This is a genomic window from Plantactinospora sp. KLBMP9567, assembly GCF_033446045.1.
In the GTDB taxonomy this organism is placed as follows: Bacteria; Actinomycetota; Actinomycetes; order Mycobacteriales; family Micromonosporaceae; genus Plantactinospora.
Genome location: NZ_JAWQRR010000006.1, coordinates 1 through 56692, shown reverse-complemented (window position 1 = coordinate 56692; position 56692 = coordinate 1). Strand labels below are relative to the sequence as shown.

Here is a 56692-nt window from a genome sequence, read left to right as displayed (position 1 = left end):
CGACGATCGCCGCCGGCCAGGTCCAGAGCCAGCCGGCGAGGCCGAGCCAGGCGTACAGCGCCCAGGCCGGCAACTCCAGCACCAGCCCGACGGCGGCACCCATCGCGACGTCCTCGACCAGGGTGTGCGGCCGGCGGCGCAGCGCCCGGTAGACGAGGGTGCCCGGCAGGATCAGGGCCAGCAGCAGGTAGCCGGCGTACCGGGCGAGGTCGACCGGATCCGTGTCGGCGGCCAGCAGCACCACGGCGAAGTGGCCGGCGCCGACCAGCAGCGGCGCCCAGCGGAGCAACGCGGGCCGGCGCGGCGACGCGGCCGGGGCGGAGGGGGCCGCCACCGCCGCTTCGGTAGCGGTCACCGGACCACCCGGAGACCACCGTTGCGGCTGGCCGGGCTCGCCGGGTGCTGCGCCGCCGGGGTCGCCGGATGCCGTTCGGCGGCGTCCCGCGCGGCCTGCGCGGCCGGGAAGTGGTCGTCGGCCGGCGCCGTACCGGCCGGGCCGTGGTCGTCGAGGGCGGGAACCGGCGGCGTACCGGCCGGCGCCTCGGTCGCCGCAGCCGGCTCGTCGATGGTGTCGGAGCCGACGAAGTAGGCGGGCCGGCCCTGTACCGCCGCATAGATCCGGGCGATGTACTCGCCGAGCAGCCCGAGGCAGAGCAACTGGACGGCGCCGAGGAAGAGCACCGCGACGTAGAGCGAGGCCCAGCCGGTGACGGTCGAGTCGCGGAAGTACATGACGACCGCGAAGACCACCATCACCACGCAGAGCAGCATGCCGCTGGCACCGAGCCAGGTCGCCACCCGCAGCGGCGCCGCGGAGAAGCTGGTGATGCTGTCGGTGGCGAGCCGGACCATCCGGGAGAGCGAGTATTTCGTGCTGCCCGCCGCCCGCGCCTCGCGGATGTAGCTCACCTCGCCGCTGGGAAAGCCGAGCCAGGGCACCACCAGCCGGAGCACCGGGCGGCGTTCGGGCAGCTCGCGCAGTGCCTCGACGGTGGCCCGGCTGAGCAGCCGGAAGTCACCCGCCTGGGCCGGTACGGCGTTGCCGACCAGCCGGCGCACCAGCCGGTAGTAGAGGCCCGCGGTGGAACGCTTGAACCTGGTGTCGGTGGAGCGGTCGCCGCGTACCCCGTAGACGATGTCCAGGCCCTCGGCCCGGGCCAGCCGCAGCATCTCGACCAGCACCTCCGGCGGGTCCTGGAGGTCGGCGTCGATGCTGGCGACGTAGCGGCCCCGGGCCCGGAACAGGCCGGCGATCAGGGCCGCCTGGTGGCCGCTGTTGCGGCGCAGTCGGATGACCCGCAGTTGCGGCCAGCCGCGCCGCATCCCGACCAGGATCACCGGGGTGGCGTCGCTGCTGCCGTCGTCGACGGCGACCACCTCGTACGGCTCGCCGAGCCCGTCGAGCACCGGCCGCAGCCGTTCGACCAACAACGCCAGGACGCTCTCCTCGTTGTAGATCGGCACGACCACGGAGAGGGTCGGCTCCCGGCTCGTCACTGCCGCACACCCCCCGTCTCTCGATCACCGGACAGCCGAACGCTACCAGCCAGGTCAGTGACCGATCTCACCAGCGGCGGGCAGAGCGGCCAGGTCAGGAGCAACTTGTCCGGGGCAAACCGCCGACCGGTACCGGGGACCGTCCGGTCGGCCGGGTCCGCCCGGCCAGCACCTCGGCGAGCGCGGTCAGCGAGGCCGAATTCGACGAGTACGTCGCCAGCAGCACCTTGGAGTCGGCCCGGCCGAGCAGGTACGGGGTGTCCATCGCCACCGTCACGGTCGCGTCGCCGCGCAGGTCTGCGGCGGTGTCGCCGTACCCGACAAGGTGCACCACCGCCCCGCCGGACGGTGTCACCCTGACCCCGGCGGCGCCGAGCGCCTGGCTGAGCCGGTCCCGGCTCCGCTCCCGGCCGCTCGCCGCGGTCACCGTCACCGGTCCGGTCAACAGCGGCCCGCCGCAGCGACCGCGCAGCATGGTGATCGACGATGCCGCCGCCCGGCGGGCTGCCTCCTGGTGGCCGGCGCTGTTCAGCGTGCCCATCTCCGGCCTGGGCCGCTCGGCCAGCCGGAACTTCAGCGTGAGCACCCGGGTCACCGCCTCCACCAGCCGGGCCCGGGGCAGCGAGCCGTCCCGCAGCGCGGCCAGTACCCCGTTGTACGCCTCCGTGACGTTCGGCGGCATCAGCACCAGGTCGTTGCCGGCGTTCAGCGCCCGGACCGCGGTCGTGCCGGGCGGCTGCTTCGCCACCGCCGCCATGTCCATGGCGTCCGTCACCAGCACACCGGTGAAGCCGAGCTGCCCGCGGAGCATGTCGGTGAGCAGCTTGCGGGAGAAGGTGGCCGGCACCTCCGGGTCGACCGCCCGCACGTCGAGGTGCCCGGCCATCACCAGCCAGGCCCCGGCGGCGATCCCGGCCGAGAACGGCGGCAGGGCGGTGGACTCCAGCTTCTTCCGGTCGGCGGTGACCACCGGTAGGCCCTTGTGCGAGTCGGCGGCGGTCTGCCCGTGCCCCGGGAAGTGCTTGAGGGTGGCGGCGACGCCCGCGCCCTGCAATCCCCGCACGGCAGCGCCGACCTGCGCCCCCGCGGCGTTCGGATCCGACCCGTACGAGCGGGAGCCGATCACCTTGCTGTTCGCCTCGAGGACGTCGGCGCTCGGCGCGAAGTCGACGTTCACCCCGAGCGCGGCGAGTTCGGTGCCGGCGGCCCGCCAGGCCGACTCGGTGATCGCCGGGTCACCGGCCGCGCCGAAGGCCATCGGGCTGGGCAGGTTGGTCACCCCGTCGGAGATCCGGGTGACCACGCCGAACTCCTGGTCGATGCCGATCAGTGCACCGGCGGCACCGGCCGGCAGTTTTCCGGCCGCGGCCTGTAGGCCGGCGGTCAGCTCGCGTACCTGCGCCGGGTTGTCGACGTTGGTGGTCGGCTGGGTGTCGCTGGTCGGGTCGTCGGCGGAGAAGCCGACCAGGATCAGCCCGCCCAGCCGGTACTTGGCGATCATCTCGGCCGGGGTCTCCACCCCGGCCAGCTTCCGGTTGCCGGCCGCCGAACCGCCGGACACCTTGGTCGCCGAGTTGCCGTAGGCGTACGGCATCAGCACCTGGCCGACCAGGTCCTCGTCGGCCAGGGTGCCGACCAGCCGGGCGGCTCGGGTCGCCGGGTCCGGTGTCGGGGCGGCGCCGGTCGACGAGGGCGACGGCGACGCGGCCCCGGGGGCCGCCGCCGGTTCCCGCGAGCCGGCGCAGCCGGAGACGATCAAGGCGGTGACGAGGGGAAGCACGACCAGTGCGCGCCGGAGGGGAGTCGACACGCCCGCTATCCCACCAGCCCGCCACCGCCCGGGCAACTTGACCAAGAACCCGGAGCGCGGGGTCCGGACGGCGTCCGACCGGCGCCTCGACCCGGACGGCGCCGGTCGCACCGGCGTGACCAACCCCACGGGTTGCTCCGGGCCGGCGTCGCTCAGCCGACCCGGGTGAGCAGGGTGACCGGGGCACCGTCCCCGGCGTACCGGTACGGTTCGAGTTCGGCGTCCCACGCGGTGCCCATCGCCTTGTCGAGCGCGTGCGCGAGCGCCTCCGGCGCCCGGGCCGACTCCATGATCGATCGCAGCCGGTCCTCGCCGAGCTGGATGTCGCCGGCCGCTCCGGCGGTGGCCCGGAAGAGCCCCCGGCCGGGCACGTACATGAACCGCTCACCGTCGATGCCGGGACTCGGCTCCTCGGTGACCTCGAAACGGATCATGGGCCACTGTTTCAGGGCAGCCGCCAGCTCCGCGCCGGTCCCAGGCCGGCCGGACCACCCGCACTCCGCCCGGCGGGCGCCCGGATCGACCGGCTGGGCCGTCCAGTGCAGGGTGACCGGCGCGGTAAGGACGCGCGCGATCGCCCACTCGACGTGCTGACACACGGCGAGTGGGGTCGAGTGGACGTATACGACGCCACGCGTTGGCACGGTGACCTCCCGGAGAGCGAGGTGCGTCTTCCCCTACGACCTCGACCTCGGCGGGCTGATCTCCCGTGTGATTGCTGGAACACATGATGACGCTTGTGACGGATGGTACGCCAGGGATTCACGAAACTGCCCCGGGGGAATAGCCGTACCGGTGACGGTAGTTGGACCGCACGTCAGCGGCGGTAGCCGTCCGGCCATCACCGTTGTCGTGTAAAATTTGCCCGGCGGCGTCTGCCGCCCAGGCCGTCCCCTCGGACTACCCAGTCCTCCCGTACGTCTTCAAGGAGTACCTCCGTGGCGAGCAACACCTCCAAGACCGCGCGCGCATCCGTCCGTGCCGGCCAGGCAGGCCAGGGTGGCGCCCTGAGCGTGCTCGGTGAGTTCAAGTACCTCATCCCGCTCAACGGCGGCAAGCACGCCTACGTGCGGAACCTGACCAACGGCAAGACCTCGCACCTGCGCACCGACTCCGAGGCTTTCGTCGAGGAGATCCGGACGCTGGCCGGTGCCGGGCACGCCGTCAAGATCCGGGCCGAGCTGAACAACCTGGCCGCCACGTACCCGGCCGACGGCTGGGACACCACCGAGAAGCGGCTGGTCGCGGCCGGCGTCTTCGAGGCCTGAACCCACCGGCACGATCAGCTTCACCACCCGTAACGCCCCGACCCGGATCGTCCCGTGTCGGGGCGTTCAGGTCTGCGCCGGGCGTTTCCGCACCGCTCCCGCCCGGCCCGACCCGCCCGGGCGGATGATTCGCCGGGACGGCGCGCGGGTATCCACCGTTGCGGCGACGCGTTCCGGCAGTCCGTGGACGTCGGCGCCGCGCCGGCCCGACCCGTCGGCGCCACCCCGGCGGAGCGCCCATGTGTCACCGTGGGTACGGCTACCCCGGCTCGACGCGGAGGTGACCATGCCCGATTCGGTCCCGGTACGCCTCTCCGACGGCGTACGGCTGCACGTCGACGTCTCCGGCCCGGACACCGCCACGCTGACCGTGGTGCTGCTGCACGGCTGGACCCTGGACGGGCGCACCTGGCACCGGCAGCTGACCGCGCTGCGCGAAACGTACGGCGCCACCGTCCGGGTGGTCTGCTACGACGCGCGCGGGCACGGCCGGTCCGGCCCGGCCACGCTGCGTTCGGCCACCCTCGCCCGGCTCGGCGACGACCTGGCCGAGGTACTCGCCCAGGTGGCGCCGACCGGGCCGGTGGTGCTGGTCGGGCACTCGATGGGCGGCATGACGGTGATGGAGTACGCCCACCGGCACCCCGCCGACTTCGCCCGCCGGGTCGCCGGGCTCGTCTTCGTGGCCACCACCGCCGAGGGCCACACGCACACCGGGTACGGCGTACCGGCACCGCTGGCCCGGCTGATCCGGGTCACCGAGACCGCCTGCGCCGGGCTACTGGCCCGGTGCGGCGGTTGGCGTACCCCGGCACCCCTGCTGCACGCGCTCCGCCCGACCCTGCGCTGGCTGCTCTTCGGCGACGTCTGCGACCCGGCCGACATCCGGCTGACCACCTCGGCGGTGGCCCGGGCCTCGCTCGTCTCGATCGGCGGGTTCCGGCCCTCCATCGGGGCGCAGCAACGGCTGGAGACGCTCGCCGGCCTCGGCGACCTCCCGGTGGCGGCCCTGGTCGGCGACCGCGACCGGCTCACCCCACCGCCCTGCACACTGTCGATCAGCGAGGCGCTGCCCTCGGCCGCGCTGACCGTCTGCCCCGGCGCCGGCCACATGCTGATGCTGGAACGCCCCGACGAGGTCGCCGCCGCGCTCCGCTCGGTCGTCGACCGGGTGGGACCGCTCCCCCGGACGGAAGACGACGTCCGGCCGGCGACGAAGATCACCCGGAAGGCGACCGCCGCCGCCCGGGCGAAACGCGCCGTGACCATCCTCGAACAGCCCAGACGGGTCGGCGCCCGGCGCGGCGCACCATGCCCCTGAACCCGATCGGGGTGCTGCGGGACGGGCGTGGCCGAGTCGGAGCCTGCCGGCACGGCGTACCCTCGCTTCCTGGCAATTCGGCGCGCGGCCGTCCGGACCTCCGGTGCCGGACGGCCGCGTCGCCGCAGATCGATCTCCGGGAGCAGACGCGTTGACGGACCACACCACGCTGCGGCAGGAGATCGAAGCCGAACAGCGCCACCTGGACCGGGTCTACGCCCGGCTGGCGCAGTTGCGGCACTCCGCCGTGCTGGCCGAGCGGGAGGGCTACCAACTGGCCCGGGTCGGCAACTTCGGCGCGCTGGTCGAACGGGACGCGATGGTCTTCCACGCCGCCCGGCGCCGGCACACCCTGGACGCCGAGCACGAAGGGCTGGTCTTCGGCCGGCTGGACCTGAACACCGGGCAGGTGCTGCACGTCGGCCGGCTCGGCGTACGCGGCGAGCACGCCGAACCGCTGGTGATCGACTGGCGGGCGCCGGCCGCCGCCGCGTTCTACCAGGCCACCGCAGCCGACCCGCAGGGGGTCGTACGCCGCCGTGTGATCACCTCCAGCGGCGAGCGGGTGACCCGGATCTCCGACGACCTGCTCGACCCGGCGGCGGCACCGGACGGGATGCGGGTGGTCGGCGACGGCGCCATGCTCGCCACCCTGTCCCGGACCACCGGCCGGGAGATGCGCGACATCGTCGCCACCATCCAGCGGGAACAGGACGAGGCGATCCGCTCCCCGGCCGGCGGGGTGACCGTGGTCTCCGGCGGTCCGGGCACCGGCAAGACGGCGGTGGCCCTGCACCGGGCCGCCTACCTGCTCTACTCCGACCGCAACCGGTTCGCCGGCGGCGGGGTGCTGGTGGTGGGCCCGTCGGCCGTCTTCGTCGACTACATCGCCTCGGTGCTCCCCTCGCTCGGCGAGAACGCCGCCACCCTGCACTCGCTCGGCTCGCTCTTCGAGGGCGTCGAGGCCACCCGCACCGATCCGGTGGCGGTCGCCGCGGTCAAGGGCTCGCTGCGGATGCGCCGGGTGCTGGAGCGGGCGGTCCGGGACCAGGTCCCGGACGCCCCCGCCGAGCTGAGGTTGCTCTACCGGGGCGAACTGCTCCGGCTGCACGGCGCCGAGCTGGAGCGGATCCGGACCCGGGCCCTGCCGCCGGGCGCCCGCCGCAACGAGGTACGCCGAGCCGGCTTCGACGGCATCTTCGCGGCACTCTGGGCACAGGTTCAGGAGCTGCGGGTCGGCCGGCTGCCCGACCAGCGGACCTTCGAGGACGACATCGCCGAGCGGCCCGAGTTCCGGGACTTCCTGCGCGCCTGGTGGCCCCGGCTGCACCCCCGGCACGTACTGCCCTGGCTGGCCGAGCCGGAGCGGCTGCGCCGGTACACCGCCGGGATCCTGTCCCGGGCCGAGACCCGGCTGCTCGCCGAGGCGTACCGGACGCTGGGCGGTGCGGGGCCGACCGTCGCCGACGTGGCACTGCTGGACGAACTCGACCACCTGCTGGGCCGGCCGCCCCGACCGGCGCGGCGCAACCGCGACCCGTACCAGTTGGCCGGCGGGGTCCGCGAGGTGACCACGTACGCGGACCGGCAGCGCTCGGCCCGAACCGGCCGGGACGCCGCCGCCGAACGGCCGGCCGACTACCGCGAGTACGCCCACGTGGTGGTCGACGAGTCCCAGGACGTCTCCCCGATGCAGTGGCGGATGCTGGGCCGCCGGGGCCGGCTCGCCTCCTGGACCGTGGTCGGCGACCCGGCCCAGACCGCCTGGACCGGCGACCCGGCCGAGCTGTCCCGGGCCCAGGACAAGGCGCTGGGCCGGCGCCCCCGGCACGAGTTCACCCTCACCACCAACTACCGCAACTCGGCGGAGATCTTCGCGGCGGCGGCCCGGGTGATCCGCGAGGTCTCCCCCGACCTGCCGCTGCCGGTCGCGGTCCGGGCCACCGGGGTAGCACCGGTCGAGCTGGTGGTGCCGGCCGCCGAACTGCCGGACGCGGTCCGGGAGGCGGTGGCGAAGCTGCTCGCCGAGGTCGAGGGGACGGTCGGGGTGATCAGCGCGGTCGACCGCCGGGCCGAGGTCGCCGGCTGGCTGGAGCCGGCTGCCGACCCGCGCCTGCAGGTGGTCGACACCATGCAGGCCAAGGGCCTGGAGTACGACGGCGTCGTGCTGGTCGGCCCGACCGAGATCCGGGCGGACTCGGCCGCCGGGGTACGCACCCTCTACGTCGCGCTCTCCCGGGCCACCCAGCGGCTCAGCACCGTCGACCCGGTCTGACGGCTTTTCGGGGTGGGCTGATGTCTCTGGCTGACCGGGTGCTAAGCCGGGTAGCCGCGCGGGAGGCGCGGGCCCGGTCTCAGGCGTGCGTCTTCGCCAGGTTGACGAACGCCTGCCAGGCGGCCGGGCCGAAGCTCAGCGTTCCGCCGTCCCGGTCCTTGGTGTCCCTGACCAGCACTCGGCCGGGAAGGTTGTCGGCAACCTCGACGCAGGTGTTGCCGCCGTTGCCCGATCGGGTGCTCTTGCGGAACCTCGGCAGCTCACTTGAGTTCATTGATCATCCTCAGCATCATGTCTCTGGACTGATCGACGGACAGTGCCAACCCGTCCACTTCTTCCCACAGTAACGCCAGCTCGGTCACGTCGGCGGGCGAGGTAGCTACCCGGCCGCGCAACTGGTCGTCAAGGTAGCCGACGCGCCGGCCATCCGGCATCGTGGCCAGCGCGAGTGGACCGCCCAGTCCAGCATGGATGCCCATTCCACCAACGACGATCCTGATCTTCGCGGACGACCGGTGGCCAACATCGATCAGGTGGCTGAGTTGGTCTTTCAATGCCTCCCGAGATCCCTGCCGTAACGCAAACTCGCCTATCAGACATGTCACTGCTACCGAAGGGTCGCGTTCCAGCACAGCGGCCTGCCGATTGAGTCGAGTCGACACCATCTCGTCAATGCGATTCCTGTTGCGGGGAATCGAGTTGAAGACCTCGCGCATGTATGGTTCGCGCTGGACGAGGCCAGGGATCAACATCGGCTCCCAACTCTGGAGCAGGATCGCACGTAGTTCATGCTCTACCCAGGGCCGCATCCATGGCGTGCGGTCTTCGTGTGCCGTCTTCGCCAGCCCTTGAATCTCGCTGCCGGTGCCGAATACCTCGTCAAGGCGCTGCGCCGTGCCTTCCTGCGGTATCAGCTTCCCCGACTCGAAGGACTGAACAGTCGACTTTGCCACGCCGATTGCGGCGGCCAGCCTGTCTTGGGACAGCTTCCGCTGCGTGCGCAGCTCCCGAATCCGAGCCGGCAGCGATGGCGGTTGGTCATTCATGGTTATCACCCCGGGTGGTCGGCAGGTATGCCGCCATCACCAGGCGGCCATTGTGTTCATCTTCCGGTATCGCACCGTCGCGGTCCAGGGTGGAGGGCAGACGGAAAAGCCATTACAGCGGCCCGCTTCACCATGCCGGGGGCGCGGCCCGCCAGATCCGCCCCGATGGTGGGTCATCTTTCCGCCAACGGGGGCGGTGCTCGTAGCAGACACGGGGACCGCCCCTTTCTGTTGTTCGCCGGAACGGGAGGGCAAAAGAATGAGACAGGTACGTGGAAGCGGACTTCGCCATCGTCGGGTCTGGTGGCGCTTCTGGCGGTATTGCCGGTGTGGACACCGATGGATCTGCCCCGACTCGGATCCCGGCGTGTGCTCCTACTACCCCCGGCGGGGTAGCAGGAGCACACGATCGGCGGGTGCCGACACCGCACCCGCCGAGAGTGCGTCCTTGACGGGCGTGGAGGTTCGTCGGGCGGTCCGGGCTGCCACGGTTGACGCCAGGATCGCCCGGGAGGCACGGGCCGGGTACGAGGACGCGCCGCCAGCTCCGCCCCCACCACCCCCGCAGCCGAGAGGGCCACAGCGCCCGTGGATCGATTACCCCGACTCCCGCAACGCGGGCCGGTACGACGGGTGGAACGGGCCGACCCGGGCGCACCTGGCCAACGGCCGGGCGGGCGGCCTGACTCCGGCGCAGCAGCACCGAGCCCGGCACGCCGAGCGGGTGTAGACCGTGATCGGGCCGTGGGTGCGATGGGAACGGCACACTGCTCGACGACGGGCGCGTGAGCGCCATACCCTCGGGCAGCACGTCCCTACGGAGACGTACGCCTGCCGCGAGTGCGAACACGACTGGCCCTGTGCGCCGGCCCGCCTGGCACTGCTGATCGGCTTCGACGGCAACCGGGTGGGACTGATGATGTATCTCGCCGCGCACCTCGCCCGCGCCCTGGAGGCGCTGCCCGACCGGCACCCGGCGCTGATCGTCGGGCAGATCATCTACTGGGTGCCCCGGCGCCGTTAGCCCCGGTTCGGCACCCCCGAAACGTCGGCACCGGCCCCCGCTTCCCGCGCATCACCCGGGGCCGGCACCGGCAGGGAAGCACCCCGGGGCCGCGTTATCCCCTTTGGAGTGGCCTCGGGGTGCGACCCGGATCGTTCGCTCTGTTTACCCCTCACGGGTCCATCCGCGACACCGGACCAACAGCCCACGTATGAACTCCCCCGACGTACGCCCGGGGCCCGTTCAAACCGTTCGACTACGCGGCCTTGGTACGCCTCGGCCGCCTCGGTTTCGAGCCGGTGCCGGCAAACGACTCCCCACACGACGGCCTTGGCTAACCGCCCCCTGGTGCCGTCTGCGTCGGGGTTGAGACCGCCGCCTCGTACCTGAGCAAGGTATCGACGAATGACCGTTGCTCGGCCGGGTTCAGCGGCGCGAGGGCGCGTCGCCATGCATGGGCACCCGGCGACAGCCACTGGGCGATGGTGGGTCGGCAGTCAGGGCTGATGTCGATGATGCGGCGGCGGCGGTCGGCGTCGTCCTCGCGCCGCACCAAAACCCCTTTACGGCTCAGATCGCCGACGATCAGGCTCACCGTGGTCGGTGCCACACCCAGCATCCCGGCCAGTTGGGAGACGGTCAGCGGACCGTCGAGCAGGAGCAGGGACAGCATCGACAAGTGCCTCGGTGCCAGGTCAAGTGACCTTAGCTGTTCCGGCGGAGGCAGACGTTTGACCCTGCCGACCAGCCTTGGCATCACCAGGAGCAACTCCCTGACCGTGTCGTCCGTGGTGTCAGGCCTTGACATCCCCCCACCTCCAAAATACCTTTGTTTGCAAAGATAGTTTGCGATCAAACCTGTCCCGGAGGATCGTATGCCCCACCTCGACGTGCACGCGCTGGAGAGCGACCTGGCCGGCCATGAGACCGCACTGATTCAGCACCTGACCGACGCGGTCGTCGCGGTCTATGGCGAGTGGGCCCGAACCATCACGGTCGTGCGGTTGACCGGCCTGCCGCCCAACCGTTGGGGCATCGGTGGCACTCCAGCACAAGCACCCTCGCCCAGCGTCACCTTCGGCATCAAGGAAGCCGTGTTCAGCCGACCCGACGCCGACGAGATCGTCGCCCGCCTCGTCTCCGGGGTCACGGACGCCATCGTCGACGTCTTCGGGGAACGCGTCCGCGCCGGCCTCATGGTCGAGTTCGTAGGCGCCCCGGCCGGGCGCACAGGAATCGGCGGAGTTGTTGTCACGCCATAGCGGGTCGATCAAGTGCCGAGGCCGGCTACGCGCAGCCAAAGCGGAGTGACGGTCCCACGGGTTTGGAACCCTCTCCTGGGGGTACCTGCGCGAAGCCGACAAACTGGGCCACTTGGCGTCTGATCCGGCCGGGAGGATTGAATGTCGCCCTCAGCGCTACCGCCCGACGATCCGGCACGCGAACTCGTCCATGTGCGGCCCGGCGACTCCGGCCTGGCACACCTGGCCATCGCCGGTGGCACCTACACCGTGCTTGTGGGTGGCGACCAGACCGCCGGACGGTATTGCCTGATTGACATGCGAGTACCACCGGGTGGTGGACCGCCGCCCCACCGCCACGACTTCGAGGAGATGTTCACCGTGCTCGACGGCGCGGTGGAATTCACGTTCCGTGAGGAAAAGATCGTCACGCAGGCGGGCGAGACGGTCAACATACCGGCCAACGCGCCGCATTTCTTCCGTAACGCCACCGACCAGCCCGCCCGCCTGCTGTGCATGTGCAGCCCCGCCGGCCAGGACGAGTACTTCCGCAAGGTGGGTGACCCGGTCGACGGGCCCACCGCCCCGCCGCCGCCGCTCAGCGCGGAGGAGCAGGACGAGCGCCGACAGCGTGCGGCTCGTCTGGCCGCCGACTACCGAACGGAACTGATGGTCTCGTAAGGGCTTCATGCTCGATGCCAGCGGGGCCGGGTCCGGGCGTTCTACCGCAGTTGACCGCCCGCGGGCCCACCACAATCACCACCACGCCGGACGGCCGCGGTAGCCGATGGGACCCTCCCCAACCCGCTGATAGGTCCCCAGGAACCCGCCGTCGCCGAAGGCGACCGTGCCGTTGTTGCCACGGCCGTCGCGCCAGGTCAGCCTGGTGACCGGGCGGCCAGCCACACCCACCGCCAAGAGCAGGTCGCCGGAGGGGTGCCACCCACCGCCCCAGCCCTCCTCGGCCGAGAAGCGCCGAGCTTCCTTGGCGACGGAGCCACGCTCGATCAGCCGGCCGCGGAACTCCCTCGGCCGCTCACCCGGCTGCCGTCGCCAGCCGTAGAAGGCAGCCTGCTGCTTCTCGAACGTAATCGAATACTCGGCGCCGGACGCGTCCGCCCAGGCCACCTGGTCGAGGACGGCCTGCTCACCGCGGTCGATGAAAATGGTGACCTCGCCGGCGTCGCTCGTGTACCGCAGCACCGGCTCGGCGATCGCCTGCCGTTCGAGCGCCAGCCCCGCCTGATCGTGTGCGTGCATCGGGTCGATCGTCACCCGGTACAACCACAGCATGCTCCGGGCGTCGTCACCGCTTTCGATCCGCAACGTGTTCCGGCCGGCCACCAACTCCTCGGCCGGGACCGCGAAGACCAGCCGTTGCGGGAGTCCACCGCCGTTCGGGATCCGCAGCCGCTCGGCCAGAAGTCTGCCGTTGAGGCGAACGGTGAGCGGGGCGTATCCGGGCGCCTGGGAGAGCATCGACGCGAGCGCCACGAGGGCGACGCAGGCCTCGCGGACGACGGCCGGGTCGGGCACGTCGAACTCCAGCTCGACCGACCCACCGGCACCGATGGCCAGGTGGTCGCCCGCAGCCGAGGACCGTTCGACGTCGGTGATCGTGACGTTCCCGATGCGTGGCGGCTCGGTGCCGAAGTCGGCGTAGGTGGGTTCCATCTGGATCCCGGCACGCCGCGGGGCCGCCGGCCGAGGAGACGACGGGCGCAGCAGTAGCTCGTACGAAAAAACGATGTGCTCGTCGTCGCCGTATCCGATGTTCGCGGCGCCGAAGGCGGGCCGCACCTTGCCGATGTGTAGTGCGCCAAGCGCGACCGCCCCGCGGGCGACGTAGAGCGGTTCGCCGTCGCTCTCCCGGCCCACCGGCAGCGCATCCCCGGGCACCGCGCCGCCGGACGCGACGCCCCAGACGCCGCGATCCATCAGCACCTCGTACTCGTCGACGCTGACCTCTTTACCGCCCCAGGCCGCCAGGGCGGCGCCGAAGCCGGGGCGGACCTTGCCGGGGTGCACACCGCCGTTCATCCGGACTCGGCAGGCCCACAGTGGCTCGCCGTCCGCCTCGTAGCCGTGCGGTACCGCGCCAGGTGGGATCCGGCCGCCGCGGGCGGTCTCCCAGCGATATCCGTCGGCCGAAATATCCATTCCGTGAGGATAGATCAACAAGTTCAGGAATCGTGGACCACCGGTGGCTAACGAGGTCGTCGGCGGGCCGGCCGACGGCTCGGCAGCGCCGTACTTCGGGGCAGCGCCGGGCCTGTCCACATCTCGACAGCTCGACGGCGCGGCACCCCGCCTCCGGCGACACTGGTCCGATGCGCCCCGTCGAGCCGGTTCACCCCGGCGGATGAACCGGCCGCTGCTCCGGCTCGCCCTGGCCGGGCTGCGCGCACACGCCGTACGGGTGGTGCTGACCGGGTTCGCGGTGGTGGTGGCGGTCGGCTTCCTCGCCGGCACGCTGGTCTACGGCGACACCGCCCGGGCGGCGTTCTACACCGACCTGGCCCGGTCGGCCCGGAACGTGGACGTGCTGGTGGAACCGGAGCACGGGCTGCTCACCCCGGCGACGGTGCAGCGGGTCCGGGCAGTCGACGGCGTTGCGGCGGTGGACGGCCGGGTGGTGGCCTGGCTGGGCGTACTCGACCGGAACGGCAAGCTGATCACCAGCCAGGACCACATCGGGTACGCCCTCTCGGTGCCGGGTGACGCCGCGCTGGCCCCGTACGACGTGGCGGCCGGGCGGCTACCGGGCACCGCCGGCGAGATCGCCCTGGACCGGGCCACCGTGGCCGGCGCCGGTTTCGCGCTCGACCGCCCGGTGACCGTGCTGGACCGGGCCGGCACGGCACACCGGCTGCGCCTGGTCGGCGTACTGGACCTCGGGGTGAACCGGCTCTTCGGCGGCTCCGCCGTCGCCGCGCTGGCCCCGGCCGACCTCGGCACGCTGACCGGTACCGCCGACTACGCCCAGGTGGTGGTCCGGGCCACCGAGGGCACCGACCCGGCCCGGCTGCGGGACCGGATCGCCGAGGCGGTCGGCCCCGGCGCGCGCACCCTGACCGGGGAGACCCTCCGGGACCGGCTCGCCCGGCAGGCGGCCAAGTACGTCGACGGCTTCCTCGCCGTACTGCTCGGCTTCGGCCTGGTCTCGCTCACCGTCTCGGCGTTCGTCATCTACAACACCTTCGCCATGCTCGGCGCGCAGCGGGTCCGGGAAGTCAGCCTGCTCCGCTGCGTCGGCGCCTCCCGGGCACAGGTGCGCGGCGCCGTACTCCTGGAGGCGGGCATCCTCGGCCTGCTCGCCTCGGTCGGCGGGCTGCTGGCCAGCCTGCTCGTCGGGTACGGGCTGATCCGGGGTCGTGAGCTGGTCGCCTCGGACATCCCGCTGCACGCCCCGGTGGTGCGCTGGCCGACCGTGCTGGTCGCGCTCGGCTTCGGCACCCTGGTCACGGTGCTGGCGGCGCTGGTGCCGGCGGTGGAGGCGAGCCGGGTGGCGCCGCTGGCCGCGCTGCGGTCCCGGGACGCCGTCGAGGCCGGCGGTGGCCGGCGCCGCCGTACCCGGGTCGCGGTCGCGCTCGGCCTGGCCGGGGTCGGCGGGCTGGCCGTGCTGGTCGGGCTGCCGCTGGCCTTTCCCGGGCTGCCGCTGGTGCTCGGCGGCGGCATGGTCGCCTTCCTCGGCGCGGTGGTGGCGGCCCCGCTGCTGGTCCCCCGGGCGGTCCGGCTGGTCGGCTGGCTGCCGGCCCGGCTCTTCGGTCCGGTGGTACGGCTGGCCGTGGCGAACGCCCGACGCAATCCCCGGCGGGCGGCGGCGACCAGTACCGCGCTGACCATCGGGGTGGCCCTGATGGCGATGTTCAGCGTGCTGCTGGCGACCGCCCGGGAGCAGGCCGGGCGGGAACTGGCCGAGAACTTCCCGGTGGACTTCGTACTCGACCGGGTCCGCACCGACGGCTCGCCGATGGCGGTACGCGGCCCGCTGCCGCCCGGGATGGCGCAGCGACTCCGCTCCGATCCGGCGTTCGGCACCGTCGCCGAGGTACGCCTGGCCAACTCGCCGCTGGACGACCGGATCCGGGTCTGGGCGGTGCCGCCCGAGCGGCTGCACGGGCCGATCCGCCCCGAGGTGACCGCCGGCAGCCTGGCCGGACTGGCCCCGGGCACGGTGGCGGTGAGCCGGCAGCTCGCCGCCGACCGGGGCATCGGGATCGGCGACCGGATCGCGCTCGGCCTCGGCCCACCGGGACCGCTGACCGTGGTCGCGGTCTACGACGACAGCCCGGTCGACGGTGCCGCCCTGGTCCCCTGGGCGTCGTTCGCCGCCGCGTACGGCCCCGGGGAGCCGGACCGGCTGCTGGTCGACCTCGCCCCGGGGGTGTCGACGGCGGCCGGCCGGCAGGCGCTGGACGCGGCCCTGGCCGACCAGCCGGCAGTCCGGGTACGCGGCCTCGCCGACCAGGCCGACGCGCTCTCCCGCACCCTCGACGAGTTGCTGGGGATCTTCGCGGCCCTGCTCGGCATGTCGGTGCTGATCGCCGTGCTGGGCATCGGCAACACGCTCGCGCTCTCGGTCGTCGAACGCCGCCGGGAGTCGGCGACGGTCCGGGCGCTGGGCCTGTCCCGCCGGCAACTGGCGACCATGCTGCTGACCGAGGCGGCCCTGGCCGGTGCGGTCGGGGCACTGTCCGGGATCGCCCTCGGGCTCGGCCTCGGGTGGACGGCGGCGATGGGTCTGATCAGCAGCTACGGGCACGGGCTGCCGGCCGTACCGGTGGGGCAGCTGGCCCTCTGCGCGGCGCTGGCCGCCTCGGCGGCGGTGCTGGCCAGCCTGCTACCGGCTCGCCGGGCCGCCCGGGCCCCGATCGTCGCCACCCTCGGCGACGACGGGTGAGCCGGGCACGCCCGCCCGTCGTCTTCGGGTAGGGACGGGTCAGCGTCGTTCTCCGGTAGGGACGGGGCACCGATTCCGTACAGGACGGGTTTCCGGCGCCGCCCGGCCGGCAGTATCGACGGCGGGGGCGACCGGGCCGGAAGGAGGGGACGTTGGGGGTCGGGCACGACCACGGGGGGCGGTTGACCCGGGCGGCGGAACGGCACCGGGGACGGCTCTGGGCCGCCTTCGGGCTGCTCGCCGTCCTGATGGTGGTCGAGACGGTCGCCGCGCTGTTCACCGGCTCGCTCGCGCTGCTCTCCGACGCCGGGCACATGTTCACCGACGTGCTCGGGATCGGGATGGCGCTGGCCGCGATCACGGCGGCCCGGCGGGCGGCCGGCGACCCGCAGCGGACCTTCGGGCTCTACCGCCTGGAGGTACTGGCCGCGCTGGCCAACGCGGTACTGCTGTTCGGGGTGGCGCTCTATGTGCTGGTCGAGGCGGTACGCCGGTTCGACGACCCGCCCCGGGTCGCGGCCGGGCCGATGCTGCTGGTGGCCACGCTCGGCCTGCTGGCCAACGCGGCGGCGTTCGGCCTGCTCCGGGCCGGCGCGCGGGAGAGCATCAACCTGCGCGGTGCCTACCTCGAAGTGCTCGGGGACCTGCTCAACTCGGTGGGCGTGATCGTCGCCGCCGTGGTGATCATCCTGACCGGCTGGCGCTGGGCCGATCCGATCGTGGCCCTGGCGGTCGGGCTGTTCATCCTGCCCCGCACCTGGCGGCTCGGCCGGACCGCCGTACGCATCCTGGTGCAGGCCGCGCCCGAGCACCTCGACGTGGCCGCCGTACGCGCCCGGCTGGCCGGCGTACCCGGGGTCTGCGACGTACACGACCTGCACGTCTGGACCCTCACCTCCGGCATGGAGGTGGCCTCGGCGCACCTGAGGCTGGATAGCGATGCGGAGGTCGGTACCGTACTCGCCGCGGCCCGGTCGGCGTTGCGCGAGGACTTCCACATCTCGCACGCCACCCTCCAGGTCGAGCCCAACACCGCCCCCGGAGGCTGCGGGCCCACCGACTGGTGACCGTTCGCGACGCTGCGTCACGGCGTGGCCGGCCGGAAACTGTCGGAATTCCGCCTCAGGAGAGGTCGAGGCTCACCGATAGTTAGCGGCATCTTAAGTTTCGATCCGGCACTTGAGGTTTTTGTCCGGATACATCCTTGCGAAGTAGGAGAATCGTGAATCTAACTCCGGCAACGCCACGTATCCCCGGGCGGCAACTGCCGGTAGGCTCGGCTCCGGTCTCCGCCGGGCGGCGCCCTCCGGCGCCTGCGGAGACCGTCGCCTAATCGCATGCGCGAGCCGGGGAACCACGTACCAGGGGTGCATCCGCGCCAGCGGTAGGGATCTTCCGTCCCGAACCCGTCAGCTAACCCGGTCGGCGGCTGACGGAAGGACATTGTCATATGCCGTTCCTGGCACCCACCCGACAGGCTCCGGCACCCGCGCGGAGAGCCACGAGACTGCCCCGGAAGGCCGCGACGACCGTGGCCGTCGCCCTGGGCATGGTCCTCGCGGCACTCGGCGGCGCACCCGCCGCCGCGGCACCGGAGTACGCGACCCCCGGGACGCTGGCCGCAGCACCCGGCGGGGACGACATCGACGGAGGCACCGACAGCCTGCGCGAGCAGCTTCAGGCCGCCAGCAAGGGCTACCTGACCGCCAAGAACAGGTTGGCCAACTCCGTCAAGCGGCAGACGGAACTGAACCAGCAGCTCGCCGCGCTGCGCACCGAGGTGGCGAGCCGGAGCGAACGGGTCGCCGAGATGGCCGACATGGCGTACCGGACCGGTCGGCTCGGGCAGGTCTCCGCCCTGCTCAACAGCGGTTCTCCGACCAGCCTGGTGGACCGGGCCGCCGCACTCGACACCATCTCGGCGAACGAGAGCCGGGAGCTGCGCGGGCTGCGGGAGAGCCTGGACAAGGAGACCCAGGCCAAGGCGGCGCTCGACAAGGAGGTCGGCGAGCAGCGCAAGCAGGTCGAGGTGATGGAGACCCGCAAGAAGCAGGCCGAACGGGCGCTGGCGGCGGCGAACAACAGCGGCGGCGCCGGCTCGGGGATCAGCGGCAGCGGCGGCGGGTCGGCGCGACCGGCACCCCGCAACGCCGACGGCTCCTTCCCGGACGAGTCGTGCAGTCTCGACGACCCGACCACCAGCGGCTGCATCACCGCGCGCACCCTGCACGCGCTGAAGCAGGCCCAGGCGGCCGGCTTCACCCGGTTCGTCTCCTGCTTCCGCAGCGGCGGCAGCGGCGAGCATCCGAAGGGGCAGGCCTGCGACTTCGCCGCCCAGAAGAACGGGTTCGGCGGGGTGGCGACCGGCGGCGACCGGACGTACGGCAACAACCTGGCGGCGTACTTCGTGCGAAACGCCGATCGACTTGGCGTGCTGTACGTGATCTGGTTCAAGCAGATCTGGCTGCCGAGCAGCGGTTGGAAGACGTACAACGGGGGCAACGGTGACCCGTCCAGCGACCACACCAACCACGTGCACCTGTCGATGAACTGATCGACCGCACCTGACGCACCGATCGCGAACCGCCGGCACCGCCCGCCACCCCTGGGCAGTGCCGGCGGTTCTCGTTCCGCACCCGGCCGTACCCCGAACCGGGTGCGCCGGTCAGCAGCCGATCCGGGCCGAGCCCAGCGCCACGTCGTCGAACCAGAGCGTGTTCGCGCCCTCGCCGTAGCTCTCCCAGCCCAGCCGCAGGTCGGTGAGGCTCGGCCGCCAGTTGGCCCGGTTGTACCACTGTCCGTCGACGTCGTGCGTGGGCGTACCGTCGGCGGTCAGCCCGGTCACCGCGGTGCCGTTGACCCAGGTGGAGAGCCGGCCCTGCGCGCCGTCCACCATGAACTCCAGGCAGGTCCACTGGTTGACCGGCAGCGGCGCGCTGAGCGCGACACCGTTCGGGCTCTGCTCCGGCAGGGTGGCGTCGTCGGAGGCCCGGTTCCACTGCAGGGCGGCGTTCTGCCCACCCATCCGCAGGTCACGGTTGCCGTCGCCCGCGTCCCGCATGGCCAGGAAGGTCACGTGCGAAGTCGGCAGCGCGGTGGTGTGCCGGACCCAGAGCCGGGCGTAGCGCACCGCTCCGACGCTGCCGAGATCCCGGGTGGAGCCGACGAAGACGTGGTTGCAGTAGCCGACGGCGCCGTTGATCCGTACCGACCGGGTGCCCTGGTGCGCGACCGAGGTGTCGATGCTGGCGGTGCCGCTGCCCGAGCAGTCCGGGTAGCTGACGTTCCAGTCGCCGGAGGGTGCCGTGCCGGTCTGGTTCTCGAAGCCGTCGCAGAGCACCGCCGAACCGCAGCCGCTCGGCGGCGGAGTGGTCGGCGGGACCGTCGGCGGCGGGGTGACCGTCGGCGGGGCACTGGTGGGCGGAGTCGTCGGCGGCCTGGTCGTCGGCGGCGCGGTGCCGGGCGGAGTGGTCGGCTCGGCACCGTTGCACGGCTCGCCGTTGAGGGTGAACCCGGTCGGCGCCGCCGAGCTGGCGGCGTAGCTGCCCTGGACGCCGAACTCGGTGGAGCCGCCGGCCGGCAGCGACCCGTTCCAGGCCACGTTCCGGGCGGTCACGGTCGCGCCGGACTGGCTGACCTGGGCGTTCCAACTGCTGGTGATCTGCTGGTCGCCACCGTAGGTCCAGGTGACGGTCCAGCCGTTGACCGGGGTGTCCCCGGCGGTCACCCGGACGGCGGCGGTGAAGCCACCGGTCCACTGGTTGGCGGTGTAGTCGACCAGGCAGCCGGCGGCGGCCCGCGCGGTCGGCGTCATCCCGGTGCCGAGCACGGCGGCGCTGCTCGCGGCGATCGCGGTCACCGTGGCCAGGGCCAGGGAGACGCGACGGTACGGTGCGGAGATCCGCATGGGAGTTCCTCTCGGACGACTGCCGGCCCCGTCGCCGCCCCTGGCGCGTGCCGGCAGTGCTGTTACGACGACGAGTGGCCGGCGCGCGCGGCGCGTACCGCCCTCGTTGGACTCCCGTGACCAGCTCCCATGATCAACCATCCACCACGACGCCCCGGCCAGCCCGTACCGGTCGCGTAACGGCGCCGACCAAGCTTAGAGACAACCATCGATGCAAGCAACCGGCCCGACCCGGGCTCCTGCCGTCAGCTCGGCCGCTCCGGCCAGCGACAATGACGGGGTGACGATCGCGCGCTCGCTGCTGCTGTTCCTGCTCGCCGGCGTCGCCGAGATCGGCGGGGCCCGGCTGGTCCGGCAGGGCGTACCCGAGAACCGGGGCCTGCTCTTCGTCGCCGCCGGCATGCTGGCACTGGCCGGCTACGGCTTCGTGGCGGCGCCCCAGCCCGATCCGCACTTCGGTCGGGTGCTCGCCGCGTACGGAGGCGTCTTCGTGGCCGGCTCGCTCGACTGGGCCGTACTGGTGGACCGGTTTCGCCGTGATAGCTTCCCGGCAACATTTACAAAAACGTGCGGGCCGTCCACCGCCGGATGCACCGCGACCTGGACCGACACCTGGCGCTGACCCGTCGCCGGGAACCGGCGGTACGTCGATCTGCGTATCCGGGACATCCACACCGGCACGACGTCGCGGTGCCGTTCCGCCGGCACCATCACTGGCATGACGCTCTCTCCGCCGTGGCGAAAAGCCCTCCTCACCCTGCACGTGGTCACCGCGGTCGGCTGGTTGGGGGTCGACGTGGTACTGCTGACCCTCGGCGTGGCCGGGGCGCGCGGCTCCGACCCGGACGTGGTCTATCCGGTGATGGCCCTGGTCGGGCAGGCCGTCTTCGTGCCGCTGAGCGTGCTCGCCTGGCTGGTCGGCGTCGCCAGCGCGCTGCTCACGCCCTGGGGGCTGGTCAGGCACCGGTGGGTGCTGGTCAAGATGGTGATCACCACTGTGATGCTCGGCGCGGTGCTCTTCGCCCTGCTGCCGAACCTGCAGGCCGCCGAACTCGGTGCGGCGACTCCACCGGACGCCCGACAGGGCCTGCTGGCGGCGCCGATCGTCTCCAGCACGCTGCTGGTCGTCGCCACGGTGCTCTCCACCTACAAACCGTGGGGCCGGATCGGTCGGGCCGGTGCGGTCAGGACCGGGCAGCGGCCAGCGCGCCCGGCAGCCGGGACGCGAGGTCCAGGTGCGCGGCCCGGGCCCGCCGGAACGCGTACCGAAACAGCGGTGCGGGTGCCGACAGGGTGATCTCGACATCGAGGCGTACCGCGCGTCGGCCTCGCGGGTCACCCGGGTCCGGTTCCGCAGCGTGGTACGCGGCCACTGCCGGACCACCATCTCCAGCTCGTCGGCCGCCAACCGGAGCAGGTCGGCCCGGTAGGCGACCTGGAACCGGAACGGTCCCCAGCGCAGCCGCCGGAGCTGCATGAGTAGCGACTAACAGGGTATCTAACGGGCATGAGCGGACATGTTATGGTCTTTGCCCCTGATCCACAGTTGACGGTCACCATCGACCAGCCCGCCGACGAGACCGAGCTCCACCTGCACCCCGGCGGCCAGGGGGTGTGGCAGGCCCGGATGATCAAATGTCTGGGCGTGCCCGTGGTGCTCTGCGCCGGGCTCGGCGGGGAGATCGGACAGGTGCTCGAACCGCTGCTGGCCGGCGAGGGAGTCGACCTCCGGGCGATCCACCGTCAGTCCAGCAGCGGCGGCTACGTGCACGACCGGCGGGACGGCAAGCGCCACGAGATCGCCTCGGTGCCGGGCCATCCGCTCGCCCGGCACGAACTGGACGAGCTCTACAACCTCGCGCTCAGCGAGGGGCTGGGCGCCGAGGTCAGCATCCTCAGCGGCCCCGGCCACCCGTCCCTGGTCGCACCGGAGATCTACCGCCGGCTCGCCGCCGACCTCGGCCACAACGGCAGCCGGGTGGTCGCCGACCTCTCCGGTCCGCACCTGGCAGCCGTACTGGACAGCGGCGTGTCGGTACTCAAGGCCAGCCACGAGGAGCTGCTCCGGGACGGCCTGGCCGCCGACGACGGCGAGGCGGAGCTGATCCGGGTGATCCAGGCGCTGCACGCCCAGGGGGCCCGGTCGGTGGTGGTCAGCCGGGCCGAGGAGCCGGCCCTGGTGCTGGTCGACGGCGAGGTGGCCCAACTCGACATGCCCCGGCTGGAGGTGGCGGACCCGCGCGGTGCCGGCGACTCGATGACCGCCGGGGTGGCGGCGGTGCTGGCCCAGGGCGGCGACATCCGGCTCGCGGTCCGGACCGGGGCGGCGGCGGGCGCGCTGAACGTCACCCGGCACGGGCTCGGCACCGGCCGGCCGGACGCGATCGCCGGCCTGGTCGACCGGGTGAAACTGGCACCGATGCGGGTGGACCGGCAGGATCGGCTGACCCCCGACGAGCTGGCGCACCGAACGACGACGTCATGACGATCCGGGTACTGGTCACCAACGACGACGGGATCGCGGCCCCCGGGCTGCGCTGGCTGGCGCGTACCGCGGCGGAGCGCGGGTGGGACGTGGTGGTGGCTGCCCCGAGCGAGGAGGCCAGCGGCGCGAGCGCCGCGATGAGCGCGGTGGAGCGGGACGGCCGGGTGATCGTCGAGGAGCACCCGATCGAGGAGCTGCCCGGCGTCCCGGCGTACGGAGTGGCCGGCTCGCCAGCGCTGATCACGCTGATCGCCCTGCACGGGGCGTTCGGGCCGGCACCGTCGGCGGTGCTCTCCGGGATCAACCGGGGCGCGAACGCCGGCCGTGCGGTGCTGCACTCCGGTACGGTCGGTGCGGCGTTCACCGCCGCCGCGAACGGCTGCCACGGGCTCGCGGTCTCCCTGGACGTACTCTCCGTGCACGAGGCGAGCACCGGAAGCGGCGGTGCGGCGGCGGCCGTCACCCGACCTGACCGGGACGAGCGGCGGAACTGGGCGACCGCGGCCCGGGTGGCGCTGGACCTGCTGCCCCGGTTGACCGCAGGGCCCGTGGAGAGCGTGCTGAACGTGAACTCCCCCGACCTGCCGTACGAGCGGTTGCGCGGGATACGCCGAGGCACCCTGGCCGGGTTCGGGCAGGTACAGATGACGGTCGCCGAAGCCGGCAAGGGTTTCGTGCGTACCGCCCTGGAGGAATCCGGTCAGTACGTCGAGCCGGGCACGGACGTGGCCTGGCTGGCGGAGGGTTACGCCTCGGTGACGGCGATCCGGGCGGTCACCGAGGCGTCCGACGTGGATCTGTCCGGACTGGACGATCCGCGGTGAGGAGTGGGATTCCCGGTCCGCGATGATCAGACTGCGGGCCGGGGACGGTCAGGCGCCGGGGACCTTGACCTCCTCGCCAGCAGCCGCGGCGCCGGCGAAGTAGGGCTCCGGCGCGCCGAAGAGGCCGAGGAGCCCGGTGACCCAGAGCTGCCGATGAACGAACCGGCTCGGTTCGGTGACCACGAGCTTGACGCCGCTGACCTCCGCGGTCTGGAAGCCGGCGACCATGGCGCTGATTCCGACGGAGTCGATGAAGCTGACCAGTCGCATGTTGAGCTCGATCCTGGACGGTCGCCCCTTGGTCAGAACTCCGGCGATCGCCTCACGAACCTCGTACGCCGTATCGACGTCGATTTCTCCGCGAGGGGCGATCTCCACAACTCCACCAGGCAAGACCGACTTGACGATCGACAGGCTCACGCGAGCACCTCCACTCGCCCATGTCCGGGCGCCTAATCAGTACGCGGGCCGCGACCGAGAGTATTCCTCTCACGGCCCCGATCGCCACCCTTCCGGACGGGCAATCTATTCAACGAGCCGACAAACCTACCCGGTAACGGGGCAAACTACGCTAAATTTTCCTGCGCCGCCGGCTTCCGTACCTCCACCGTCACGCCCTCAGCGTAGCCGTGCCGCAGGTCGGGACGGGCCACCGGTGCACTGTGTCGTACCTCGCCCCGCGCCGCCGCCCGCCGGTACCCGAATCCCTGTCGCCTATGCGACAGATCGACGGGCCCGGCGGGGCCGGTGGGACCACCGGGGCAGGTGTCCGCCAGCGGGGCGGGTGTGCCGGGGAGCACCTAGCATGAGGTGATCTGTCCGTCGCGGGACGGACGACCCAGGCTCGGGAAGGGACACCTGATGCTGAGGAAGCTGATCGGACTGGCTGGGGTCGGCGCGCTGCTGGCACTGGTACTCGCCTGCGGATTCGGCGGCGGAGGTGATGACGACGACGGTGACGACGACGATTTCGCCCAGCGCGCGTCCGTCGTCCTGCTCGGCTGACTGGCTGCGGCTGACCCGCCCGCGGCACACCGGCACGAGATCCCGGCGATTCCGGCAGTTCGGGAGGTGATCCCGGGTTTGCCAGGAAACACGCCTGGGCACCTCCCGAGTAGCAACCCCGCAACCGCGCCGAACAGACGCCTCTGTCCGAAGTGGCCGCTTCGTTCGGCAACCGAGGAGGTAGCACGATGCTCGGAACGAACCTGCTGAAACATCAGAGCAAGCCCGAGCGGATCGCGGACCAGGCGTGGGAACACCTCACCAGCGCGATCAACTCGGCCGGCGACTCGGTGAAGTACACCGCCCGCTCGGCGCGGCAGACCGGCTCCCACCTCACCAGCCATGCCGGCGACCGGGTGGGTGCCGTGACCGACGAGGCCCGGGTACGGGCCAGCCGGGCGTACGACGCCCTCGCCGGCCGCCGACCAGGACTTCCCTGGGGGTGGCTGATCGGGGCGGGCCTGCTCGGCGCCGCCCTGGCCTGGGCCGCCTCCGCCGCGTCCCGGGCCGCGCTGGCCCGGGCCGAGGAGGAACTGCCCGCCAGCGACGGGCTGGAGTTCGTGGACGTCGACCGGGCCAACTCACCGGTCCGGGTCGACACCACCTGATCCCCGCGGACCTGCCCGGCCGGTCGGGCAGGTCCGCGGAAGCCGGGCCCGGTGCGTTCCCGTGCCGGGCCCGGAGGTGCGGCCCCGGTCCTCGCTCGATTCCGCGCGCCTTGCTCAGCCTTGTTCAGTTCCGCGCGCGGCTCACCGCTCGGCGGCGGCGTGCTGCTCGGGTGGCCGTGGGCGGGCGGCCCGGCGGTGGGCCGGGGCTCAGCCGAGCCGGAACACCACCGAGCCGGCGACCTCCTCGCGGGTGACGCCCAAGCCGTCGACCGGCCGGTTCAGCACCTCCTGCCACGGCGTCCCGGGCAGGTACTCCGGCAACACCACGACGGTACGGACGCCGAGTTGACGCAGATGGTCGACGCTGAGCCGGTCGGGGAAGCTCGCCGTGATGCCGAGAGTCTGCGCCTGCGAGTCCGGGGTGAAGGCGGCGAGGCCGTTCACGATCTCCGGGAAGCCGTCGGTGGACCAGAGCATCACGCTGAACTCCAGGGTGCCGCTGCTCGGCAGCACCAGCAGCGGGCCCTCGGCTCCGCGCAACGCGGCCGGCTGCGGGATCACCGGGGCGTGCGGGGTCGTGTTGACCCCCTCGACGACGATCAGCGCGAGCGGGATCAGTGCAACCAACCGGACCAGCGCCCTCCGGAACCCGGCGGCACGCCGCCCGGGTACCCGCCGGTCCGGCTGCTCCTCGGTGCCCGGCGGCGGCTGGTAGGCAGCCATCCGCAGCACGGGTACCGGGCTGCCCGGCCGCTCCCCCGCGTGCGGTGCGGCCGGCGCGGCCTGGTCCGGACCGTGGTCCGGGCCGGGCTGGCCCGGTTCGGTGGACGGCACCGTCTCGTCCACGGTCGCCGGCTCCGCTCGGGGCTGGCCGGCAGCGGGCTCGGCGCCGGCCGGCGGAACGGCGGTGGCCGGCGGAACGGCGGTGGCCGGCGGGGTGTCGGCAGTTCCCGGCGGGGTGTCGGCGGTTTCCCGCCGGGTGTCGACGTTGGTACCGTCCGGCGGCCGGGTCTCGACGGGGGTACCGTCCGGCGGCCGGTCACCGGACGGCTCCGTGCCGATCCGGGTCAGCGCGGTCAGTGCACCGGCGGCCAGGATGCCGAGCAGCAGGGTCGTCCAGAGCACCAGCCGACCGGAGGTCCGGATGGCGTCGAAGCCGGGCGCGTGCAGCACCAGGGTGGCGTACCCGGGATCGCCATCGCCGCCGAGCGTGGTGCCACTGGCCAGCCCGACGCTGACCAGTACGCCGACCGTGAGCAGTATCCGGTGCCGCAGCCGCCACACCGAGAAGAACAGCCCGGCGAAGGCCAGCCCGATCAGCACGACCCCGGGCAGCAGGGTCATCTCTCCGGCGAAGCTGAGGCTCGCCCGGGCGGCGGCGTGCCGCTCCCCCCAGAGCCAGTTCTCCGGCGGCGCGACCAGGAAACCCCGCCACGGCGGCGAGAACATCTGCACATGCGCCAGGGTCCGCCGGCCGGCCGGGTGCCGGGCCACCACCTCCAGGTAGGGCAACGCCATCAGGATGCTGACCCCGCCGAACACCACCCCACCGGCCAGGTCGGCCAGCAGCAGCCGCCGGCCGAACGGCGGACGGGACCGGCGCCGCCACCACGACCAGGCGTAGCCGGCGCCGGCGGCCAGGCAGACCAATGCCAGCACGTAGCCGAACGGCAGCCCGATGCCGAAGCCCAGGGTCATCTGCCAGGCCGCCACCAGCCAGCCGGCGAAGGCCCAGCCGGGGCGGCGCCGCTCCGGCCGGTAGCCGTGCTGCAGCGACCAGCCGTGTCCCCGGGCCAGCATTGCCAGGGCCAGCGCGATGCCGCCGATGGAGAGCACGTGCAGGTGCCCGGCCTGGGCCAGCTTCCAGGGGGCGTACCCGAAGGCGACCCCGGCCGCCGCGGCACCGATCCGACCCGCACCGAGCTGCCGGACCAGCGCGTACGCCCCGACGAAGGCGAGCGCGTGCACCAGCACGTAGAGGATGTTGTAGCGGACCACGCCGGCCACCGGACCCTCGCCGATCATGCCGGCCGGGGCGTAGCCGAGCAGGGTGTCGGAGTAGGCGTAGGTGTAGGGCTCCGGATAGAAGGTGTTGGAGTGCCACAACTGGGTGGGGTCGTTCAGCACCGCGTGGCCGCCCCAGGCGATCTGCCACGCCTGGAGGGTCGGATCCCCGATGTCCTGCGGGACCGTGCTGGTGATGTCGCGCAGGGTCGGCCAGGTCAGCACCACGGCCAGCAGCAGCCCGCCGAGCACGGCCAGCGTCCACTCGTGGCTGACCAGGCGCACCAGGAACGGGGCCCGGGGCGTCCGACCCGGGCCGGACGGCGTGGCGCCGCTCCGCGACGGTCCCGTCCGCTCGTCATTCCCGTCGCCGGCCCGCCCGTCGCGGGATCCGTCGCCGGCCCGGTCGTCGGGTCCGGCCGGTGCCATCTGCCGTTCGATCGTCATCCCTGCCCATTCCTTCCGGCCCGGGCCCTGTCCCCCGCACCACACCGGCGTCTGCCCCGGAGCACACCGGGATTGATGATTCCTGATGTCCGCCGGGGCTGTCACGCCCTCTCCGGCTCACCCCGCACGGGTGAGGGTCGCTCACCCGAGGGCGGGTCAGAGTCGAACCGCGGACGTGACCGGCGGGGCGCAGCCTACCGGTCGCCCGGACCACCGCACTGAACCCTTTTCCACCTCCCCTGCGGTCCGTCGTGGCAGCCCAGGGTGGAAGTCGGGGCGCAGACGCCACGCGGTTCGGGTTGGAGAAGGTTCACTCGACCGTCGGAGGAGCGAGAATGGCCAGCCGCGCGACGAGCCGGACTGACGAGGAGATCCAGCGCGACATCCTGGCGGAGTTGGCCTGGGAACCCCGGGTCCAGCCGAACGAGATCGGTGTGGCGGTGCAGGACGGCGTGGTGACGCTGCGCGGCTGGGTGGACAACTACGCCAAGAAGTGGGCTGCGGAACGGGCCGCGCACCGGGTACACCGGGTCCGGGCGGTCGCGAACGACCTCGAGGTACGCCTGCCCTCCTCGGCCGAGCGCGACGACCCCGACATCGCGGCGGCGGTCACCCGGGCACTGGAGTGGGACGCCTTCGTCCCCACCTCCGAGGTCGACGTGACCGTCTCCAACGGCTGGGTCGTGTTGCGCGGCGACGTCGAGTGGGAATACCAGCGACGCGCCGCCGAGCAGGCCGTACGCCGGCTCGCCGGAGTGCGCGGCCTCACCAACGGGATTTCGGTGCAACCGCACGAACGACCGGAGCGCGACGAGATCTCCGAGCGGATCCAGAGCGCACTGGTACGCAGCGTGGAGACCGACGCGGCGGGGATCGACATCCGGATCGAGGGCGACGCCGTGGTGCTGACCGGCAACGTCCGGTCGTGGCTCGAACGCGAGGAGGCCGAACGGGTCGCGTGGTCGGCGCCGGGCGTCACGCAGGTCGACAACCACATCACCGTACGGCGGTGAGGCTTTGGGTTCAGGTCAGATCAGGTTGAGTTCGCGGGCCCGGCGTACGGCGTCGCGGCGCCGGGTGGCGTCGAGCTTGCGGTAGATGTTCCGGACATGCGTCTTGACGGTGTTGACCGAGAGCGAGAGCTCCGCCGCGATCTCCACATTGGACAGGATGCTCTGCAGGTAGCGGAGCACGGTCAGCTCCCGCTCGGTCAGCGGTTCAGCCAGCGGCGTTGCCGCCGGGGTCGCCGCGCCGCCCGTCCCGTCGGCGGCATCGAGCAGCTCGTTCACCATCGGCCAGTACGCCGTACCCGAGTCGAGGTGGGCGGCGAGCAGGTCCCGTACCGGTGGATCGGCCCGGGTGAAGAGCTGGCGGAAGCCCTCCGGCTCCGCCAACCGCAGCACCTGTTCCAGGACACGGGCGGCGCGGCGGTGGTCGCCGGTCAACCGGGCCGCGCTCGCGTCGAGCAGTCCGGCCGCCAGCCGCAGCGGAAGCGGCCCACCGGCCCCGGCCGGCGCCGCCCAGTCCGGCAGCGTACGCAGGACGGCCTGCGGTTCCCGCGCCCGCAGGTGGGCCCGGGACAGCGCCACCGCCACCGGCTCGACCGGAGCCGTTCCCCGCTCCAGCGCCGGAGTGAGCATGCCCCTGGCCAGCTCGACGTCGCCGTGCTCGATCCACAGCTCCGCCTCGGCGGCGAGCAGCCAGTGCGCGAGTGGCTGCGCCTCGGCCCGGTCGCCGAGCCGGCGGCGGCTGGCCGCCAGCGCCTGGTGGGCACCGGTCAGGTCGCCCCGGTCACGCAGCAGCCGAGCCTGGATGATGCCGGCCACTCCGTGCACGAGCGGTTCGTCGACGTACTCGGCGGCCCGGACGCCGAGCGCCAGATGCGCGTCCGCGTCGTCCGGCCGGTCCCGGTACAGCGCGACGAGCGCCTGCGCGAGATACCCGTGTACGCCGTCGGCCGGCCGGACCAGCCCACCGAAGGGCGCCGCGCCGAGTGCCGCGCGGGCGGCTTCGTCGGCGCCGGTCAGCTCGCCCCGGATCGCCCGGGCGAGTGCCAGCCGGCCCAGGCAGAGCCGACGGGCCCGGGGCAGCTCCGCCCGGATCGCCTCGGCCAGCCCGTCGGCGATCTCCGGCTCGGCGGCGGTCGGGTCGCCCGTCCCGAACCGAATCGTCCCCGGCACCAGCCTGGCCACCGCTCTCGCCCGGAGTTCGAGGTCGTCCCGGTCGGAATCCCCGCCGTCGACCGGCGCGATACCGAGCCGCCCCGCGTCGGGCGGGTCCCCCAGACCGGAGCCCGACGGGCCGGCCCAGCCCGCCGCGCCCAGGTCGGCTCGGCCGAGACCGAGGACGTCGGCCCGGGCCGAGTCGGGCAGGTCAGGACGACCGGGATCGCGAAGGTCGGTCCGGGCAGCGTCGGGCAGGTCAGGACGGCCCTGGTCCAGAAAGCTGGTCCGAGCCGACTCGGGCAAGGTGAGCTGGCCGAGGTCGATCTGGTCGGCGTCCACATATGCCTCGACATCGACGTCCACGACCGGGCCCCCGTCGACGTCCACGACCGGGCCCCCGTCGACGTCCAGCCGGGCGGCCGGGGCGGGGCCGAGCAGCGCGCCCGGGTCGACGGTCACCACCGCGACGTCGGCGTTACCGGCCAGCGGATCCGGGCGGCGGAGATCGTCGACCCCGGCTCGTACCGCCGGTTCGTCTCCGGCCGACTGGGCGGCGGCGAGCCGCAGGGCCGCCGAGATCCGCCTGAACCGGTGCCGGCGAGGGGTGTCGAGCAGGTCGCTGTGCTCGGCGGCCAGCGCGAGGTACCCGGTGGCGGCGGTCGGCTCGCCCCCGTCCAGCCGGTCCGCGGCACAGGCCAGGCCGAGTTCCGGGTCGGCGCGGACCACCTCCGGGGGCGGCGCCGGCGGCGCCGGCCGGTTCGGGGCGTACTGGCCGTAGGGAACCAGATCCGGCCAGTGCCGCAGCAGCACGCCGATCGCGTACGGCCAGTCGTGCGCGGCGAGCGCGTGCCGGAGCGCCTCGGCCGGCAACTCGTTCGCGGTGAACCAGGTGGCGGCCCGACGGTGCAGCTCGGCCACCTGGTCGGCGGGGCGGCGGGCCAACTCGGACCGGAGTAGTTCGCCGAGCATCGGATGGCACCGGTACGCCGCTGGCCGGCCGCCGAGCGGGATCACGAACCCGCCGAGACGGTCCAGTTCGGACAGTACCCGGGCCGGTTCGGTGCGCCCGGTCAGCGTGTCCAGCAGCTCCGCAGAGAAGCCCTCGACCAGTGACGCCCGGCAGAGCGCCTCCCGGGCGTCACCGGAGAGGCCGGCGAGCAGTTCCTCGGTCAGATAGTCGCTGACGTCCGGATGCTCTCCGGTGAACTCGTCCACGAACCGGGCCGGGTCGGGGTGGCCTGGCAGGGCGAGCGCGGCGAACCGCAGGCCGGCGGGCCAGCCATCGGTGCGGTTGACCAGCCGGCGAATCTGCTCCGGCGGCAGTGGCTCGCCGTACGCGGAGAACAGGTCGGCGACCTCGTCTGTGCGGAACGCCAGGTCGGCGGCGCGGATCTCGGTCAGTTCTCCGCTGAGCCGCCAGCGGTGCAGTGCGAGCCCAGGGTCGGTACGGCAGCCGATCACCAGCCGCAACCGGCCGGCCGTGTGCCGGAGCAGGAACTCCAGCCCACTGGAGACCTCGGGATCGTCCACCTGGTGCAGATCGTCCAGGATCAGGGTCGCCGGCCCGGTACGCCGGGCCAACTGCTCGGCGAGGGACTCCAGCCTGTACCCCGGATCCGGTTCGTCCGGTTCCTGCCCGTCGACGGCCGGACGCAGCGCCGCGTACAGATATGACCAGAGCCGCGCCCCGCCGTCACCCGGCTCCAGCGAGAGCCAGCCCACCGGGCCCCGGTCCGGGCTGTTTCCGGCCCGGCTGTCCGTCGCGTTGCGAGCCCGGCACCAGGAACTCAGCAGCACCGTCTTGCCCCAGCCGGCCGAGGCCGAGACCAGGGTCAGCGGGCCGGCCGTCCCGAGGTCGAGCAGCTGGAACAGCCGGGGCCGGGGCAACAACACCGCCCCGGAGCGCGGCGCGGCGGCCAGCTTCGCGGTGAGCAGCGGCGGCGCCGAACGTTCCGCCCCACCGTCCGGGCCGGCGGCAGTCCTGTCGGTGGCCGGCGCGACCGTGCCGGCCAGTTCCTCGATCCGTTCCAACAATGCCCCACCTCCCTCGGCCCGTCCCGACGCGACGGCCCGAGGCGGATACCCGACCCGTCGCGGTTCACCCCTTGCGGACGACCCTGGTTCACCCGGCACCGCCGGACGATGACGGCCCAGGTGGCGGAGATCGCGCACCGGCCCGGCGGCGAGCCTGCCACGCGCCGTCGACCAGGCGCCGCGCTCCGGCGTGGCTGGCGGCCCGGCGCCGCGCTCCGGCGTGACTGGTGTGGGCCGGCGCCGCGCTCCGGCGTGACGGGGCTGGTCGGCGAGGACCGCCGGGCGGCGGTACGCATCGCGCTGCGCCAGGCGAAGCAGTTGGCCGAGACCGGCGAGGTGCTGCGGTGGGTGCGGACCGCCGGCACGACCGCCTCGCCGGCCGGCCGGGGAGCCGCCTTCCCGGCCGACCGGCTCTGCCGGCGGTCGTGCCCGGTCGTCAGCCGTTCCTGGCTGTTCCAGCCGTTCCCGGCTGCTCTCGCGGTTGCCGTCCGGCGGTCAGCCTCTCCCCGGCCGCCCTCCGGTGCGCTGTCGGGGTTGACGGGTTCAGTAGACGAAGACGCTCTTCGCCGGGAAGGTGAAGGACGGGTTGCTGCCGCTGAGCAGCATCGGCCGGCCGGTGCAGTCGTCGTTGACGTAGAGCAGGGCCGCCCGGCTGTTCGTGTTGATCCAGGAGTGGGCCCGCTCGCCCCAGCCGTGCTCGACCAGGTCGACACAGGCCCCGACGGTCGGGTCCAGCGCGGAAACGGTGAACCGTGCTCCGTTGTACGAGGTCCCTTCGAACAGGCACAGTGCCCGGAGGAACTCACAGGTGCCACTGCTCGTCGCCGCCGCGTCTGCCGCTGCCGGGGCGGCCGCTGCCGGCCCGGCGTACGCGCCACCGATAATTGCCGCGGTGGTCAGCGACAGCAGTACTCGGAGACCATTCTGATAATTGACGCGCGATTTGCGCATGGTGTTTCCCCCTTTTCTGACCAACTCCAGGAACGATGGCGGAAGGCAGGGAGGGGTCCTGACCGGTAAACCGGGTGCGGGTGTGTCGGGGTACGGCTCGACGTCGACGCCTCGGCTGCGGCACGGGGGCCGGGTATAACGCCGCAACACCCGGAACGACTCGTACGCCCGCAGCCCGATGTGCCGACGTATCCGCACGTGACGCCGCCTCGCCCGGCGTTGGTGGCGCTCGGGCACGAGAGCGGTCGCCGGACCGCCCGATGCCGGCCCGTGACCGGCAGGCGGCGGCGCGGGCATACCCGGCGGTGGCCGTGGCCCGCGTGGTGTCAGCGAGTCATCGATCGGGTTCTTGCCCGGCACGCCATTGTGCGGCATCGAACAGCGAAAATTCTCACACTCACGCGACGCCCCCGTACGCGGTCCTCGGTGGAGAAAGCAGGAATCATCCCGGCCGAGCCATCAAACAGCGTCGATACCATAACACGACGCCATCATGGCCACAACCAACCCGCAACCCGATTCGGCACCGTTTATGTCAACCGTTCTATAACCACCCAAGGCCGACGTACGACTACGGCGATACAGTTTCCGGCCCGTTACGCATTTCTCGTACGTCGCTCCGACCCCGACCCCGACCGGCGACACGGCGCGGGCCCGGCGAACTGGTCGCCGGGCCCGGGTCGGTCGGGTCTTCGGAAACGGAGTTGGTCAGGACGGCAGGCCGCCGACCTGGGTGTTGATCCAGGACCGGATGGAGGGCAGGTCACCGTAGATGGACGGCCCGGTCGCGCAGGTCGAGTTGTTGTTGCCCGCCCGGCTGGTCGCGCCGATCAGGTTCCACCGGTCGTTGATGCTGCGCACCTGCGGGCCACCGGAGTCGCCGTAGCAGGCGCCGGCGTTCCCGTTCGTGTTGTTGGTGCAGATCTCGTACGCCCCGTTGATGCCGGAGCAGCGGCTGTCGGCCACGATCGAGGTGTCCAGCTCGTTGGCGACGGTCGGCGCCGAGCCGCAGCCCCGGACCGGGCAGGTCTGCCCCCAGCCGATGATCCGGGTCGCCGTACCGACCGCGCCGGAGGTGCTGGGGATGACGGCGGGGGCGTGGCTCACCGAACTGCCGAGTTGGAAGAGCTTCACGTCGATGGAGGGGTGGTTCACCGCCCGTACCACGCTGACCACGGTGCCACCGCTGGTGCGGTTGACGCTGCCCACCCGTACCGAACTCGGTGTCGGGCAGTGCTTGGCGGTGACCACCCAGTTGGCCTTGATCAGCGAGGCCGAGCAGCCCGAGGTGTAGACCAGGAACGAGTAGTTCTCCGACGCCGGCCGGCCGTTCACCACCAGCGTGCCGACGCCGCCGTCGCCGTCGGTGGCTCCCGGTGCGGGCTCGCCGGACGCCGCCGGCACGTTCGCGTACGCGGTCGACGGCGCCGCCGAGGCGACGGCCGGCAGGGCCAGGCCGGCAACGACCAACGCGGCCACCAGGCACGTACGGCGGACGAGTACGCGCGCCGAGTGCGGTCGGAACATGACGGACCTCCAGGGGTGTCGGAGTCGTGGTCAGGCAGCACACTAACTCCGGATAGATGGAGGTAGATACATATCCCTTCTCCCCTACCACCGCACGATGCGCCGGGCGGGCCGGACCCGGCGGGTTGACCCTCGACCCGGTCGAGGGGGCAGAATGCCTGCTCATGGACGGGGGTGGCCGGCTTCTCGGCATCGGCGAGATGGCCCGGGCGAGCGGCCTGAGTATCAGCGCGCTGCGCTTCTACGACGGTGCCGGCGTGCTGGCACCCGCGTCGGTGGACCCCGGCACCGGTTACCGCCGGTACGCGCAGCGGCAGTTGCCGGCCGCCCGGCTGCTGGCCGGCCTGCGCCGGATCGGGATGCCACTGGCCGAGATCACCCGGATACTGGAGCTGCGCGGCTCGGATCCGGCCGCCGTGTCACGGCTGCTGGACGCGCACCTGCGCCGCCTGGAGGAGGGGCTCGCCGACGCCCGCCGGGAGGCGGCCCGGCTTCGGGTACTCTGCGCCGCTGCCGAGCCGTCGGCCGAGCCGGAGGTCCGGCTGACCGTACCCGGACGGGAGCTGGCGGCGGCGGTCGACGCCGTCCGGTTCGCGGTCGGGGCGGATCCCGGGCTGCCGATGCTCGGCGGCGTGCACTTCGAGTTCGACCGGGACGTGCTCCGGCTGGTCGCCACCGACCGGTACCGGATGGCCGTCTCCGAGGTCTGCGCCGCTCCGGGCAACCCGGGTGACGGCGATGCGGTGACCCGGGTGACCGCGCCGGTCTCGTTCGTCGACGCGGCCCGCGCGCTGCTGACCGGCGGCTGGCCGGCGACCCTCACCCTCGGCTCCGCCGCCGTCAGCCTGCGGGTGCGGGACCGGCGGGTCACCGGTACCCCGATGGAGCACGACTTCCCGGACTACCGCCGGTTGCTGCGCACCGCGACCGGCGGGCCGGACCGACGCCGGGTGACCGTCGACGTGGCCGGGTTGCGCGAGCGACTGACCGCCGCCGAGACCCGGACGGTGGTACGGACGGACGACGGCGCCCGCTGCGCGGTCAGCGTCCTCACGGTCGACGCCACGAACCGACTGACCGTCTCCCCCGCCGAGACCCCGACCGCGTCGACCGATCCGGTGGTACGGGTCGGAGTCGACCGTGAGTTCCTGCTCGACGCCCTGGACGCGGTCGGGGCGGGCCAACTGGTCCTCGAACTCGACGGGCCGATCCGCCCGCTGGCGGTACGCCGACTCGACGACGACAGGGCCTTCTCCATCCTGATGCCGGTGCGGATCTGAGCGCCCCTCGGCTCGGTCGCTCCTCTTGGCTCAGTCGGTCCTTCTGGTTCAGTCGGTCCTTCTGGTTCAGTCGGTCCTTCTGGTTCAGTCGGTCCTTCTGGTTCAGTCGGTCCTTCTGGTTCAGTCGGTCCTCCTGGCTCGGCGGTCCTCCCGGCTCGGCGGTCCTCCCGGCTCGGCGGTCCTCCTGGGTCAGGCGTCCTCGCCCAGCTCGGTGAAGAGGGTCAGTTGCAGGTGACCGGGCGCCGTCAGCCGCGAGTTCAGCGAGTTCCAGGGCGTACGTGTCGGCTCGGCGATCACCGTCGCGCCCGCGTCGGCCAGGGTCGCGGTGACCGCCGGGGCGTCGTCGACCTCGAAGGCGACCCGGATGTGCCCGGCCACCCGGCGGCCCACCTCGACCTCGTCGATGTACTCGGCGTGCCCCGGATCGGTGATCTCCAGAGTGGCCCGACCGGCGTCCAGGATCGTGACCCGGCCGTCCGGCGAGGAGAAGGCGGCCTGCTCCGGCAGGCCCAGCACGTCACGGTAGAACCGGAGGGCCTGGTCGTAGTCGTCGGCGGTGACCACCAGCCGGAGTTGCCGGACCGGAGACGGCTCATTCATCGCCCCAGTCTGGCACGCGGTCCCGGCACGCTGATCCGGCCCGCGGTCCCGGCACGCTGATCCGCCGCGAGCGCCCGCGTATCGCCTTCATCGCGGCCGCGTGCTGACGGCGACCGCACACCGGGGACACGCGGAGCGGCCGAATGGCCCGGTCAGGACGAGTTGATCACCTACAGTAGCTAGATGGCTTTTGTCCGGTTCAACCCGATAGTCGCGGGGCGGGCACGCCGCCGGGCCGGTGCCGCGCTGGTCGTACTCGGCGGGATACTCGTGCTGACGGTGGTGGTGGTCAACGACGCGCCCGAGCCACCGAGGACGGTCGACCGGCCACGGGCGGCGGAGCAACACCTGCCGACCCCGGTCGCCCCGGGCACGCCGCCGAGCACCGAGCCGACGCCGCCCGCGGCGCCACCCCCGGCGCATCTGCCGGTAGTCGACTACGGCCCCGCACCGGGCGGCTTCCCCGAGGACCCGACTCCGATGTCGACGGTACGGCTCGGCGAGGGCCTCCGGCCGATCCGCCGGGTCGCCGCGTACGACGCACCGGGCGGCCGGCCCCGGGCCTTCCTCGCGCCCGCCATCAGCGGGGTGCCGGTGACCATGCCGATCGTGGCCCGCCGGGCGGGCTGGACCGCCGTGCTGCTTCCGTCGGCGAACCGGACCATCGCCTGGGTGCCGCCCGGGCCGTGGAGCACCGTGGAACTGCGCGACCTGCTCGTGGTGGTCCGGCAGGCGCACCGGCTGTACTGGTATCGGGACGACCGGCTGGTCCGGTCCTGGCCGGTCAGCGTCGGCACCTCGGCCACGCCGACCCCGCTGGGCCGGACATTCATCCTCGGCCGGTCGACCCTGCCCGGCCGGGTGTACGCGGACACCGAGGTCTTCGCGCTCGGCGCCGTACCCGACGAACCGAATTCGGTACCGTCCGGGCTGCGCGGCGCGCACATCGGCCTGCACGCCTGGTACAACGCCCGCCAGCTCGGCCGCGACAACAGCAACGGCTGCATCCGGATAGCCCGGAAGGCACAGGAACTGCTGCTCGCCGAGATGTCCGCCGGCACCGAACTGCTGGTGCTCGACCGCTTCTCCGCTCCCGAGCGGCTTCCCGGCCCCGGCCCGGTCCCCGTGGTGGCCCGCTGACCGCTTCGGACGGCGCCACCTCGGACGACGACTCCTCCGGACGATCGGTCGGTGGCGGCTCGGCTGGAGCGGCACCGGCGGCAGCCGCAGCCCCCGGGGTGAGGTCGTTCGAGCTGCCCGACGGATGCTCTGGCGCGCCCGATCCGGCCTACAGGTCGCGGCGCATGCAGACCCGGGGCCACCGGTCCAGGCCGTGTGCCGCCTCGCGGGCCCGGATCGCCGCCAGCCCGGGGGGCAGCTCCCGCTCGTCGAGGACGACGAATCCGCACCGGGAGTAGTACGGGGCGTTCCACGGCACGTCGGTGAAGGTGGTCAGGGTCAGCGCCGGTACCCCGCTCGCCGTGGCGTGCGCGGCGAGGCGCTCGATCAGTTGCCGGCCCACGCCCCGGCGGGCGGCCCGGGGATGCACCGAGACCTGTTCGACGTGCAGGTTGCCGTCCACCGGCTCGGCGACCAGATAGCCGACCGGCAGGTCGTCGGCGTCGACCGCGACCCAGGCCAGGCCGGCGCGCTGATGCCGGGCCAGCTCCTCGACCGACGGTGGTTCGTCGTCGGCGATCTCCGGCATCCCGATGTCCCGGAAGGCCCGTCCGGCGGCCCGCTCGATGTCCCGCAGCCCGGGCAGGTCCGGCTGACGGGAAGCGAGGAGGCTTCATGCGACAGAACCCGGCCCGACGGATGGCGCTGCTCGACGCCGCGATCGAGGTACCCGCCCGCGACGGCTCGGGCGGGCTGACGAGCAGGTCGGCAGCCCGCCCGGCTTCATGATCAGTTCATCGGGTCGCCGGATCCGGTTCCGCACGCCGTGCGGTTGGCCGGAGAGGGTCGGACGGTACGCCGACGGGTCGGGCAGGACGACTGACGAGGGCACAATGCCGGCCCTCGGCCGGTCCACGCGACCCGGGCGTACCCGAATCCCGATGGAGGAGATCATGCCGACCCGTACCCGGATCGCCGCCGGACTCGGCGCCTCGGTCGCCGCCGGCGCGGTCGCCCTGGCCGCCGGCCTCGTGCCCGCCCAGGCGTCCACGCCGACCGTCGTCGCCCCCGCCCCCACGCCGAAGCCGGCCGTGGTCGCCGCCGAGCCGCCGGTCCTCTCGGCCACCCTGACCCGCAGCTACGACGCCTTCGACGCCAACCAGGGCGTCGCCGTCGACGACCGGTACTTCTACGTGGTCGACAACCGCAGCATCACCAAGCACGACAAGGCGACCGGACGGCCGCTGCTCCAGTTCGCCTCGAACTCCGGCGGCCCGATCATCCACCTGGACAGCGGTGTGGTGGTCGGCAACCGGCTCTACGCCGCGCACTCCAACTACGACGAGTCGCCGATGGAAAGCTCGATCGAGGTCTTCGACACGAGGACGATGCGGCACGTCGAGACGTACAGCTTCGGGATCTTCCGGGGGTCGCTGACCTGGCTGGACCGGCACGACGGGGCGTGGTGGGCCGGGTTCGCCAACTACGACGAGATCGCCGACGGCGAGACCGAGCCGTACGGGGAGACGTACAACACCCAGGTGGTCAAGCTGGACGACAGGTTCCAGGTCGTCGAGGCGTGGACGATCCCGAAGCCGATCCTCGACCGGTTCACACCGATGAGCAACTCCGGTGGCTCCTGGGGGCCGGACGGCCGGCTCTGGCTGACCGGCCACGACCTCGGTGAGGCGTACGTGCTGCGGCTGCCGTCCGCCGGCTCCGAACTGGAGTGGGTCGGCACCGTCACCCTGCCGGGCGTGGAAGGCCAGGGCATCGCCTGGGAGCACTCGGGCACCCGGTCGAAGCTCTGGACCATCAAGCGCTCCACCAAGCAGGCGTTCAGCTTCACCGTGCCGTTCCGGTCGATCGCCAACCCGACGACGCCGACCTGGCAGGTCCTCGGCCCCGGCAACTTCCAGCAGTGACCACCCTCCGCTGACGGTATGCCGGTGCCACGCACCTCGGTCGGCGCCAGCGGCGGTCGGCCGAGTCAGTACGGGAACGGCACCGCCTCCTCCGAACCCACGACCAAGCTGGTGAAGGTGGTGATGTGCCGAGCGGTGTGGTTGACGCACAGGTAGAGGTGGCAGCCGGCCGGGTCGAATCGGAGCGCCACCGGCTGGCCGGCGTACCGGTCGCCGACCTGGGTGAGCAGGGGCAGCGGGTCGTCGAGCCGCGCGGGCTCCGGTGACGACGGGACCGGGATCGGATATCTCGGGTCGGCCGGCACCGCCTCGGCCAAGGCGAGATCGAGGCAGTCGAGGCAGTCGGCGATCGCCGTCTCGACGGTGGGATGGGTCGGCAGTTCGGGTACACCCATCGGCAGGGCTGGTGCGTTGAGTTCGACGCGCCAGCCCTCGCCGTGCAGCCGGAGTGGATCACCCTGGTTGAGCCGATGGTTCTGCACGGTCACGTTGCCGGCGTCACCTTCGAGACAGCACCTGATCGACGGACTCCGATAGCCTGCGACGAGCAGTGGGGATCGAAATCGACTGCGAGTCGTCCTCGACAGTGGATGGTGCTGGTGAGCGCTGACGAGGTAAAGGCGACCATCAGACAGGGGACGGAAGCGGCACGCGAGGGCATCAAGAGACTACGGCAGCTCGCCACCGACTCGGCGGAAACAAACGACCTCGCCCGGCTCACCACCGAGGGCAGCCGAGACGACGACGTTGTAGCGGGGCTGACACTGCTCGGCGATGTTCAGGGCGAGGTCGAGCGAACCGTCCGGAGACTCGCGACAGCGGTCGACCACGCGGAGACGTACGCCAAGAGGCTCGGATGAGCGGTGGTCTGGAGGCTGTGGTCGCGCAGCTTCTCGACGTACGCGACCGGATCGCCAGCTCCGCAGTCATGGCGATGCGGGCGCAAGCTGATGCCGACCAGGCGCTCGCCCACTACCGCGAAGCCTCGCAGGGCAGCGACCACCCTGAGATGAAGCAGGCTCTCGCGGATCTCGCAACCGCCAGCGACAAGGCCACGAAGATCGGCCGGATCCTGGGCGAGGCGCTCGAACACTTCACGAACTACCTGGACCGCATCGCCCCTGGGTCGTCGGGCAAGGACGACAAGCCCTCGGCAGCGGACATGCCGACAGGCGAGGAGCTTGTCCGGGAAGCCGAGCGGCGGGTCGCCGAGCCGATGTCGCGTGGCGCAAGCAGGTCCAGCGAGCGGATGACACGGAGGACAGCCTCAAGTCGGCGGAGGCGGGTGGGAAGCGTGATCCCGATGATCGGACCTGAACTGCCCGAGTACATCCGGACGCTGGTCCGGGGGCGACCGGGCGGCCAACGACCGAATCGAGGCACAACTCGACGCCTCGGGATGGAGCGGCTTTCCCAGGTTCCTCGCTGCCCTCTTTTTCCTCGCGGTAGACCGGCGTTTCGGAGAGACCAGCTCTCATGCGGATGTGATCAAGTTCGTCGCGGAACTCCGTGCGGATTTGACCAACGGCGGTCCGGGCATCAACGCCGAAGCGGCCGAAACCTTGATCAGCTCCATTCTCGACCCATCCGTCGACTACAACATCGGACAGGAAATGATCGGCAAGATCCAGGCCGCTACCGTGTATAAGGTACTGACCGAGGAACACATCTCCGACTCAGACCTCGACGCCTTCCTCACCGAGGCAGTCGAACTCGCCAGCCGCCCGTAGCCGGCAACCCAGGACATCACCAGCGCTGGCCCTCCGGCGCCGACCTCAGTCGTCGCCTCCGTAGCCGTCGCCATCACGATCCAGGTCATAGATGTCGTTGCCGATAACCCTCACCGGGGCCGCAGGCGTACGCGGGACCGTTGCCGCTGCCACCCACGCAGTCCACATCGCTGGCGATCGGCACGCAGCCACCGTAGTTCGGATCACACTTCCGGGTCTCCTTGGTGCCGACCGCGACAACCTGCGTCACCGGCTTCTTGGTCACCATCTCGTTGACGAGCTTCTTGCCCATCTGCACCCCGTTGACGTATGTGACCTCGTAGGTGAGGGTCTCGAGCCCTTGACTCCAGCGGTCCGAACCTTGCGCTTGCCCTTGGCCAGCGAGGAGTCTTCTACGGTTCGCTCGCCGAACGGGATGCCCTGAAGCAAGTACGATCATGCCATCGTCGCGAGATCAGCCGTGTAGGAGCAGCCGATGATCACCGATGCAACGCTCGCCCGCATCAACGAAGGGGTGCAGTTGCATCATCATCGAGGCCAACCTGAGGCTGCTCGCGACCTGTTCGCACAGATCTGGGACGAGATCGGCGGGGAGCGGGGCGATCCTCTGCACGTTTGCGTCCTCGCGCACGCGATGGCCGATGTGCAGGACGACGTCCACCAGGAGCTGGTCTGGGATCAGCGAGCGCTGGCGGCGGCCGACCTGCTCACCGATGCCCGGGTAGCGGAGGCTGGGGTGATGCTGCCGGTCGCCGGTTTGTATCCGTCGTTGCACCTCAACCTGGGTGAGTGCTACCGCAAGCTCGGCGACCTCGGCCGTGCCCGCGAGCACCTCCAGCGTGCGCAGGCGGGGGTCGGCGCGCTTGGCGATGACGAGTACGCACAGCTCATCAAGGGCGGCCTGGATCGGCTGGCGCGGCTGCTGATCTCCGAGTAGGCACGCGCTGCCGAAGGGACATCCCGCCCTTCCCCACACCGGGACGCTCGTCGTCGCGGCTGCCTCGCCCCAGCCTGAACCGCTCCTACCGGACCACCCGTTCCGGCGAACCCATTCGGCGCAGGCCGATCGCCCCGATGCAGAGCCAGAGGGCGTACGACCACAGCATCACCCGCTCGGCGAGCCCGGCCGCCCGCCGCGCACTCTGCCCCCGCCTGTCGCCGATCCTGGTCCAGCGAGGTTCCAGTCGGCGTCCAGTACCACCTGGCAGTCTCACCGAAGTCGATAGATCGGCATCTACGTCTACCGCTGAGGTTGGGTCGGCCCGGTGAGCGAAGAGTCTGGCACGTTCGGCGCGCTGGTCCGGGGATACCGGACCCGGGCCGGGTTGACCCAGGCCGCCCTCGCGACCCGGGCCGGAGTGGGCGTACGGACCGTACGCGATCTGGAGCACGACCGGGTGACACAGCCGCAGCACCGGGTGTTGACCCGACTCGCCGCCGCCCTCGACCTCTCCGCCGCCGAGCAGGCCCGACTCGGGTCCACCACCGCTGGCCGGCCGACCGGGCCGGACCGGTCGCTCCGGATCGACGTACTGGGTCCGCTGCGGATCCGGCACGGCGACCGGCCGGTCGACGTGGGGCCGCTGAAGCACCAGCTCCTGCTCGGCCTGCTCGCCGTCCAACCGGACCAGCCGGTGCCGATCTGCGACATCGTCGACGTGCTGTGGGACCGGCCGCCGCGTAGCTGCCGCGACCTGATCCAGACGTACCTGACCAGGGTGCGCCGGCTCGTCGGCGCGGCGTCCGCCGGCCCGGCCGCACCGGTCGTCGTCCGCGACCGCCACGGGTACCGGCTCGCGGTGCCGGCCGACCGGGTCGACGCGGGACGCTTCCGGACACTGGCCGAACGGGCCGCCCGGGCGCACCGCCGGGGCCAACTGGACCGGGCGGTCGAGCTGTTCTCCGCCGGGCTGGCCTGCTGGCGCGGACCGTTGCTGGCCGGCGCCGGGCCCGGGCTGCTCCGGCATCCCGCCGCGACGGCACTGTCCCGGCACCGGCTGGACTGCGTGCTGACCCTGGCCGACCTCGCCTTCTCCACCAGCGCCGCCGGTCGGGTGACCACCCCGCTCGCCCAGGTCGCCGAGGTGGAGCAGTTGCACGAAGGGCTGCACGCCCGGCTGATGCTCGCCCTGGCGGGTACCGGACAACAGGCGAGCGCGCTGCGGCTCTTCGGCCAGTTGCGCGAACGGCTCGCCGACGAACTCGGGATCCTGCCCGGCCCGGAACTCCGGGCGGCGCACCTGCGGGTGCTACGCCAGCAGGTACCCGGGGCGGGGCCGGGACCGACCAGGCGGTGGGGTCACTGACCGGGCGGACGCGTGGTCATCGTCGGGCAGGGGCGGCGCCACGGAGCGCGGCGCCGACATCCGCCCGACTGCCGGTCAGGAGTTCGAGATTATGTACGCGTTGGGCGAAGAACTGCCCCAGTTGACGACGCAACTGCTCACGTGCACGGGTCCGTAGACGATCCGCCAGCCGGGCGGGATGGGCGAGATCTGACACACCGTCAGCGACGAGCCGGCGGGCATCCCCTCCGCCTGCTGCACGAAGAGATAGCTGGCCCGGGTACTCGGGTTGCAGATTCCGGCGTACGCCAGCACGACCCAGCCGGACGGCACGCTGCCACAGGACCAGCGCTGTTCCCCGGGTGCCGCCTGGGCCGGCGCCGGTGGCGCGACCAGTGCGACTCCGATGACTGCCGTGGCCAGTACGGCGAAGATCCGACGCATCTTCCTGCTCCCATCGCCCGGGTGTGCGGTACCCCCGCAACGCTATGGGCCGGCGCCGGGCGTACCTCCGGTGGCACGGCGGGCGGGGCGTCCGTTCCGGCTCACGGGGCTTGGGCTGGGCGGACGCGGTCGCATCGTCCCGCGAACCGGCAGAACCGGCAGAACGCGTCGCGTCCCCGCAAGTGCCGGCGCGACAGCAGGGCGGCGCGGCAGCAGGGCCGGACGACAGTAGAGCCGGCTCGTCAGTCCGTCCGGTTCGCTGCCCGGCGCTGGTAGTGCCGGGAGACCCGGGCGCGGTTGCCGCAGGACGGCTTACACCACTCCTGCCGAGGGTGCTCCCTGACGAAGTAACGGACACAGCGCGGCGCCGGGCAGGCGGCCAGCCGGTCCCGGGCCGGGCCGGCGAGGAACTCGATCGCGGCCCGGGCCAGCCCGGCGAGCAGGCGGGTCCGGGCGTCGGCCGGCCTCCCGGACCAGGTCACCGCCGGAGCGGCCTGATCCGGCCAGCTCAGCACCGGGCGGACCGGCCACCGGGCGGCGGCCCGGTTGAGCTGGTCGACGGCGTCCTGCGGGGCGAGCAGCGTCGACGAGTCGGCCCGGCTCGGCGGCCCGGGGCGGACCGCCCGGGCGAAGAGGGTACGCACGGCGCGGCGCAGCGCGACCACGTCGAGCCGGAGCCGCTCGTCGGACAGCTCCCCGGCCGGGCCGAGACTGCCGGCGTACCCGAGCAGTGGTGCCGTCTGCTGGTCGAGCCACGCGGTCAGCCCGGCGACGTCGGCCAGGTCGTCCGCGACGCCACCGTTGCCGTCGTGCCGGATCGTGCCGGCGAGCGCGAGCGCGAGCTGCTGGGCCATCAGGGTCTCCTCTGCCGGCGACCCGTCCGGATCCGGTACCGGCTTGTCGGGCCGACTCGCCCCAGGGTAGCGTCCCTAATGGTCAAGACGCGAGCAAGCATTAGGGGGACCGAGTGCTCGTCATCGCCCACCTCAGCGACACACATCTCGACAGCTCTCCCCGCTCGGCCGAGCGGACCGCCCGGGTGATGGACTACCTGCACGCCCTGCCCCGACCGGTCGACGCGATCCTGGTCACCGGGGACATCGCCGACCACGGCGAGGTGGCCGAATACGAGACCGCCGCGAAGCTCCTCGCCTCGCCGCTGCCGGTGCTGACCTGCCCCGGCAACCACGACGTGCGGGACGCGTACCGGAAGGGTCTGCTCGGCGACGCGCGCGGCGGGACCGGCCCGATCAACAGCCGGCACGACGTGGCCGGTGCCGTCTTCCTGCTCGCCGACTCGTCGGTGCCCGGCCGGGACGACGGGCACCTCGACGCGGAGACCATGGGCTGGCTCGCCGACGAACTGGCCGCGGCGCCGGCCGGGGCGCCGGTCTTCGTCGCCTTCCACCACCCACCGGTCGCGCTGCACCATCCGGTCGTCGACCCGATCCGCCTGCTGCCGGCCGAGCCGCTGGCCGAACTACTCGGCGCCCATCCGCAGGTCGTCGCGGTGCTGACCGGGCACTTCCACACCTCCGCCGCGAGCACCTTCGCCGGCCGGCCGCTCCGGATCGCCCCGGGGGTCGTCTCCACGCTCCGGCTGCCCTGGGAGGGCGCCGGGCAGCTGGTCGACCTGGCCCAGCCGCCCGGCGTGGCGTTCCACGTCTACGACGACGCGGGGTTGCTGACCACGCACTACCGGGTGGTGCTCTGAGCCGTGCACGGCATCGCCGTACTCGGCTTCCTGGCCGCCGTCGCGCCGATCACCGCCACCCCGGGCACCAGCCTGACCCTGGTCGTCTCGCGGGTCGCCGCCGGCGGGCGCCGGCAGGGCTGGTGGGTGATCCTGGGTACCCTCACCGGCCTCTACGTGCACGCCGTCCTCGCCGCTGTCGGGCTGGCCGCACTCGTGCTCCGCTCGTCACAGGCGTTTCTGCTGGTCAAGCTACTCGGGGCCGGTTATCTGGTCGGCCTCGGACTGTGGCTGCTCTGGTCGGCGGCCCGCCGCCGTCCATCGAGCACCGTGGACGAGCCGTCCGCGCCCCGGCCCCGGCGGCTGCCGTGGCGCGGGCACCATCCGTACCTCCAGGGGTTTCTCGGCAACGTACTCAACCCGAAGGCGGCGGCGGTCTACCTGACCCTCGCCCCGCAGTTCCTCGACGTCGACGGTCCGGTGCTCGTCCCGATGCTGGTACTCGGCACGGCGCACGCGCTGCTCGCCGGCTGCTGGCTCGCCGGCTGGACCGCAATCTCGGGCGCGGCCGCCCGGCTGCTGCGCACCGTACGGGTCCGCCGGGCGCTCGACCGGGCGAGCGGTGCGATCCTGGTCGGCCTCGGCGTCCGTACGGCGGTGAGCTGAGCCGCACCGCCCGGCGCTCGCGGCCGACCGTGACACCGCGCGCTGCCCTATGTAGAGTTCCGAACATGGGTAGTGAGGTGCGGGTGACCACCGCCGTGGCGCGGGTGCTCGCCGCGTTTCTCGAAGACGCGACGAGAGACCGCTACGGCCTGGACCTGATCGGCGCGACCGGGCTGCCCAGCGGCACCCTTTATCCGATCCTGGTCCGGCTGCAACGGGCCGGCTGGGTCGACTCGGCCTGGGAGGAGATCGACCCGGTCGAGGCGGGCCGGCCCGCGCGGCGCTACTACCGGCTCACCCCGGACGGGCTAGCCCGGGCCCGCACCGAACTGGCGCTGCTGCACCAGCAACTCGGCGGCACCACCGCCCGGTCGACCAGCCCGAAAGCGAGACCGGCGTGAACCGGCCAGCCGGCCACGGCGAACCCGAGCCCGGCGGGTGGGGCGTTCCGTTGATCGCCGACGCCCTGCTCCGGGTCGCCGCGCGGCGGTGGCCCGCCGAGTTGCGGATGCTGCCGGAGTGGCGCGCCGAGCTGGCGGCGATCCGCGCCGATCCGGGCGGCGGCCCGGTGAACCGGGCCGTCCGGCAACTGCGGTTCGCGGTCAGCCTCGCCGGTTCGCCGCCGGCCGAGGACGGGCACGGCGTACCACGTGGCTGGCGGGAGGTGCTGCCCGGTGCCGGCAGGGCCCTGCAACCGCTGCTGGCGCTGCTCGGCGCGGTGCTGTTCTGCCAGGTGCTGATCGGTGTACTCGAGATGGTGGGCACGACCCTGTTGACCCTGGCTCGGGGATACCCGGGCGGCTCCGGCGCGTCCGCCGGCGTCGACTGGGCCGGTAACGCCGCCTCGGTCGCCGGTCTCGCGACAGGGGCGGCGGTCGCCGGTTGGCTCGGCGGGTGGCTGGGCCGGCGGCTGCCGGTGGACCGGGCGCGGCACAGCCGGCTCGACCTGGCCGGCCCGGCGGTGCTGGCCCCGCTGCTGATGGCCGCCGGGGCGGTGGCCCTGCACCTGGTCGCACACTCCACTCCGGAACCGCAGTCGGGCGTCACCGTGCTGACCTCCGAGCCGATACCGGCGCTGCTGCTCTGGGGCGTACTCGTCGCACCGCTCGCCGGGGCGGCCGCCCGGCTCGTCCATCGTGGACGCCGCCGGGTGGCGTCACTGCTCGCCGTCGGGGGCGGGCTGCTCGCGCTCGAACTGGTCGCGGTGGTCGCCGGCCGGCACGCGGCGGTGGCGGAGAACCTGGATTTCGGTACCGCACCGTGGTGGTTCCCGCTCAGCCTGCTGGACCCGCACGGCAGCGGGGTCCGGTTCGGCCGGGTCGAGCAGGGCTACGTGGCCTCGGAGATGGTCGTGATGATCGTCGCGAACACCCTGCGCCCGCTGCTCGCCTGCACCGCGTTCGCGCTCTGCTACGGCATGGCGGCGGCCCGGACCCGGCGGCCCGTTCCGACGGCCGACGCAGCGGACCCGGCCAGCGCAGCCGACGCCGCCAATCCGGCAACCGCAGGCGGCTCGCCCAGCGTCCGGACGCCGATCGGCCGGCGGTCGGGCTGGAGCCGGGCCGGTGCGGCGCTCCGCCGCTTCGGCGTGGCGGTCGCGGCGGTCGGGCTGGGCCTGTGGGCGTACGCGGCGACGGTCCTCACGCCGGGGCTCTCCGAGGTGGCGGCGGTCGACGAGGTGCAGAGCTGGGAACTGCACCTGTGGGCCCAGGAGCTGCGCGAGGCCGGGGTCGTGCTCGCCGTACTCGGGCTGCTGGTGGTGGCCGCCGCCCGTGGCGCGGTACTGCTGCCCGGGCTGTGCACCGCCGCGCTGCTGCTCGCCGTCGACTCGGTACTCGACGCCGCCGACCTCGCCCGGCCGGGTCTGCTGCCCGCGGTCTTCGGCGTCGGCGTGGCGGTGCTGTCGCTCGGCTGGTGGCTCGGCGGCGCCCTCGCCCGCCGGACCGAACGGGGTGACCGGGCGGCGGTTCCGGAGCACGTCGTACGGCGGCGGCTCGCCTGGGTGGCCGCGGTGGCCGCGTGGTGTGCTCCGGCGCTGCTGTTCCGGGCGAGCTGGCCGGGCGAGCTGACCCCGCCCGGGTACCCGATCGGGACCGCACTCACCGCCACCGCGTTCGCGGTGCTGGCCGGGACGACCGCGCTCGCCGTACGCGAGAAACGGCTGCCGGTCGCGGTCGCCGCTCCCCTGGTCGGCGTGCCGGCGCTGCTGATGGCCGCCCTCGGTGCCCTCAGCGGCGGCGCCGCCGGCGAGGTCGGTTTCGCCGTCGCGCTCGGACCGGCCCTGCTGACCGTCGCGCTCGCCACCATGGTGCTCCGGCGGCGCCCCGGAGCCGTCTGGCGGTGGGCCGCCCTCGGCGCCGGCGCGGTCCTGCTCGGCCTGCCGTCGGCGTACGCGCAACTCGCCCTCGCACCGCTGCTCGGCGAGCCGTTGCTGCGGGCCGCGGACTACGGCCGGCCGGTCGACGGACTGCCCTACCTGACCGGCGCGGTGCTGCTCGCCGCCCTGCTGGCTGTGGTGCTCGCCACCCGGGTGGTGCCGGGCCCACCGACCCGAACGATTCCTGAACCCGGCCCGAACCCGCCCGAGACTTCACCTGCCCACTCGTACGCGGCTGACCAAGACGGTCCCTTCCGGGACGGGTGCGGACCTTCCGTACGCCCCGAGCCGCAAACTTCGGTCAAGAAACAGTGATCAACGGCATTACTCCGCCACCCCGGCCGCACAATTTAAGGACGTTCGACCTAAGTGGACGGGGGACAGGGCCATGACTCTTGATCCGAGCAACGTGACCTGGGGAATCAGCGCGTCGACCTTCCTGTCGGGCTATCTCCTCCTGGCAGTGGTGGTCGTCGGTCACGCGGCCGTACGGCGCCGGCAGATCATGGCCGGGCCGGAAAGCGTACGCACCTCGACGCTGACCGCCGGCCAGGTCGCGTACCTGAACGGCGGCGGGCGGTTGGCGACCTACACGGCCCTGGCCGCGTTGCGCAACGCCGGTGCGGTGGCGATCGGTCCCGCCCCGGACCGGTACCTGGAGGTCGCCGGGGACCGGCCGGCCGGGGCGAGCGGTCTGGAGGCGGCGATCCACCGGTTCGCGGGGCAGCGACGGCGCCCACGGGAGCTGTCGTACGACTCGGGCGTCTCGGCGGAGCTGTACCGGCTGCGTACCGAACTGGAGGAGGCCGGGCTGATGCCGGGCGGCGAGGCCCGCCGGGCGCTGCGCGGCTCGACCTGGTTGCTGGTCTGCGTGCTGCTGTTCGGCGTACTCCGGTTGTTCGCCGAGGCCGCGACCGGGGCGCTCTGGCTGCCGCTGGTGCTCGTCCTGGTCGGGCTCGGCGCGGCCACCGTGCTGCTGGCGCGCCGGCCGCCGGTGCAGACCCGAGCCGGCAACTGGGCGCTGGCCACCCTGCGCACCGAACACGCCCATCTGGCCCCGTCCCAGCAGCCGGCCTGGAACACCTACGGCCCGACCGGCGCGGCGATGTCGGTCGCGCTCTTCGGCGCGGCGGCGCTCTGGGCGGCGGACCCGGAGTTCGCCGCCCAGGCCGAAATCCAGCAGCGGCTCGGGGTCGCCTCGGCTGGCGGGTCGGGCGCCGGCAGCGGCTACGCGTGCAGCGTGGGCGGGTACGGCTCCGACGGCGGCGGCGGGCACAGTTGCGGAGGCGGTGGAAGTAGCTGCGGGGGCGGCGGCGGTTGCGGGGGCGGCGGAGGCGGCTGACCCGCGGTGCCACTGACCGACCGCACAAGCCGGCCGCCGGGGTGGGGGCCCTGGCCGGGCGGGCGGGTCAGTGCGGGGCTTCGGTGAGCCGGCGCCAGAGGAAGCGCAGCATCAGTGCCCACTTGAAGGCCAGTTGCGCGTTGTCGGCTGCTGCGCCGTGCCCGCCCTCGATGTTCTCGTAGTAGGAGACGTCGTAGCCGTACCCGCGCATCCGGGCGGCCATCTTGCGGGCATGTCCCGGATGCACCCGGTCGTCCCGGGACGACGTGACGAGCAGGACCGGCGGATACGACCGCCCCGGCCGGACGTTGTGGTAGGGCGAGTACTCGCGCAGGAACGCCCAGTCGGCCTCGTCGTCCGGGTCGCCGTACTCGGCCATCCAGGAGGCGCCGGCCAGCAGCAGGTGGTAGCGGCGCATGTCGAAGAGCGGCACCCGGGCCACCACCGCGCCGAACAGCTCCGGGAACCGGGTCAGCATCACCCCCATCAGCAGCCCGCCGTTGCTGCCGCCCTCGATGCCGAGCCGCGCCGGTACGGTGATGCCCCGGTCGACCAGGTCGGTCGCCACGGCGGCGAAGTCCTCGTACGCCCGGAGCCGGTTCTCCCGCAACGCCGCCCGGTGCCAGCGCGGGCCGTACTCGCCACCGCCCCGGATGTTGGCGACCACGTAACTGCCGCCCCTGGCCAGCCAGCCCCGGCCGATGATCCCGCTGTAGCTCGGCGTCCAGGCCATCTCGAAGCCGCCGTACCCGGTCAGCAGCGTCGGCCCGGTCGGCTCCCCCGCCGGGCCGACCAGGAAGTACGGCACCCGGGTCCCGTCGGCGGACCGGGCGTGCAGCTGCCGGACCGCCATCCCGGCCGGGTCGAAGAACGCCGGGTCCCGCTTCAGCGTCTCGGCCGGCCCGCCGACCGTGCCGTAGTGCAGCGCGGTCGGCGCCAGGAAGCCGGTGCTGGCCAGCAGGTACTCGTCGCTGTGCTCCGGGTTGGTGTCGACGATGACCACGTGCCGCTCCTCGCCCGGTCCGGCGCTCTCCAGCAGCGGCCGCCGGTGCCAGCCGTCCTCGCCGGGCGTGCAGACCTCGGCCCGGCTCCGCACGTCGACCAGGCTGCTCAGGATCAGGTGTCCCCGGGTCCAGGCGTGCCGGCCGGGCGCGCTGTCCGGACCGGGCGCGAAGACCACGGTCAGGTCGCGCTCACCGGCGAGGAACCGGTCCAGCCGGGTGACCAGCACGGTTCCGGCGGGGTACGTCCGGTCGGCCACCGTCCAGTCCGAGCGGAGCGCGATCAGCAGCCACTCCCGGTGTACGTCGGTCTCGGCGTCCTCCGGCACGTCGATCCGGACCAGGTCGCCGTCGACGGTGCGCAGGAACTCCTCCCGGCGGAAGAAGTCCAGCCGGCGGCCGAGGAAGTCGCGGACGAAACCCGGGGTCGGGTCGTGCACCGCGTACACCGAGACGTCGTCGTCCCGGCCCTGGTAGACCACGGTGGCCTCGGCCAGTGGCGTACCCCGGCGCCAGCGCTTGACGATCCGGGGATAGCCGGAGGCGGTCAGCGATCCCGGGCCGAAGTCGGTGCCGACGTAAATGTGGTCGGCGTCGATCCAGCCGACGTCGCTCTTCGCCTCCGGCAGGGTGAAGCCGTCGGGCACGAAGTTCCGGGTCGCCAGGTCGAACTCGCGGACCACGCTCGCGTCCGAGCCGCCCCGGGCCAGCCGGACCAGGCAGCGCCGGTGCCCGGGCCGCTGCACGATCGCGCCCTGCCACGTCCACGGCTCGCCCTCGTCGGCGGCCAGCGCGTCGAGGTCGAGCAGCAGTTCCCAGCTCGGCTCCGCCCGGCGGTACTCGTCGAGGGTGGTACGCCGCCACAGCCCCCGGGGGTGGGTCTCGTCCTTCCAGAGGTTGTAGAGGTAGGTTCCGTCCCAATGCACGAACGGCACCCGGTCCGCAGCGTCCAACACCTGGCGCAGCTCCGCCTTCAGCGTGCCGAACACCGGGTCGTCGGCCAGCGCGTCGCAGGTCTCCGCGTTGCGGGCCCGTACCCAGGCGGTCACCTCGGCGTCCGAGAGCGCCTCGAGCCAGCGGAATTCGTCGTCGAGATCCGGGGACACGCAGGGTTCCTACCACAGAACGTGAACAAAGTTTCCGCTCAGTCGGATGGCGGATTGAACTTCCCGGCGCCGGAAAACGATCTAACTGAGGTGGGACGTTCTCGACTCCAACCCGTACCGGTGGCTCGGCTGACCGTGCTGGGGCGCGGCGTACTGGCGGTGCTGCTGTTCGGTGCGGTGGCGGTGCTGCTCGGGCCCGCGAGACCGGCGGCGGCGCACGCCGCGGTGGTCGGCACGGTGCCGCAGCAGCAGGCCGTACTCGGCTTCTCACCGACCGAGGTCACGATCACCTTCAGCGAACCGGTGACCCTGGTGCCCGGCCGGGCCCAGGTGCTGGCCCCGGACGGCAAGCGGATCAACAACGGGGACGCAGGCGTCCGGGACGCCACGCTGCGGATCCCGATCCGGGTTGCCGACCGGCCGCTCGGGACGTACCTGGTCAGCTACCGGGTGATCTCCGCCGACAGCCATCCGGTCGCCGGCAGCTACACCTTCGCGGTCGGCGCCGCCTCGGCCACCCCGCCCGAGCCGGCCGACGAGACGGTACGCCCCGACGTGCGGCTCGCGGTGCCGGTGACCAGATACCTCGGGTACGCCGGACTCGTCCTGCTGATCGGTCCGACGCTGCTGCTCGGGCTGCTCTGGCCGCGCCGGCTGCCCCGCCGGGGCGCCGTCCGGCTGGTCCGGGCCGGTCTGCTGCTGGTCACGGCCGGCACCCTGGCCGGGTTCTGGGCACAGGCCCCCTACACCAGCGGCGCCGGGCTGCTGGAGGTCTCCGGTGCCGAACTGCGGCAGGTGCTCGCCTCGGACTTCGGGCTGGCGCTCGCCGCCAGGCTGGGCATCGTGGCGCTGGTCGCCGTCCTGCTGCCGCCGGTGCTGGCCGGCCGGACGGCCGGTCGGGTCCGGGTCGGGCTGCTGGTCGCGCTCGGGCTGACCGGACTGGCCACCTGGCCGCTGGCCGGGCACGCCGCCGCCTCGCCCACCCCGCTGGCCAGCGGGATCGCCGGTGTCGTACACCTGGCCGCGATGTCGGTCTGGCTCGGCGGGCTGGTGACGCTGGTCTGCTTCCCGCTGCGGGCCGCCCATCCCCGGGTGTTGGCGGTCGTCCTGCCGGTCTGGTCCCGCTGGGCGAGCATCGCGGTGCTCTGGCTGGTCGCCGGTGGGCTGGTGCAGGCGGTGATCGAGATCGGCGCACCGGACGCGCTCCTCGGCACCGGCTACGGACGGCTGGTACTGGCCAAGGTGGCGCTGCTGGCGCTGCTGCTCGGCGCCGCCGGGTACGCCCGCCGGCTGGTCCGCCGCCATGCGACCGCCGCCCCCGCCCCCGCGCCCGCCAGCGCGGTGACCGAACGACGGTGGTTGCGCCGGACGGTCGGCCTGGAGGTGCTGGTCGGCCTGGTCGTGCTCGGGGTCAGCTCGGTGCTGGTGCAGACCACCCCGGGGCGCAACGCCGGGATCGAGGCCGAGATCGCCGCCTCGGACACCTTCGCCCAGACGCTCAGCTCACCGCTCTACACCCTCCAGTTCGACATCTATCCGGTGCAGCTCGGGCCGAACAACACCGTGCACGCGTACGTCTACACCCCGGACGGCAAGCCGCTGCCGGCGGTGGAGTGGACGCTGACCGCCGCGCTGCCGGCGCAGGGTGTCGAGCCGACCGACACCCCGATGCTGGGCATCGAGCCGCACCACGCGGTCGGGGCGGTGAGCTTCCCGATCCCCGGCGACTGGGAGCTGCGGTTCACGGTACGCACCTCGGAGATCGACCAGGCCACCGTGCGGACCGTCGTACGGGTGCGCTGAGACAGGGGCACTGAGACGGGGGCGGCGGCTCAGGGCTCGACCAGGCCGGCCCGGATGGCGTACCGGGTGAGGTCGATCCGGTCCCGCATGCCGAGTTTGGCCAGGATGTTGGCCCGGTGCCGGTCGACCGTCTTCACGCTGATCACCAGCGCCTCGGCGATCTCCTTCGCCGAGTTGCCCTCGGCGATCAGCTTGATGATCTCCTCCTCCCGGGGCGTCAGGATGCTCTCCGGCAGCTTCTCGCCCTGCCGGGCCCGGTGCAGGTAGTCGCGGATCAGCGCGGTGATCGCACCGGGATAGAGGAACGGCTCGCCGCGCATCGCCGCCCGGCACGCCTCCAGCAGGTCCCGGTCGGCGACCGACTTGAGTACGTAGCCGGAGGCCCCGGCCCGGAGCGCCTCGAAGAAGTACTGCTCGTTGTCGTGCATCGAGAGCATCAGGATGCGTACCCCGGGCGCCCGCCGGGAGATCTCCCGGGCCGCCTGGAGGCCGGTCATCCTCGGCATCGCGATGTCCAGGACGACCAGGTCGATCTCGGTCCGCCGGACCGCCTCCACCGCCTCGGCCCCGTCGGCTGCCTCGGCGACCACCCGCAGGTCGGGCTCGGCGTCGAGGATCAGCCGCAGGCCCCGGCGGACCAGCGCGTGGTCGTCGGCCAGCAGGATCCGGGTCTCGGTCGCGGACATGTTCACGCCCCCCTCTCCCCCGGTGCATCGGCGGGCACGGTCAGCCGGACCTCGGTGCCGCTGCCGGGTGCGGCGGTGATGGTCAGCCGGGCGCCGATCAGCAGTGCCCGCTCCCGCATCCCCCGGATGCCGGCACCCTCCTGGTGTACCTCGCCGAGTCCGTCGTCGGCGACCCGCAGCACCACCGCGCCGGCCCCGGCCCGCAGCGACAGCTCGACCCGGCCGGCCCGGGCGTGCCGGGCCACGTTGGTCAGGCTCTCCTGGGCGATCCGGTAGATCACCAGCTCCTTCTCCGCGCTCAGCGCCGGCAGGTCCGGCGTCGATCGTCGCACCACCGGCACCCCACTGACCTGGGAAAACTCCGTCGCTAACGCGTTGAGTGCGCTGAGCAGCCCGAGATCGGTCAGTACGTCCGGCCGGAGCCGCCGGGCCACCCGGCCCACGTCGTCGAGGCTTTCCCGGAGCGTCTCCTGCACGGCGTGCAGCTCCTCGCGCAGCTCGGCCGGGGCCCGGTCCACCGCCCGCTTGAGCCCGAGCAGCACCACCGTGAGGCTCTGGCCGATCTCGTCGTGCAGCTCCCGGGCGATCCGCTGCCGCTCCCCCTCCTGGGCGGCGAGCGCGTGCGCGCTGCTGGCGCTGCGTTCCGCCTCCAGCCGATCGAGCATCGCGTTGAAGGTCTCGATCAGGTTGGTCAGGTCGCCGTTGCCGGCGTCCACCAGCCGGTCCCCGGTGCGCAGCAGGTCGACCCGGCGCATCAGCATGGTCAGCGCGTCGAGCGGGGCCAGGCTGGCCCGGAGCAGCAGGGCGTTCACCGCCAGGATCAGTGCCAGGCCGATGGTCAGCACCGGAATCTCGGTCAGCAGCACTGGCGACGAGACGGTGGCCGGGGAGAGCGCGAGCACCAGCGTGCCGACCGTGAAGACCAGACCGTTGAGCAGGAACAGCCGACGGAACAGCGCCCGGGCCGGTGCCCGGCGACCGGAAGCGCCGGATCGTCCCGGGTTGTCAAGTCCGGGGGCGGCTGCCCGCTCAGAGGTGTCGGTCACGCTGCCAGCCTCGCCCGGGAGTTGCTGTTTTGTCCATCTGATCGGACACCCAACCCGAGCCTGGCCGGCAGGTCAGCGGCCCGGTTACCTGCATGTTCCGCCCCACCGGAGATGGGTGTCGCACCCGATGGTCGGCCGGGGCGCCATCCCGAATTCTTGATATCGGAACCGGCGGCCAACCCGAGACCGAGACCGGAACCGGCATCCGAGCCCCTGCGACCGAGCCGAGCACGGCCCGCGTACGGGGGGGTGCCGCCCCGCCGCCCCTACCCCGAGCGAGGCCACAGTGGACATCACCCGGACCACCGTTCCCGGCGTCGGCGTCGTACACCACTTCCTGACCCGGGGCGGGCAGCGGTTCGGCGTACTGCTGGACCAGACCGGCATTCGGTCCCTGCTGCTGTACGGGCCGGACGACCCGGACGTACCGGTGGAGCGGATTCCGCTGGACCACGACGAGGCCGACCAGATCGCCGAGGTACTGCACAGCGCACCGATCGCAGACCGGCTGGCCAGCCTGGAACGCCGTCTCGCCGAGCTGCACGGCGGATCCGCGTGACCGCGGTACGCCCACGCGGCCGCCTCGCCGGCCAGGCTCCCTGCCAGCGGGAGAACCCGTCGCCACCGGGAGGCCATGTTGTCGAACAATCCCTCAGGCCCTACCGTTGCGGCGCGACGGCCGACGCCGGCCCGCGCCCAGGGAGATGGTGGAATGCAGGCGCAGCAGATCGCCGCGGTGGTACCGACGGTGACCGTCCGGGACTCGGTGGCCCGGGCGGTCCGGCTGATGGCGCTCCGCCGGCTGCCAGGCATGATCGTGGTGGACGACCAGGGCCGGCCGAAGACCGTGCTCCCCGGCACCCAGGTGCTCCGGATGGCGGTGCCGAGGGCCTACCGGGAGGATCCGGTGCTGGCCCGGACCATCGACGAGGCGCACGCCGACCTCTTCTGGGAGGAACTGGACAACCTGACCGTGGGCGACTGCCTGTTCCGGGAGCCGGACCGGGTGACCACCGTCGGCCTGGACGGAACGCTGCTGGAGGTCGCCGCGCTGATGGCTCGACAGCGCAGCCCGCTGGTGGCGGTGGTCGACGGCGCCGGGGTACTGGTCGGGGCGATCACCCTGGACCGGGTGCTCGCCGAGTTCGCGGTGGCCGACTCCGACACCTGACCCCGACCCGGCCGGCCGCCGCGCGTCGTGCGGCGGCCGGCCACTCCGGCAGCGCACCCCCGGGTCGCACGCCCCGCCCCGACTACGCCCCATTATC

The 56692-nt window shown here is 72.7% G+C and carries 53 protein-coding genes, 2 pseudogenes and 1 riboswitch (1 of these 56 cut by a window edge); of the genes and pseudogenes, 32 read left to right on the top strand and 23 right to left on the bottom strand.

The window, feature by feature from the left end:
- From R6Y94_RS03060 to R6Y94_RS03045, 4 genes are all read right to left on the bottom strand, one after another.
- Positions 1 to 355, bottom strand: the beginning of a protein-coding gene (locus R6Y94_RS03060; RefSeq protein WP_318394207.1) for a hypothetical protein. Its footprint begins 1925 nt before the window's first position; 355 of the gene's 2280 nt are visible here — the first part of the coding sequence; its start codon is at positions 353 to 355; its stop codon lies off the left edge, out of view.
- A complete protein-coding gene (locus tag R6Y94_RS03055) occupies positions 352 to 1497 on the bottom strand; it encodes a glycosyltransferase family 2 protein (RefSeq protein ID WP_318394206.1) in 1146 nt (381 codons plus the stop codon). The genes R6Y94_RS03060 and R6Y94_RS03055 overlap by 4 nt, the downstream gene beginning before the upstream one ends.
- A gap of 94 nt (positions 1498 to 1591) precedes the next feature.
- Positions 1592 to 3307, bottom strand: coding sequence for a glycoside hydrolase family 3 protein (locus tag R6Y94_RS03050; RefSeq protein WP_318394205.1), 1716 nt, complete (start codon positions 3305 to 3307; stop codon positions 1592 to 1594).
- A gap of 152 nt (positions 3308 to 3459) precedes the next feature.
- Positions 3460 to 3951, bottom strand: a complete 492-nt coding sequence (locus R6Y94_RS03045) for a DUF3145 domain-containing protein (RefSeq protein WP_318394204.1) — start codon at positions 3949 to 3951, stop codon at positions 3460 to 3462.
- Positions 3952 to 4245: 294 nt separating this feature from the next.
- Between R6Y94_RS03045 and R6Y94_RS03040 the strand changes: the two genes are divergently transcribed.
- From R6Y94_RS03040 to R6Y94_RS03030, 3 genes are all read left to right on the top strand, one after another.
- On the top strand, positions 4246 to 4575 hold the full coding sequence (locus tag R6Y94_RS03040) for a hypothetical protein (RefSeq protein ID WP_318394203.1): 330 nt from the start codon (positions 4246 to 4248) through the stop codon (positions 4573 to 4575).
- A gap of 286 nt (positions 4576 to 4861) precedes the next feature.
- Positions 4862 to 5896: an alpha/beta hydrolase gene (locus R6Y94_RS03035; RefSeq protein WP_318394202.1), complete on the top strand. Its 1035-nt coding sequence runs from the start codon at positions 4862 to 4864 to the stop codon at positions 5894 to 5896.
- Positions 5897 to 6047: 151 nt separating this feature from the next.
- Entirely contained in the window at positions 6048 to 8171 is a 2124-nt protein-coding gene (locus R6Y94_RS03030; RefSeq protein ID WP_318394201.1) for a HelD family protein, read from the top strand.
- Positions 8172 to 8250: 79 nt separating this feature from the next.
- Here the strand turns inward: R6Y94_RS03030 and R6Y94_RS03025 are convergent, their stop codons facing one another.
- Positions 8251 to 8445, bottom strand: coding sequence for a DUF397 domain-containing protein (locus tag R6Y94_RS03025; RefSeq protein WP_318394200.1), 195 nt, complete (start codon positions 8443 to 8445; stop codon positions 8251 to 8253).
- Entirely contained in the window at positions 8432 to 9217 is a 786-nt protein-coding gene (locus R6Y94_RS03020; protein ID WP_318394199.1) for a helix-turn-helix transcriptional regulator, read from the bottom strand. The genes R6Y94_RS03025 and R6Y94_RS03020 overlap by 14 nt, the downstream gene beginning before the upstream one ends.
- 457 nt (positions 9218 to 9674) lie before the next feature.
- Between R6Y94_RS03020 and R6Y94_RS03015 the strand changes: the two genes are divergently transcribed.
- Both R6Y94_RS03015 and R6Y94_RS03010 read left to right on the top strand, forming a co-directional pair.
- Positions 9675 to 9947, top strand: coding sequence for a hypothetical protein (locus tag R6Y94_RS03015; RefSeq protein WP_318394198.1), 273 nt, complete (start codon positions 9675 to 9677; stop codon positions 9945 to 9947).
- Positions 9948 to 9950: 3 nt separating this feature from the next.
- Positions 9951 to 10241 (top strand): hypothetical protein, encoded by a 291-nt coding sequence (locus R6Y94_RS03010; protein WP_318394197.1) that lies wholly within the window; start codon positions 9951 to 9953, stop codon positions 10239 to 10241.
- 313 nt (positions 10242 to 10554) lie between these two features.
- On the opposite strand, the gene R6Y94_RS03005 is transcribed toward R6Y94_RS03010, so the two are convergent.
- On the bottom strand, positions 10555 to 10977 hold the full coding sequence (locus tag R6Y94_RS03005) for a helix-turn-helix domain-containing protein (protein ID WP_318394592.1): 423 nt from the start codon (positions 10975 to 10977) through the stop codon (positions 10555 to 10557).
- 118 nt (positions 10978 to 11095) lie between these two features.
- On the opposite strand from R6Y94_RS03005, the gene R6Y94_RS03000 reads away from it, so the two are divergent.
- Complete coding sequence (locus R6Y94_RS03000; protein WP_318394196.1) at positions 11096 to 11482, top strand: hypothetical protein; 387 nt, start codon at positions 11096 to 11098, stop codon at positions 11480 to 11482.
- 192 nt (positions 11483 to 11674) lie between these two features.
- Positions 11675 to 12142 carry a cupin domain-containing protein gene (locus R6Y94_RS02995; protein WP_318394195.1) on the top strand — a complete coding sequence of 156 codons (468 nt, stop codon included), beginning with the start codon at positions 11675 to 11677 and terminating at the stop codon, positions 12140 to 12142.
- 75 nt (positions 12143 to 12217) lie between these two features.
- On the opposite strand, the gene R6Y94_RS02990 is transcribed toward R6Y94_RS02995, so the two are convergent.
- On the bottom strand, positions 12218 to 13621 hold the full coding sequence (locus R6Y94_RS02990) for a DM9 repeat-containing protein (protein ID WP_318394194.1): 1404 nt from the start codon (positions 13619 to 13621) through the stop codon (positions 12218 to 12220).
- 43 nt (positions 13622 to 13664) lie between these two features.
- Here R6Y94_RS02990 and R6Y94_RS02985 point away from each other — a divergent pair, with 43 nt between their 5' ends.
- The 3 genes from R6Y94_RS02985 to R6Y94_RS02975 all read left to right on the top strand — a co-directional run bounded on the left by R6Y94_RS02985 (position 13665) and on the right by R6Y94_RS02975 (position 18918).
- Entirely contained in the window at positions 13665 to 16364 is a 2700-nt protein-coding gene (locus R6Y94_RS02985; protein WP_318394193.1) for an ABC transporter permease, read from the top strand.
- A gap of 152 nt (positions 16365 to 16516) precedes the next feature.
- Positions 16517 to 17431: a cation diffusion facilitator family transporter gene (locus R6Y94_RS02980; protein ID WP_318394192.1), complete on the top strand. Its 915-nt coding sequence runs from the start codon at positions 16517 to 16519 to the stop codon at positions 17429 to 17431.
- Between the two features lie 249 nt (positions 17432 to 17680).
- Positions 17681 to 17808: riboswitch (cyclic di-AMP (ydaO/yuaA leader) on the top strand.
- A gap of 6 nt (positions 17809 to 17814) precedes the next feature.
- Positions 17815 to 18918: a hypothetical protein gene (locus R6Y94_RS02975; protein WP_318394191.1), complete on the top strand. Its 1104-nt coding sequence runs from the start codon at positions 17815 to 17817 to the stop codon at positions 18916 to 18918.
- Between the two features lie 111 nt (positions 18919 to 19029).
- Here the strand turns inward: R6Y94_RS02975 and R6Y94_RS02970 are convergent, their stop codons facing one another.
- Complete coding sequence (locus R6Y94_RS02970; RefSeq protein WP_318394190.1) at positions 19030 to 20271, bottom strand: cellulose-binding domain-containing protein; 1242 nt, start codon at positions 20269 to 20271, stop codon at positions 19030 to 19032.
- A gap of 280 nt (positions 20272 to 20551) precedes the next feature.
- Between R6Y94_RS02970 and R6Y94_RS02965 the strand changes: the two genes are divergently transcribed.
- The 4 genes from R6Y94_RS02965 (at position 20552) to surE (ending at position 23580) form a co-directional block, all read left to right on the top strand.
- Entirely contained in the window at positions 20552 to 20893 is a 342-nt protein-coding gene (locus R6Y94_RS02965; protein ID WP_318394189.1) for a YnfA family protein, read from the top strand.
- 96 nt (positions 20894 to 20989) lie between these two features.
- Positions 20990 to 21568 (top strand): hypothetical protein, encoded by a 579-nt coding sequence (locus tag R6Y94_RS02960; RefSeq protein ID WP_318394188.1) that lies wholly within the window; start codon positions 20990 to 20992, stop codon positions 21566 to 21568.
- Positions 21569 to 21778: 210 nt separating this feature from the next.
- Entirely contained in the window at positions 21779 to 22756 is a 978-nt protein-coding gene (locus R6Y94_RS02955) for a 1-phosphofructokinase family hexose kinase (protein WP_318394187.1), read from the top strand.
- Entirely contained in the window at positions 22753 to 23580 is an 828-nt protein-coding gene (surE, locus tag R6Y94_RS02950) for a 5'/3'-nucleotidase SurE (protein WP_318394186.1), read from the top strand. The genes R6Y94_RS02955 and surE overlap by 4 nt, the downstream gene beginning before the upstream one ends.
- 48 nt (positions 23581 to 23628) lie before the next feature.
- Here surE and R6Y94_RS02945 read toward each other — a convergent pair whose 3' ends face one another.
- Positions 23629 to 24000 carry an STAS domain-containing protein gene (locus R6Y94_RS02945; RefSeq protein WP_318394185.1) on the bottom strand — a complete coding sequence of 124 codons (372 nt, stop codon included), beginning with the start codon at positions 23998 to 24000 and terminating at the stop codon, positions 23629 to 23631.
- Between the two features lie 441 nt (positions 24001 to 24441).
- Here R6Y94_RS02945 and R6Y94_RS02940 point away from each other — a divergent pair, with 441 nt between their 5' ends.
- Entirely contained in the window at positions 24442 to 24585 is a 144-nt protein-coding gene (locus tag R6Y94_RS02940) for a hypothetical protein (RefSeq protein ID WP_318394184.1), read from the top strand.
- A gap of 188 nt (positions 24586 to 24773) precedes the next feature.
- Entirely contained in the window at positions 24774 to 25193 is a 420-nt protein-coding gene (locus R6Y94_RS02935) for a hypothetical protein (protein ID WP_318394183.1), read from the top strand.
- 1062 nt (positions 25194 to 26255) lie between these two features.
- Here the strand turns inward: R6Y94_RS02935 and R6Y94_RS44985 are convergent.
- Positions 26256 to 27644 (bottom strand): annotated as a pseudogene (locus tag R6Y94_RS44985) (hypothetical protein); the annotation flags it as partial.
- A 335-nt stretch (positions 27645 to 27979) separates the two neighbouring features.
- Between R6Y94_RS44985 and R6Y94_RS02925 the strand changes: the two are divergent.
- Complete coding sequence (locus tag R6Y94_RS02925; protein ID WP_318394181.1) at positions 27980 to 28657, top strand: BON domain-containing protein; 678 nt, start codon at positions 27980 to 27982, stop codon at positions 28655 to 28657.
- 15 nt (positions 28658 to 28672) lie between these two features.
- On the opposite strand, the gene R6Y94_RS02920 is transcribed toward R6Y94_RS02925, so the two are convergent.
- The 3 genes from R6Y94_RS02920 to R6Y94_RS02910 all read right to left on the bottom strand — a co-directional run bounded on the left by R6Y94_RS02920 (position 28673) and on the right by R6Y94_RS02910 (position 34321).
- Entirely contained in the window at positions 28673 to 31840 is a 3168-nt protein-coding gene (locus R6Y94_RS02920; protein ID WP_318394180.1) for a LuxR C-terminal-related transcriptional regulator, read from the bottom strand.
- A gap of 546 nt (positions 31841 to 32386) precedes the next feature.
- Positions 32387 to 32794, bottom strand: a complete 408-nt coding sequence (locus R6Y94_RS02915; RefSeq protein WP_318394179.1) for a peptidase inhibitor family I36 protein — start codon at positions 32792 to 32794, stop codon at positions 32387 to 32389.
- A gap of 708 nt (positions 32795 to 33502) precedes the next feature.
- The gene (locus R6Y94_RS02910; protein ID WP_318394178.1) at positions 33503 to 34321 is read right to left on the bottom strand and encodes a S1 family peptidase; all 819 of its coding nucleotides are present in this window, start codon (positions 34319 to 34321) and stop codon (positions 33503 to 33505) included.
- Between the two features lie 164 nt (positions 34322 to 34485).
- On the opposite strand from R6Y94_RS02910, the gene R6Y94_RS02905 reads away from it, so the two are divergent.
- A complete protein-coding gene (locus R6Y94_RS02905) occupies positions 34486 to 35601 on the top strand; it encodes a MerR family transcriptional regulator (RefSeq protein WP_318394591.1) in 1116 nt (371 codons plus the stop codon).
- A gap of 189 nt (positions 35602 to 35790) precedes the next feature.
- Here R6Y94_RS02905 and R6Y94_RS02900 read toward each other — a convergent pair whose 3' ends face one another.
- The gene (locus tag R6Y94_RS02900) at positions 35791 to 36201 is read right to left on the bottom strand and encodes a VOC family protein (protein WP_318394177.1); all 411 of its coding nucleotides are present in this window, start codon (positions 36199 to 36201) and stop codon (positions 35791 to 35793) included.
- Positions 36202 to 36384: 183 nt separating this feature from the next.
- Here R6Y94_RS02900 and R6Y94_RS02895 point away from each other — a divergent pair, with 183 nt between their 5' ends.
- Complete coding sequence (locus tag R6Y94_RS02895; protein WP_318394176.1) at positions 36385 to 37341, top strand: L,D-transpeptidase; 957 nt, start codon at positions 36385 to 36387, stop codon at positions 37339 to 37341.
- Between the two features lie 148 nt (positions 37342 to 37489).
- Here R6Y94_RS02895 and R6Y94_RS02890 read toward each other — a convergent pair whose 3' ends face one another.
- Positions 37490 to 37909: a GNAT family N-acetyltransferase gene (locus R6Y94_RS02890; protein WP_318394175.1), complete on the bottom strand. Its 420-nt coding sequence runs from the start codon at positions 37907 to 37909 to the stop codon at positions 37490 to 37492.
- 352 nt (positions 37910 to 38261) lie between these two features.
- Here R6Y94_RS02890 and R6Y94_RS02885 point away from each other — a divergent pair, with 352 nt between their 5' ends.
- Complete coding sequence (locus tag R6Y94_RS02885) at positions 38262 to 39245, top strand: hypothetical protein (RefSeq protein WP_318394174.1); 984 nt, start codon at positions 38262 to 38264, stop codon at positions 39243 to 39245.
- Positions 39246 to 39310: 65 nt separating this feature from the next.
- On the opposite strand, the gene R6Y94_RS02880 is transcribed toward R6Y94_RS02885, so the two are convergent.
- Positions 39311 to 39733 carry a hypothetical protein gene (locus tag R6Y94_RS02880; protein ID WP_318394173.1) on the bottom strand — a complete coding sequence of 141 codons (423 nt, stop codon included), beginning with the start codon at positions 39731 to 39733 and terminating at the stop codon, positions 39311 to 39313.
- 111 nt (positions 39734 to 39844) lie between these two features.
- Here R6Y94_RS02880 and R6Y94_RS02875 point away from each other — a divergent pair, with 111 nt between their 5' ends.
- Together R6Y94_RS02875 and R6Y94_RS02870 are read left to right on the top strand one after the other, a co-directional pair.
- Positions 39845 to 40105, top strand: a complete 261-nt coding sequence (locus tag R6Y94_RS02875; RefSeq protein ID WP_318394172.1) for a hypothetical protein — start codon at positions 39845 to 39847, stop codon at positions 40103 to 40105.
- Positions 40106 to 40729: 624 nt separating this feature from the next.
- A complete protein-coding gene (locus R6Y94_RS02870; protein ID WP_318394171.1) occupies positions 40730 to 40975 on the top strand; it encodes a hypothetical protein in 246 nt (81 codons plus the stop codon).
- 85 nt (positions 40976 to 41060) lie between these two features.
- Here the strand turns inward: R6Y94_RS02870 and R6Y94_RS02865 are convergent.
- Positions 41061 to 41404 (bottom strand): annotated as a pseudogene (locus tag R6Y94_RS02865) (G5 domain-containing protein).
- Positions 41405 to 41450: 46 nt separating this feature from the next.
- Between R6Y94_RS02865 and R6Y94_RS02860 the strand changes: the two are divergent.
- Together R6Y94_RS02860 and R6Y94_RS02855 are read left to right on the top strand one after the other, a co-directional pair.
- Positions 41451 to 41912, top strand: a complete 462-nt coding sequence (locus R6Y94_RS02860) for a tetratricopeptide repeat protein (RefSeq protein WP_318394170.1) — start codon at positions 41451 to 41453, stop codon at positions 41910 to 41912.
- Positions 41913 to 42240: 328 nt separating this feature from the next.
- A complete protein-coding gene (locus R6Y94_RS02855; RefSeq protein WP_318394169.1) occupies positions 42241 to 43281 on the top strand; it encodes a BTAD domain-containing putative transcriptional regulator in 1041 nt (346 codons plus the stop codon).
- Positions 43282 to 43356: 75 nt separating this feature from the next.
- Here the strand turns inward: R6Y94_RS02855 and R6Y94_RS02850 are convergent, their stop codons facing one another.
- Positions 43357 to 43704: a hypothetical protein gene (locus R6Y94_RS02850; protein WP_318394168.1), complete on the bottom strand. Its 348-nt coding sequence runs from the start codon at positions 43702 to 43704 to the stop codon at positions 43357 to 43359.
- A 242-nt stretch (positions 43705 to 43946) separates the two neighbouring features.
- A complete protein-coding gene (locus R6Y94_RS02845; protein WP_318394167.1) occupies positions 43947 to 44558 on the bottom strand; it encodes a CGNR zinc finger domain-containing protein in 612 nt (203 codons plus the stop codon).
- A gap of 113 nt (positions 44559 to 44671) precedes the next feature.
- Here R6Y94_RS02845 and R6Y94_RS02840 point away from each other — a divergent pair, with 113 nt between their 5' ends.
- The 5 genes from R6Y94_RS02840 (at position 44672) to R6Y94_RS02820 (ending at position 49782) form a co-directional block, all read left to right on the top strand.
- Positions 44672 to 45418, top strand: coding sequence for a metallophosphoesterase (locus R6Y94_RS02840; RefSeq protein ID WP_318394166.1), 747 nt, complete (start codon positions 44672 to 44674; stop codon positions 45416 to 45418).
- Positions 45419 to 45421: 3 nt separating this feature from the next.
- Entirely contained in the window at positions 45422 to 46063 is a 642-nt protein-coding gene (locus tag R6Y94_RS02835) for a LysE family translocator (RefSeq protein WP_318394165.1), read from the top strand.
- Between the two features lie 65 nt (positions 46064 to 46128).
- Positions 46129 to 46464 (top strand): PadR family transcriptional regulator, encoded by a 336-nt coding sequence (locus R6Y94_RS02830; RefSeq protein ID WP_318394164.1) that lies wholly within the window; start codon positions 46129 to 46131, stop codon positions 46462 to 46464.
- Entirely contained in the window at positions 46461 to 48755 is a 2295-nt protein-coding gene (locus R6Y94_RS02825; RefSeq protein WP_318394163.1) for a hypothetical protein, read from the top strand. Before R6Y94_RS02830 ends, R6Y94_RS02825 begins: the two co-directional genes overlap by 4 nt.
- 73 nt (positions 48756 to 48828) lie before the next feature.
- Positions 48829 to 49782, top strand: a complete 954-nt coding sequence (locus tag R6Y94_RS02820; RefSeq protein ID WP_318394162.1) for a TIGR04222 domain-containing membrane protein — start codon at positions 48829 to 48831, stop codon at positions 49780 to 49782.
- 67 nt (positions 49783 to 49849) lie between these two features.
- On the opposite strand, the gene R6Y94_RS02815 is transcribed toward R6Y94_RS02820, so the two are convergent.
- The gene (locus tag R6Y94_RS02815) at positions 49850 to 51889 is read right to left on the bottom strand and encodes a prolyl oligopeptidase family serine peptidase (RefSeq protein ID WP_318394161.1); all 2040 of its coding nucleotides are present in this window, start codon (positions 51887 to 51889) and stop codon (positions 49850 to 49852) included.
- 120 nt (positions 51890 to 52009) lie between these two features.
- Here R6Y94_RS02815 and R6Y94_RS02810 point away from each other — a divergent pair, with 120 nt between their 5' ends.
- On the top strand, positions 52010 to 53692 hold the full coding sequence (locus tag R6Y94_RS02810; protein ID WP_318394160.1) for a copper resistance CopC/CopD family protein: 1683 nt from the start codon (positions 52010 to 52012) through the stop codon (positions 53690 to 53692).
- Positions 53693 to 53721: 29 nt separating this feature from the next.
- Here R6Y94_RS02810 and R6Y94_RS02805 read toward each other — a convergent pair whose 3' ends face one another.
- Together R6Y94_RS02805 and R6Y94_RS02800 are read right to left on the bottom strand one after the other, a co-directional pair.
- Entirely contained in the window at positions 53722 to 54378 is a 657-nt protein-coding gene (locus tag R6Y94_RS02805; RefSeq protein ID WP_318394590.1) for a response regulator transcription factor, read from the bottom strand.
- 2 nt (positions 54379 to 54380) lie between these two features.
- A complete protein-coding gene (locus tag R6Y94_RS02800; protein WP_318394159.1) occupies positions 54381 to 55424 on the bottom strand; it encodes a sensor histidine kinase in 1044 nt (347 codons plus the stop codon).
- 286 nt (positions 55425 to 55710) lie between these two features.
- Between R6Y94_RS02800 and R6Y94_RS02795 the strand changes: the two genes are divergently transcribed.
- Both R6Y94_RS02795 and R6Y94_RS02790 read left to right on the top strand, forming a co-directional pair.
- Complete coding sequence (locus tag R6Y94_RS02795) at positions 55711 to 55983, top strand: hypothetical protein (RefSeq protein ID WP_318394158.1); 273 nt, start codon at positions 55711 to 55713, stop codon at positions 55981 to 55983.
- 153 nt (positions 55984 to 56136) lie between these two features.
- Entirely contained in the window at positions 56137 to 56595 is a 459-nt protein-coding gene (locus tag R6Y94_RS02790; RefSeq protein ID WP_318394157.1) for a CBS domain-containing protein, read from the top strand.
- The last annotated feature ends 97 nt before the right edge of the window (positions 56596 to 56692 follow it).

Excerpts from the sequence above, each read along its gene's own strand:
- R6Y94_RS03035 (WP_318394202.1), top strand. The coding sequence starts at position 4,862 with ATGCCCGATTCGGTCCCGGTACGCCTCTCCGACGGCGTACGGCTGCAC.
- R6Y94_RS02970 (WP_318394190.1), bottom strand. The coding sequence starts at position 20,271 with ATGCGGATCTCCGCACCGTACCGTCGCGTCTCCCTGGCCCTGGCCACG.
- R6Y94_RS02935 (WP_318394183.1), top strand. The coding sequence starts at position 24,774 with ATGCTCGGAACGAACCTGCTGAAACATCAGAGCAAGCCCGAGCGGATC.
- surE (WP_318394186.1), top strand. The coding sequence starts at position 22,753 with ATGACGATCCGGGTACTGGTCACCAACGACGACGGGATCGCGGCCCCC.
- R6Y94_RS02830 (WP_318394164.1), top strand. The coding sequence starts at position 46,129 with ATGGGTAGTGAGGTGCGGGTGACCACCGCCGTGGCGCGGGTGCTCGCC.
- R6Y94_RS02940 (WP_318394184.1), top strand. The coding sequence starts at position 24,442 with ATGCTGAGGAAGCTGATCGGACTGGCTGGGGTCGGCGCGCTGCTGGCA.
- R6Y94_RS02805 (WP_318394590.1), bottom strand. The coding sequence starts at position 54,378 with ATGTCCGCGACCGAGACCCGGATCCTGCTGGCCGACGACCACGCGCTG.
- R6Y94_RS02890 (WP_318394175.1), bottom strand. The coding sequence starts at position 37,909 with ATGCCGGAGATCGCCGACGACGAACCACCGTCGGTCGAGGAGCTGGCC.
- R6Y94_RS02915 (WP_318394179.1), bottom strand. The coding sequence starts at position 32,794 with ATGCGCAAATCGCGCGTCAATTATCAGAATGGTCTCCGAGTACTGCTG.
- R6Y94_RS03005 (WP_318394592.1), bottom strand. The coding sequence starts at position 10,977 with ATGCCAAGGCTGGTCGGCAGGGTCAAACGTCTGCCTCCGCCGGAACAG.
- R6Y94_RS02820 (WP_318394162.1), top strand. The coding sequence starts at position 48,829 with ATGACTCTTGATCCGAGCAACGTGACCTGGGGAATCAGCGCGTCGACC.
- R6Y94_RS02900 (WP_318394177.1), bottom strand. The coding sequence starts at position 36,201 with ATGAATGAGCCGTCTCCGGTCCGGCAACTCCGGCTGGTGGTCACCGCC.
- R6Y94_RS02910 (WP_318394178.1), bottom strand. The coding sequence starts at position 34,321 with ATGTTCCGACCGCACTCGGCGCGCGTACTCGTCCGCCGTACGTGCCTG.
- R6Y94_RS03000 (WP_318394196.1), top strand. The coding sequence starts at position 11,096 with ATGCCCCACCTCGACGTGCACGCGCTGGAGAGCGACCTGGCCGGCCAT.
- R6Y94_RS02975 (WP_318394191.1), top strand. The coding sequence starts at position 17,815 with ATGCCGTTCCTGGCACCCACCCGACAGGCTCCGGCACCCGCGCGGAGA.
- R6Y94_RS02955 (WP_318394187.1), top strand. The coding sequence starts at position 21,779 with ATGAGCGGACATGTTATGGTCTTTGCCCCTGATCCACAGTTGACGGTC.
- R6Y94_RS02845 (WP_318394167.1), bottom strand. The coding sequence starts at position 44,558 with ATGGCCCAGCAGCTCGCGCTCGCGCTCGCCGGCACGATCCGGCACGAC.
- R6Y94_RS02990 (WP_318394194.1), bottom strand. The coding sequence starts at position 13,621 with ATGGATATTTCGGCCGACGGATATCGCTGGGAGACCGCCCGCGGCGGC.
- R6Y94_RS03025 (WP_318394200.1), bottom strand. The coding sequence starts at position 8,445 with ATGAACTCAAGTGAGCTGCCGAGGTTCCGCAAGAGCACCCGATCGGGC.
- R6Y94_RS02790 (WP_318394157.1), top strand. The coding sequence starts at position 56,137 with ATGCAGGCGCAGCAGATCGCCGCGGTGGTACCGACGGTGACCGTCCGG.
- R6Y94_RS03020 (WP_318394199.1), bottom strand. The coding sequence starts at position 9,217 with ATGAATGACCAACCGCCATCGCTGCCGGCTCGGATTCGGGAGCTGCGC.
- R6Y94_RS02850 (WP_318394168.1), bottom strand. The coding sequence starts at position 43,704 with ATGCGTCGGATCTTCGCCGTACTGGCCACGGCAGTCATCGGAGTCGCA.
- R6Y94_RS02960 (WP_318394188.1), top strand. The coding sequence starts at position 20,990 with ATGACGCTCTCTCCGCCGTGGCGAAAAGCCCTCCTCACCCTGCACGTG.
- R6Y94_RS02905 (WP_318394591.1), top strand. The coding sequence starts at position 34,486 with ATGGACGGGGGTGGCCGGCTTCTCGGCATCGGCGAGATGGCCCGGGCG.
- R6Y94_RS02885 (WP_318394174.1), top strand. The coding sequence starts at position 38,262 with ATGGAGGAGATCATGCCGACCCGTACCCGGATCGCCGCCGGACTCGGC.
- R6Y94_RS02860 (WP_318394170.1), top strand. The coding sequence starts at position 41,451 with ATGATCACCGATGCAACGCTCGCCCGCATCAACGAAGGGGTGCAGTTG.
- R6Y94_RS02925 (WP_318394181.1), top strand. The coding sequence starts at position 27,980 with ATGGCCAGCCGCGCGACGAGCCGGACTGACGAGGAGATCCAGCGCGAC.
- R6Y94_RS02895 (WP_318394176.1), top strand. The coding sequence starts at position 36,385 with ATGGCTTTTGTCCGGTTCAACCCGATAGTCGCGGGGCGGGCACGCCGC.